General features: G+C 27.5%; 46 protein-coding genes, 1 pseudogene and 1 riboswitch (2 of these 48 only partly in view). Of the genes and pseudogenes, 18 read left to right on the top strand and 29 right to left on the bottom strand.

Going from position 1 to position 57671, the window contains the following annotated elements; translation table 11 throughout:
* The 6 genes from JRV97_RS03335 to JRV97_RS03360 all read right to left on the bottom strand — a co-directional run.
* On the bottom strand, window positions 1-329 hold the 5' end (the start) of the coding sequence (locus JRV97_RS03335; protein ID WP_281001028.1) for a methionine ABC transporter ATP-binding protein. Its footprint begins 637 nt before the window's first position; only the first 329 of its 966 coding nucleotides appear in the window; it begins with the start codon at window positions 327-329; its stop codon lies beyond the left edge, outside the window.
* A gap of 31 nt (window positions 330-360) precedes the next feature.
* Window positions 361-1152 carry a MetQ/NlpA family ABC transporter substrate-binding protein gene (locus JRV97_RS03340; RefSeq protein ID WP_281000180.1) on the bottom strand — a complete coding sequence of 264 codons (792 nt, stop codon included), beginning with the start codon at window positions 1150-1152 and terminating at the stop codon, window positions 361-363.
* A gap of 518 nt (window positions 1153-1670) precedes the next feature.
* Window positions 1671-2783: a KamA family radical SAM protein gene (locus JRV97_RS03345; protein WP_281000181.1), complete on the bottom strand. Its 1113-nt coding sequence runs from the start codon at window positions 2781-2783 to the stop codon at window positions 1671-1673.
* Between the two features lie 223 nt (window positions 2784-3006).
* Complete coding sequence (locus JRV97_RS03350) at window positions 3007-3774, bottom strand: ABC transporter ATP-binding protein (protein ID WP_281000182.1); 768 nt, start codon at window positions 3772-3774, stop codon at window positions 3007-3009.
* Window positions 3771-4787, bottom strand: a complete 1017-nt coding sequence (locus JRV97_RS03355) for a FecCD family ABC transporter permease (RefSeq protein WP_281000183.1) — start codon at window positions 4785-4787, stop codon at window positions 3771-3773. The genes JRV97_RS03350 and JRV97_RS03355 overlap by 4 nt, the downstream gene beginning before the upstream one ends.
* Entirely contained in the window at window positions 4784-5668 is an 885-nt protein-coding gene (locus tag JRV97_RS03360) for an ABC transporter substrate-binding protein (RefSeq protein WP_281000184.1), read from the bottom strand. Before JRV97_RS03360 ends, JRV97_RS03355 begins: the two co-directional genes overlap by 4 nt.
* A 53-nt stretch (window positions 5669-5721) precedes the next feature.
* Window positions 5722-5891, bottom strand: a riboswitch (cobalamin riboswitch).
* A gap of 79 nt (window positions 5892-5970) precedes the next feature.
* Between JRV97_RS03360 and JRV97_RS03365 the strand changes: the two genes are divergently transcribed.
* Together JRV97_RS03365 and JRV97_RS03370 are read left to right on the top strand one after the other, a co-directional pair.
* A complete protein-coding gene (locus JRV97_RS03365; RefSeq protein ID WP_281000185.1) occupies window positions 5971-6387 on the top strand; it encodes a nucleotidyltransferase substrate binding protein in 417 nt (138 codons plus the stop codon).
* Window positions 6384-6698 (top strand): nucleotidyltransferase domain-containing protein, encoded by a 315-nt coding sequence (locus JRV97_RS03370; RefSeq protein ID WP_281000186.1) that lies wholly within the window; start codon window positions 6384-6386, stop codon window positions 6696-6698. The genes JRV97_RS03365 and JRV97_RS03370 overlap by 4 nt, the downstream gene beginning before the upstream one ends.
* 29 nt (window positions 6699-6727) lie before the next feature.
* On the opposite strand, the gene JRV97_RS03375 is transcribed toward JRV97_RS03370, so the two are convergent.
* The 8 genes from JRV97_RS03375 to JRV97_RS03410 form a co-directional block, all read right to left on the bottom strand.
* A complete protein-coding gene (locus JRV97_RS03375; protein WP_281000187.1) occupies window positions 6728-10282 on the bottom strand; it encodes an LVIVD repeat-containing protein in 3555 nt (1184 codons plus the stop codon).
* Between the two features lie 182 nt (window positions 10283-10464).
* Window positions 10465-15339: a cohesin domain-containing protein gene (locus tag JRV97_RS03380; protein WP_281000188.1), complete on the bottom strand. Its 4875-nt coding sequence runs from the start codon at window positions 15337-15339 to the stop codon at window positions 10465-10467.
* 176 nt (window positions 15340-15515) lie between these two features.
* Entirely contained in the window at window positions 15516-17201 is a 1686-nt protein-coding gene (locus JRV97_RS03385) for a carbon starvation CstA family protein (protein ID WP_281000189.1), read from the bottom strand.
* A 134-nt stretch (window positions 17202-17335) separates the two neighbouring features.
* A complete protein-coding gene (locus JRV97_RS03390; RefSeq protein ID WP_281000190.1) occupies window positions 17336-18016 on the bottom strand; it encodes a LytR/AlgR family response regulator transcription factor in 681 nt (226 codons plus the stop codon).
* Window positions 18013-19671 carry a LytS/YhcK type 5TM receptor domain-containing protein gene (locus JRV97_RS03395; RefSeq protein WP_281000191.1) on the bottom strand — a complete coding sequence of 553 codons (1659 nt, stop codon included), beginning with the start codon at window positions 19669-19671 and terminating at the stop codon, window positions 18013-18015. The genes JRV97_RS03390 and JRV97_RS03395 overlap by 4 nt, the downstream gene beginning before the upstream one ends.
* Window positions 19665-19940, bottom strand: a complete 276-nt coding sequence (locus JRV97_RS03400; RefSeq protein ID WP_281000192.1) for a hypothetical protein — start codon at window positions 19938-19940, stop codon at window positions 19665-19667. Before JRV97_RS03400 ends, JRV97_RS03395 begins: the two co-directional genes overlap by 7 nt.
* An 11-nt stretch (window positions 19941-19951) precedes the next feature.
* Window positions 19952-21172: a M20 family metallo-hydrolase gene (locus JRV97_RS03405; protein ID WP_281000193.1), complete on the bottom strand. Its 1221-nt coding sequence runs from the start codon at window positions 21170-21172 to the stop codon at window positions 19952-19954.
* 67 nt (window positions 21173-21239) lie between these two features.
* Window positions 21240-24248: a hypothetical protein gene (locus JRV97_RS03410; RefSeq protein WP_281000194.1), complete on the bottom strand. Its 3009-nt coding sequence runs from the start codon at window positions 24246-24248 to the stop codon at window positions 21240-21242.
* 350 nt (window positions 24249-24598) lie between these two features.
* Between JRV97_RS03410 and JRV97_RS03415 the strand changes: the two genes are divergently transcribed.
* The 13 genes from JRV97_RS03415 to JRV97_RS03475 are packed head-to-tail and all read left to right on the top strand — an operon-like array spanning window position 24599 to window position 38357.
* A complete protein-coding gene (locus tag JRV97_RS03415) occupies window positions 24599-25858 on the top strand; it encodes an extracellular solute-binding protein (RefSeq protein ID WP_281000195.1) in 1260 nt (419 codons plus the stop codon).
* Window positions 25845-26741 carry a carbohydrate ABC transporter permease gene (locus JRV97_RS03420; RefSeq protein ID WP_205100647.1) on the top strand — a complete coding sequence of 299 codons (897 nt, stop codon included), beginning with the start codon at window positions 25845-25847 and terminating at the stop codon, window positions 26739-26741. The genes JRV97_RS03415 and JRV97_RS03420 overlap by 14 nt, the downstream gene beginning before the upstream one ends.
* On the top strand, window positions 26738-27559 hold the full coding sequence (locus tag JRV97_RS03425; protein ID WP_205100648.1) for a carbohydrate ABC transporter permease: 822 nt from the start codon (window positions 26738-26740) through the stop codon (window positions 27557-27559). The genes JRV97_RS03420 and JRV97_RS03425 overlap by 4 nt, the downstream gene beginning before the upstream one ends.
* The gene (locus JRV97_RS03430; RefSeq protein WP_205100650.1) at window positions 27559-28419 is read left to right on the top strand and encodes a DMT family transporter; all 861 of its coding nucleotides are present in this window, start codon (window positions 27559-27561) and stop codon (window positions 28417-28419) included. The genes JRV97_RS03425 and JRV97_RS03430 overlap by 1 nt, the downstream gene beginning before the upstream one ends.
* Window positions 28416-29477 (top strand): iron-containing alcohol dehydrogenase, encoded by a 1062-nt coding sequence (locus JRV97_RS03435; protein ID WP_205100652.1) that lies wholly within the window; start codon window positions 28416-28418, stop codon window positions 29475-29477. The genes JRV97_RS03430 and JRV97_RS03435 overlap by 4 nt, the downstream gene beginning before the upstream one ends.
* A gap of 17 nt (window positions 29478-29494) precedes the next feature.
* Window positions 29495-30340: a transketolase gene (locus tag JRV97_RS03440; protein WP_205100654.1), complete on the top strand. Its 846-nt coding sequence runs from the start codon at window positions 29495-29497 to the stop codon at window positions 30338-30340.
* On the top strand, window positions 30327-31262 hold the full coding sequence (locus JRV97_RS03445; RefSeq protein ID WP_281000197.1) for a transketolase family protein: 936 nt from the start codon (window positions 30327-30329) through the stop codon (window positions 31260-31262). Before JRV97_RS03440 ends, JRV97_RS03445 begins: the two co-directional genes overlap by 14 nt.
* The gene (locus tag JRV97_RS03450; RefSeq protein WP_205098360.1) at window positions 31259-31735 is read left to right on the top strand and encodes an RpiB/LacA/LacB family sugar-phosphate isomerase; all 477 of its coding nucleotides are present in this window, start codon (window positions 31259-31261) and stop codon (window positions 31733-31735) included. Before JRV97_RS03445 ends, JRV97_RS03450 begins: the two co-directional genes overlap by 4 nt.
* An 8-nt stretch (window positions 31736-31743) precedes the next feature.
* The gene (locus JRV97_RS03455; RefSeq protein ID WP_205098362.1) at window positions 31744-32736 is read left to right on the top strand and encodes a LacI family DNA-binding transcriptional regulator; all 993 of its coding nucleotides are present in this window, start codon (window positions 31744-31746) and stop codon (window positions 32734-32736) included.
* 10 nt (window positions 32737-32746) lie between these two features.
* On the top strand, window positions 32747-34042 hold the full coding sequence (locus tag JRV97_RS03460; protein WP_205098364.1) for an L-fucose/L-arabinose isomerase family protein: 1296 nt from the start codon (window positions 32747-32749) through the stop codon (window positions 34040-34042).
* Complete coding sequence (locus JRV97_RS03465; RefSeq protein ID WP_407081556.1) at window positions 34039-35982, top strand: alpha-glucosidase; 1944 nt, start codon at window positions 34039-34041, stop codon at window positions 35980-35982. Before JRV97_RS03460 ends, JRV97_RS03465 begins: the two co-directional genes overlap by 4 nt.
* Window positions 35983-35994: 12 nt before the next feature.
* Window positions 35995-36927, top strand: coding sequence for an aldo/keto reductase (locus JRV97_RS03470; protein WP_205098367.1), 933 nt, complete (start codon window positions 35995-35997; stop codon window positions 36925-36927).
* Between the two features lie 20 nt (window positions 36928-36947).
* Window positions 36948-38357 carry an MFS transporter gene (locus tag JRV97_RS03475; protein WP_205098369.1) on the top strand — a complete coding sequence of 470 codons (1410 nt, stop codon included), beginning with the start codon at window positions 36948-36950 and terminating at the stop codon, window positions 38355-38357.
* A 51-nt stretch (window positions 38358-38408) separates the two neighbouring features.
* Here the strand turns inward: JRV97_RS03475 and JRV97_RS03480 are convergent, their stop codons facing one another.
* From JRV97_RS03480 to JRV97_RS03525, 10 genes and pseudogenes are all read right to left on the bottom strand, one after another.
* Window positions 38409-39791 carry a Do family serine endopeptidase gene (locus tag JRV97_RS03480; RefSeq protein WP_281000210.1) on the bottom strand — a complete coding sequence of 461 codons (1383 nt, stop codon included), beginning with the start codon at window positions 39789-39791 and terminating at the stop codon, window positions 38409-38411.
* A gap of 83 nt (window positions 39792-39874) precedes the next feature.
* Window positions 39875-41341: an ATP-binding cassette domain-containing protein gene (locus JRV97_RS03485; protein ID WP_281000212.1), complete on the bottom strand. Its 1467-nt coding sequence runs from the start codon at window positions 41339-41341 to the stop codon at window positions 39875-39877.
* 9 nt (window positions 41342-41350) lie between these two features.
* Window positions 41351-43081, bottom strand: coding sequence for an excinuclease ABC subunit UvrC (gene uvrC / locus JRV97_RS03490; protein ID WP_281000214.1), 1731 nt, complete (start codon window positions 43079-43081; stop codon window positions 41351-41353).
* Window positions 43071-43874 carry a GGDEF domain-containing protein gene (locus JRV97_RS03495; RefSeq protein ID WP_281000216.1) on the bottom strand — a complete coding sequence of 268 codons (804 nt, stop codon included), beginning with the start codon at window positions 43872-43874 and terminating at the stop codon, window positions 43071-43073. Before JRV97_RS03495 ends, uvrC begins: the two co-directional genes overlap by 11 nt.
* Window positions 43831-44346, bottom strand: coding sequence for a DUF501 domain-containing protein (locus JRV97_RS03500; protein ID WP_281000218.1), 516 nt, complete (start codon window positions 44344-44346; stop codon window positions 43831-43833). The genes JRV97_RS03495 and JRV97_RS03500 overlap by 44 nt, the downstream gene beginning before the upstream one ends.
* Window positions 44313-45158, bottom strand: a complete 846-nt coding sequence (locus tag JRV97_RS03505; RefSeq protein ID WP_281000220.1) for a 50S ribosomal protein L11 methyltransferase — start codon at window positions 45156-45158, stop codon at window positions 44313-44315. Before JRV97_RS03505 ends, JRV97_RS03500 begins: the two co-directional genes overlap by 34 nt.
* A gap of 102 nt (window positions 45159-45260) precedes the next feature.
* A complete protein-coding gene (locus JRV97_RS03510) occupies window positions 45261-45377 on the bottom strand; it encodes a (Fe-S)-binding protein (RefSeq protein ID WP_281001030.1) in 117 nt (38 codons plus the stop codon).
* Window positions 45378-45443: 66 nt separating this feature from the next.
* Window positions 45444-45707, bottom strand: a pseudogene (locus JRV97_RS03515) (permease); the annotation flags it as partial.
* A 176-nt stretch (window positions 45708-45883) separates the two neighbouring features.
* On the bottom strand, window positions 45884-46516 hold the full coding sequence (locus tag JRV97_RS03520; RefSeq protein ID WP_281000222.1) for a Crp/Fnr family transcriptional regulator: 633 nt from the start codon (window positions 46514-46516) through the stop codon (window positions 45884-45886).
* 13 nt (window positions 46517-46529) lie between these two features.
* Window positions 46530-47090, bottom strand: coding sequence for a hypothetical protein (locus JRV97_RS03525; RefSeq protein ID WP_281000224.1), 561 nt, complete (start codon window positions 47088-47090; stop codon window positions 46530-46532).
* Window positions 47091-47270: 180 nt separating this feature from the next.
* Here JRV97_RS03525 and JRV97_RS03530 point away from each other — a divergent pair, with 180 nt between their 5' ends.
* Entirely contained in the window at window positions 47271-48656 is a 1386-nt protein-coding gene (locus JRV97_RS03530) for a pyruvate carboxylase subunit B (RefSeq protein ID WP_281000226.1), read from the top strand.
* A 24-nt stretch (window positions 48657-48680) separates the two neighbouring features.
* Here JRV97_RS03530 and JRV97_RS03535 read toward each other — a convergent pair whose 3' ends face one another.
* On the bottom strand, window positions 48681-51074 hold the full coding sequence (locus JRV97_RS03535) for a TolB family protein (RefSeq protein ID WP_281000228.1): 2394 nt from the start codon (window positions 51072-51074) through the stop codon (window positions 48681-48683).
* Between the two features lie 149 nt (window positions 51075-51223).
* Between JRV97_RS03535 and JRV97_RS03540 the strand changes: the two genes are divergently transcribed.
* Together JRV97_RS03540 and JRV97_RS03545 are read left to right on the top strand one after the other, a co-directional pair.
* The gene (locus tag JRV97_RS03540; RefSeq protein ID WP_281000230.1) at window positions 51224-52873 is read left to right on the top strand and encodes a radical SAM protein; all 1650 of its coding nucleotides are present in this window, start codon (window positions 51224-51226) and stop codon (window positions 52871-52873) included.
* Window positions 52860-53117 (top strand): hypothetical protein, encoded by a 258-nt coding sequence (locus tag JRV97_RS03545; RefSeq protein ID WP_281000232.1) that lies wholly within the window; start codon window positions 52860-52862, stop codon window positions 53115-53117. Before JRV97_RS03540 ends, JRV97_RS03545 begins: the two co-directional genes overlap by 14 nt.
* 18 nt (window positions 53118-53135) lie before the next feature.
* Here JRV97_RS03545 and codA read toward each other — a convergent pair whose 3' ends face one another.
* From codA to JRV97_RS03565, 4 genes are all read right to left on the bottom strand, one after another.
* Window positions 53136-54398 carry a cytosine deaminase gene (gene codA / locus JRV97_RS03550; protein ID WP_407081568.1) on the bottom strand — a complete coding sequence of 421 codons (1263 nt, stop codon included), beginning with the start codon at window positions 54396-54398 and terminating at the stop codon, window positions 53136-53138.
* A gap of 5 nt (window positions 54399-54403) precedes the next feature.
* The gene (gene codB / locus JRV97_RS03555; protein ID WP_281000236.1) at window positions 54404-55723 is read right to left on the bottom strand and encodes a cytosine permease; all 1320 of its coding nucleotides are present in this window, start codon (window positions 55721-55723) and stop codon (window positions 54404-54406) included.
* 189 nt (window positions 55724-55912) lie between these two features.
* Entirely contained in the window at window positions 55913-57394 is a 1482-nt protein-coding gene (locus tag JRV97_RS03560) for a carboxypeptidase M32 (protein WP_281000238.1), read from the bottom strand.
* Window positions 57395-57406: 12 nt separating this feature from the next.
* A protein-coding gene (locus JRV97_RS03565) for a LacI family DNA-binding transcriptional regulator (protein ID WP_281000240.1) crosses the window boundary here: on the bottom strand, window positions 57407-57671 show its end. The gene runs 728 nt beyond the window's last position; only the last 265 of its 993 coding nucleotides appear in the window; the start codon falls outside the window, past its right edge — the gene reads right to left on this strand; the stop codon is at window positions 57407-57409.

Raw genomic sequence — 57671 nt, forward strand, 5'->3', positions numbered from 1 at the left:
TCCTCTATCTCATTTTCCTTATTTAAAATTAAAGGCAATGATATATTTTCAAAAACTGTTTTTCTTGACAATAAATTATAATGTTGAAAAGCCACTCCTATTTTTTTTCTAATATTCCTTAATTCCTTCCTTGATAATTGAGTTATATTAATATCATTAAATAAAATTTCACCTTGAGGTTTTTCAAGCAAATTCAATGCTTTCAATAAAGAGGACTTCCCAGCACCGGAAAGTCCAATAATTCCCAATATTTCACCTTTTTCTAATTTAAAACTTATATCTTTTAATACATAATTTTTCCCATCATATGTAAGATTTAAATTCTTCACTTCAAGCAATTTATTCACTCTCCTTAAAAAGTTAAAAAGTTGGAACTACAGCTCCTTTGTATTTTTCAATTATAAAGTTTTTAACCTTTTCAGTTTGAAGTATTGAAATTAATTCTTTAATTATTTCATTATCTTCATTTTTCTTTTTTACAGCTATTATATTTGCATATGGTGAATTGGCATTTTCTATAAATATTGCATCTTTTAATGGATTTAATCCATTTTCTATTGCATAATTTGTATTTATTACAGCTCCAACCACAGAAGCATCTTCCTTATATGTTCTTGGCAAATATGCAGCATCCAATTCAACAAAAGTCAAATTATACTTATTTTCTTCGATATCATTAATAGTAACTTTTAAAGAATTTGTATTTTTTAACTTTATTAATCCATTTTCTTGTAATAACAATAATGCTCTTCCTTCATTTGTTGCATCATTTGGAATTACTACTTTATCACCGGATTTAAATTCTTTTATTGGTTTTTTAGAATAAAATCCCATAGGTTCAACATGGATTTTTGCAATTGATATTAAATCTTTATATCCTTTGTTTTTTGAAAATTCTTCTAAATAGGGTATATGTTGAAAATAATTCGCATCAATTTGTTCTTCTTCCAAAGCTATATTTGGCTGTACATAATCATTAAAAATAACAATTTCCAATTTATACCCTGTCTTTTTTTCAAAATCGTCCTTAACAAATTCAAGAATTTCCGCGTGAGGAACAGCTGTTGCACCAATTTTTAACACCTTTTCTTCCTTTGAACAACCAAAAAGCACTAATACTAACAATAGTATGAAAATACCTAACTTTTTCACTACAAACACCTCCTGATAAAATTTTTAAAAAAATAAGGCCGGTTATTTTCATAACCGGCCTTCTCAATTAATTCCACTCAGCACGAAAACAGAGTGGCATTAATCTTCCTTAGAGAAGACCTTACATGCCACATCATCATATGTACTTTATATAACCTTTCTAAATTTTTACTTAATTTCATAATATCACCCGAATATAATTTTTTTGCATTCCAATTTATAATTTTTTTGTATTCTAACATATATACTTTTTTATTGTCAAGTAAACAAAAGAGTATTAAAGTAAATAAAATGTAAATGGAAAAGAGCTGAAAAATCAGCTCTTTTCTTATGGATAAACTCTGTATAATATTCTTGCAAAAGGAATTGCTTCATATAAAAAGAAATTAAAACCTTAATTTTAATGATTTTATTGTTTGTGAAATGTTTTTCTTATTTATTCTCAAATATATAATGGACAAATTATTATACTAAGAAACTAATTTCCGGCAACAATCCAGGAGATCTATCATAACCTTTTATTTTAGTATATTATCAATAATATATTCTTCAACTAAGTCTTTATAATCATCAAGCCAATATGCATTTGGATTCCTTTTATAAACCATAATTTTACCAGCATTTTTAAGATCATGTGCTCTTTGATATCTAAATATGATGTGTTCTTTAGTAAGAGCAGCTACTTCTATTTTTCCCGTTTCATGAGACATAGCAAATCTCGCTCTTTTTGCAAGACCAGAGACATTCATTATTGCTTTAAGAAATATTTGATATCCTTCTTCTATTGGAACAGCAAATGGTTTATTACCAGCAACAGGCCTTCCTTGGAACACATAATATGGCGGCACACCTATAAATGATAGTTTTTTAAACAATTCCATCAATGTTTTCCAATCGGCATTTACTCCTTTGATCAAAGGTGTTTGATTGGCCAATATCGCACCTGCTTTTAATAATTTATTTATTGCTTTTATAGATACATCTGTAATTTCATTAGGATGATTAAATTGAGTCATAATATATATCTTTTTTTCATCAGTAGAATATTTTTTTATCATTTCAATTAATTCCGGATCATCTATTACTCTATATGGGTTAAAAGCAAGCATTTTTGAACCTATTCTAACTATTTGAACGTGTTCAATTCCTCTAATTTGTTTAATAATATTTTCTAATTTTTTTGTAGATAATAATAATGGGTCTCCACCTGTTAATAATACATTAGTTATTTCTTTGTGTTGTTTGATATATTCTAAATCTTCACTTACATCTCTAACTACTTCTTCACCAATATTTATAAATAATCTTTTTCTGAAACAAAATCTACAAAATCCCCCACAAACATCATTTACCAAAAGCAAAGCTGTATCTCTGTATTTGTGTTGCAGTCCTTTACTTATGGTATATGATTTTTCATTTGAAGCATCTAATCTTCCCCATTCTTCTAATTCATCAACTTGTGGAATAATAAGCTTTCTTATTGGATCATCAGGATCCTCCCAATTAATTAAACTTAAATAATAATCATTTGCTCTAAACTTGTATTTTTTTGTAACTTTCTTTAATTCGTTTCTCTCTTCTTGGTTTAATTGCTCTACTTTGTCAATATCAATTATATACTTTACACTCAATGCATCCTCCTCCTTTCAAAGTTATTTAACGAAAAAAATGAACTCTTTTTAGAGTCTTATTTGTAGACAATACACAAAATAAAATATTCAAAATAATATTCGTTTATATGATTTTTTATATTTCATTTTCCAACAATTTGCGGCTTTTTAAGGATAAGTGTCATTTCAGATAGAGTTAATAAAGAAGGAATATGAGGTTACACATATATTATAACATATAAAATTAATATTCAAAAATAACTTGAGGTTTGTTTTTTATAGGATGATAGGTTATTATACAATCTATATCATATATTTCTTTCATTATTTTTTGTGTTATTACTTCTTCTGGTTTACCATGATATTTTATAATACCTTCTTTAAAGATATATATTCTATCAGAATATAGAGAGGCTAAATTAATATCATGAAATATAGAAAGAATACTTTTATTTTTTTGAATAGATTCATTTTTTACCATTCTTACTAATTGTTGTGTATATCCCGGATCAATTTGTGAAACAAATTCATCCAGTAATAATACATTAGTATCTTGAGCTAATGCTCTCGTTAACATTACCCTTTGTTTTTCACCACCACTTAAATAATTATATATTCTATCCTTAAATTTTAGCGTGTCTGTCTTTTCCATTATCTTATTTAAAAATTCATACTCTCTTCTTGAAAACAATGTTTCATATGGTATTCTGCCTGAAGAAATAATGCTTTCTACTGTAAAATCAAAGGAAGTATAAAATTCTTGAGGAACAACAGAAATTTCTTTAAATAACTCTTTTTTAGAATATTTTTCTATATTTTTATCATTTATAATAATTTTGCCTTTATCTTTTTTTTCTATCATAGTTAATAACTTTAACACTGTAGTTTTACCAGAACCATTAGGACCTATAATTGATACAAATTCCCCTTTTTCAACATATAATTCATCAATATATAATGTAAAATGATTATTATATGAAAATTTTAGATCTTTCATTTCAATTATTCTCATATTTTTCTTCCTCTTTTCATAATAATGATAAAAATAGGAGTTCCTACTAATGATGTTGTTACACCAATAGGTAACTCTGTAGGTCTAAACAAATATCTTGAAAATAAATCTGCAAATCCTAAAAATATTCCACCATATATTAAAGAGCCTATTGTAGAATAATAAATATTAGGACCTGTAAACTTTCTCACGAGATGTGGAATTATTAATCCAACAAAACCAATTATCCCTGCTTTTGAAACAACTACAGAAACAGCAAATATATTTATAGTCAATACTAATAATTTTATTTTTTCAGGATTTATTCCTGAAAAAATAGATATATCATCACCCATAGCAACAACTTCTATATGTTTTTTGAAAATGAAATTAATTAATACTTGAAGAATTAAAAATATACTTAAAATTATTAAATCTGACCAAACAATGTTTCCTGTACTACCCATAAGCCAAAAATTTACATGTAACAAATTTTGCCAGAATAAAACAGTAAATAAAGTTGAAATTGAATTAAATACAAATCCTACAATAACACCACTTAATATTAGTGATACAACAGGAATTTTTCTACCTTCTTTTGCAAGAGCAAAGGCTATCCCTGTTGCTATTAAAGCAGATAAAAATGCAAAAGTTTCTATCCCAAAAGGTAAATTTATTCCATATACACTTTTTAATGCAGTATATATAACAGCACCAAAACTTGCTCCAGATGAAATACCAATAATAAATGGATCGGCAAGTGGATTTTTTATTATCATTTGAAAGTCATTACCAGCTATTGCGAGAATAGCTCCTATTAATATAGTTCCAATTACCCTCGGTAATCTCAAATTGAATATTATTCTATCATATAATACATTATCTGACTTATTTAAAAAGGATGACATTACATCTTTAAAAGGAATTTTTACCGTCCCTAATGATGTGAATATTATTATTGATAAAAATACAAAAATAACCCCCAACAAAAGGGAAAAAATCGGGGAGAACTTCCCCGAAATTATTTTTTTCATTTATTTTCACTGAAGAGTTTATTAATCTCTCCTAATAAATTTATTAATCCTGTATTTGGCAATGATGCCTTATTACCATCAATAATAAATACTTTTCCTTCCTTAACAGCTTTCACATCTTTGAATTGTTCAGCGTTCATAATTAAATTATATGCTCCTTTATCACCAGGATAATAAGCTGGCACTAAAATAATATCTGGATTTTCTTTAACTACAAATTCCGGTCCAATAGCAAACCAACCGTTATTCCCTGTATAAGGTGCTGTTATATTAATCCCACCAGCATATGCAATTATTTCGTTTAAATACGAACCTGTTCCACAAGTCCACATTTGTGAAACACTACCATATGCAGATAAATAAATAACTCTTGGTTTTTCTTTCCATGAAAATGTATTTTTTGCAATATTCAACATTCTTGTTCTTAATTTTTGAGCATAATCCTGAGCTGTTTTATCTTTTCCTAATATAACCCCAACAAGAGATAAATCTCTAAATACTTCATTTAATGTTGTAGCATTTAAAACGAAGGCTTTAATACCAAATTTTTCTAATTTGGAAATTTCTCCTTCTTGAAATCCACCAGTTAATAATACAACATCTGGATTTAAAGAAATTATTTTTTCTACATTCAAAGGAACCATATTACCTATTTTTTCTACATCTGTTATATAAGAATCAAAATTTGTTACTCCAACAACTTTTTCCTTTGCACCAAGTTTTACTATAAAATCGGAAATAGCTGGTGCTGCAACCACAATTCTCCCAACTTCCTTATCAAATGTAACAATTCTTCCCAAATCATCAACTAATGTAACCGGTTTAAATGCAAATACGGATAAAGTTAATACCAATAATACTGCCAGAAATACCTTTTTCATTAAAAATCCCTCCTATATAAAATCTATTTTCCATCTTCTTTTCGCGAGAAGATGGAACAAATCCCTTTAAAGTAGGTCTCCCGGCTTGTGGTTCATCCTACTTCCAGCGCCTTCCCAGAGAAATGTTTCCAGTGGCTTAGTGCTGGTTTCGTCCCCACTCACGGTGGCGCGACCGCAACGGATTTTCACCGTTTTCCCTTACACTTTAAAGGAATTTTTATTTAATTGTCAGTGATATTATATCATGATCACTATAATATTTCAAATAAAAATTATGATATAATCGTAATGGAGGTGTGAAAATGAAAGATATTAGATGGATTCAAAGATTTCAAAATCTCAAAAAGGCTTTTCAACAATTAAAAAATGCTGTAGAATTAGCAAAAACGAGAGAATTATCAATTTTGGAAAAACAAGGATTAATTCAAAGTTTTGAATATACACATGAATTAGCTTGGAAAACCTTCAAGGATTTTTTTAATGAAAAGGGCATTTTTAATATATATGGTTCTAAAGATTCTACAAGAGAGGCATTTAAAAATGGGTTAATAAATAATGGAGATGTATGGATGCAAATGATTTTAAGCAGAAACTTAAGCAGTCATACATACGATGAAAAAACTGCCGAAGAAATAGTTTCACAAATAATAAATAAATATTATAGTGAATTTGAAATATTGATAAATAGATTAGAAAAATTAAAGGAAGAATTTTTATGAATTTTGGATTAGATGATTCTACTATAAAAAAAATTATAAATATACTATCAAAAAACAAAAAAATAAGTAAAGCTGTTATATTCGGATCCAGAGCAAAGGGAAATTATAAAAATGGATCAGATATTGATATTGCACTTTTTGGTGAATATTTGGATATACAAGATATTTATAATATCCATTTATTAATTGAAGAATTATTTTTGCCATATACATTTGATATTGTCATTTTTGATAATATTAAAAATGAGGAGTTAAAAGAGCATATTAAAAGAGTTGGAAAAACTATATATAAAAAGAATCCCCGGGAATAAATCCCGGGGATAGTCTTATCAAAATAAAATTAATTTGCAGCTATACCTCCAACTAAATTATACCAATTTAAGTCATTATCGGGACTATTTGCAAAAGCATTTACTCCAAAGTCAAAATTATTTGTTGATTGTCTATATGTGAATATTACTATACCATTTGAGGAATCTGCTAATACAGCTTTATCTGCCCATGCTGTAGCATCATTGTAAGGAATTACATTCATTGCTGATCCCTGTGTATCATACATATCAATAATCTTATTATTATCTGAATCGCCATCCGGATATCTTCCATCAGAGTTATCTAAATTTGTTAAATTAGCCGGATCAACCTGGAATGATACAATACCTTTATTGCCCGCTGCTATTAAATAGTAATCAAATCCACCATTTGAGGCCACATATTTTGCACCAGTTATCATAGCATCTTCAAATCTTACAGCATATTTATCAGATGTAGTATTAGCATCTGTTGGACCATCTTCACTAAACTTTCCATTTGCTGTATTATATTCTTTTAATACAAATCCCGCACTTCCATCTGCTATTACAACAAAATCTGAAGTATTTGATAATTCAACTGAGAATGCATAACCATCAGTATCATATCTTTCTACAAATGTTAATGCATTTTCTGCAGCATATGTTAATGATCCAACTCCATCATCGCCAAGAGCTGCAAAAATTATATTGTTTGTTGTATCAATTGCTAAATCTACAACTACTTTTCCGTCAACACTTATATTTGAGTCATATTGCGGGTTACCACTTGAAGATATATTAATAATTGCAATACCTTTTGAACTATCTGCAACATATAAATATGTACCAGCCGTTTCAGATGGTAATAATGCATAAGCATAACCATCGGTATCAACATAATTATTTGTCAAAGCTGGAGTATCAGCTGTACCACTAACACTGCCATCATCAAGAACATTTCCATCAGCATCACTATCTAAATCAATAACAGAAACTCCTGCTGCACCATCTGCAACATATAAATACCTGCTTCCATCAAACCATACATCTTCCGCTGAACCTCTTGTCTGAATAACAGCTACAATACTACCATCATTTTTCAATATTCTAACTCCACCGGATTTATCAGCTACAATTATTGCAACTTCATTAGCTTCACCAGCAACTCCACTTTCATTGTAGTCGGTTTGTATTACAATACTTTTTCTTGCATTTATTCCTACTAAACTATTTGCATTTGCCGCATCTACATCATATGGTGCTTTATCAAGTAGAATACTTAAATTAGAATCCATTTTTACTAAACCATTAACTCCATCAAATACATATAATGTTGAACCATCAATGTCCAATGAATTAGCATAACCATTTGTTCCTCTAACTCCAACATATGAAAGATCTGATTTCTTTAATTTAACTACTCCCATTGTTCCATCAGCTACAAATAATGCATCATCAATTGATGAATATACAACATCTTCTGCATAACCAGGAGTATCAAATGAGTATAATGCTACAGGATTATTTTCGTCTGTTACATCATATTTAATTACTCCTTTATCTTTCGCTGTCGCATAAATATATTTTTTGCTTCCATCTGATTCAAATGCGATACTATTAATATCAACATTATTTGAATTACTATCTGTATTAATGCTTGTTATCAGTGTAGGATTTGAATAGCTGGATATATCTAATATAATTAATCCATCTGTACCACCTGCTAAATATGCAACTGTTCCATCGTATGTTATATCATATACTTTATCATTCCCAGAATAACTTCCCATTAATTGATAATCGGTATCTCTTGCTCCACCATTTTCAAATGTAGCTTTTACTATTTTTAAACCTGCATCTTCTACTGCAGCTAAAATATAATATGAACCACTATCTTCTTTTACTTTTAATTTTCTTGTTATTCCTCCAAGAGATATTTTACCATTATCAATATCTGTATTATCTGTTTCTGGAGCTCCTGCATTTAAATGATAAGAAACAATACCTTCACTACCATCCGCAACTAATAAGTATTCTTCTGGTGTTGTTGTTGTTACTTTTGCAATGTCATAAGCATATCCATCTGTATCCTGAGTTTGCGCTTGATCCATATTATTTGCATAGTTTGCATTAAATATGAATATTCCTTCGTACCCACCAGCAGCATATACTTTACTTACAGGATTAATACTAAAGCTTCTTATAGAGTCTGATTCTCGTGTTCCTCCTTTAGGATCTTTTGCTACAACCTTCCAATAATAAGTTACACCAGTTTGACTAAATGAATCACTATAAGAATTTGTAGTTAAACCACTTTTATATAATGTTGTCGGATTAGGATTAGTATCAAGATATAGGTCATATGTAACGGCATCACCATCTGGGTCTGTTGCTGCTGCCCATGCAAAATTAACTGGTGCATTGGCTGCAAATGCTGCTGCATCAGCTGGCCCTGTTAAATCAAATGATCCTGGAGGTGTATTTAATTCAGGTTTTGTTTTATTATAATTTCTTGAGAAAATTATAAAATCGTATAAGTCTATTTTTCCATCTGGAAATGATATGCTATATATATTATTATTCTGCCAATCACCAACAGGCGCTATTTCAGAAGGGTATATATCAAAATTTGAATCATAATTAACATCTCCTATTTGAGAACCATAATGATCTAAAAAGGCTATGAAATCATTAATATCAACTACTTTATCTTTTGATAAACCTCTTGCTGTATCTTCAAAATCTCCTAAAAGTTTTGGATTATATATTGTTATTTCACCAGGATGTTTGTCAACACTTACTTCTTGTAATGCGTTGTTAAGCAAAGAAGCATCTACTGTAACTGTTAATGTTTTTTTAGGATCCACATTCAAAGCTCTCCAATAAACTTTTACAATATCACTTGAAGCCATTGTAATTTCTTCCCCATTTATTGTTGCAAAATCAACTATTAATTTACCAGGGTTTGATTTATCAACAGATGCTTTATTTACATTACTTAACAATACATCTACACCATCACCATCAGTTCCTTTATTTTCGATTTCCATAAAATTTTCATCATAATTGAAAACTATTCTAAATGCTTCTACACCGGATATATTCTCCGCATGAATAATAGACCATGTTGAGTCATTAGTTAAAACATTTGTTGCATCAGAAACACTTAGACCATCTGAATAAGGTGCTGTTGCTTTTGTTATTATTCTGTTATTTTGTTCATCCAACAATGCTGCTTTAGTTACAATTTGCGTTTTTTCTACATTTAAATAATTTCTTTTTACTGAAAATAGTTTTTCACCCTTAACTATATCTTTTTGTGCTCTTGAAAACATCAATACTGTTTTGTTAGGATAATTTTTCACCAACATTAATGATGTGTTTTTGTCATAAATAAATGCATCTTTTGGTATATTTGCGTTAAATTCTACTTCTACAGCTGATGCATTTACCTTTGAATAAAAATCATAATTGGTAGCTAAATCTACACTTATATGATTTGTATTCAACATTTCTACTGGAACTGTTTTAAAGCATCCTACCAAAACAAATGCAACAAACAGCAAAATCCCCATAAATAATAATCCCTTTTTGTTCCGCATATTGTCACCTCCATATATTAATTTTCTGCAATTATAACATCGGCCATTTTAAAAAATACTTTATTATTTTTTTAAACTTTATTTATTATTAGATTAATCTTATTTGTTTAGACTATATAATCTTTTTTATTGTTCAAAAAAACAAGGCCATGCCCTTAAAAAGAAGCACAGCCTTATTTTTATTATTGTATTGTTATTATTCCAACATCACTAATATCAACATTTAATTCATTACCACTTGAATCTACAATTTTAGTATTTGAGGTAAATTTAATTTCTGTATTTCCACTACTTCCTATTGCAGTAAAAGTTATTTTTAAAATATCGCTATTATTGATATTAAATGGTGAAAAAGATAATGTTGTTACTTTTATTTTTCCATTATTTATATTAATTATTAAACTCCTTCCCTGTAATTCTCCAATCGCCTGAATATTATTTTGTGATACTGTCAATTTTGTTTTGTCATAACTTATTTCAATATCGAAAGCCTGAACATTTTCCAATTTTTGCCCGTGAATAATTAAATCTCCCTGACTTCCAGATTGTATTGTAGCATCTTTAAAATATAATTTTGGTGTTAATGGCCCTATTGATTCTTTTATTGTAAATGAATATATATCACTTGTACTTTCACCACCTTTACCATCTTTTGCCACTACTTTCCAATAGTATGTTACCCCTAATTCCAATCCAGAAACAGCTAAAGATGTATTTTTCACATTAGTTTTATATGGAGTATTTAAATTTTGAGTTTTATCAAGATAAATGTCATATGTTAATGCATCTCCATCTGGATCATTTGCACTCCATCGTAATGTAATATCAGGTTCCACATCTATAGAATTATTTGCAGGTGATAATAATATTGGTTTAGATGGTGGATTATTTATTACTGAAGCTGTATTAAATGAATATACATCACTTGATGTTTCTCCGCCTTTACCATCTTTTGCTACAATTTTCCAATAATATGTTTCTCCAGGTTCCAATATAATACTATATGACGTTCCATCATAGCCAATTTCCTTTGGAGTTGATAATATAGGTTCTTTTTCAATATATATATCATATGTTAAAGAATCTCCATCTGGATCAGAACATGACCATTTCAAACTCGCGTTTATAGGTACATTTTCACTATTATTTACTGGTTCTAATAATGTTGGTTTAAGAGGTGGATTATTTTCACCAATAACTTCTTTAACTGTAAAACTCCATAAATCACTTCTTGAAATATTCCCATAACTATCATGTGCTTTAATATACCAATAATATGTTCCTGGTTTCAAATTTGATATTTTATATTCTTTTTTTGTAAGTTTTTGCGCTTTCAATTCTTGATTCAAATTATTTCCAAAGTATACATCATAATATACCGCATCTCCATCTGGATCAGAAGATTCCCAGGATAATGTTACTGTAGATAAAGCTATTTCGCCTTTATCCTGCGGATAAGGATTATACGGTTTTAATGGTGGCCTATTAGAAGGCATTGTTATATTTTTATTTATGTTTCCTGTATGTTTTTTATCTCCTAAATATATTGGCCAGGAAGTATCTCTCAAATTTCGTGCTTCGCCATATATTCCATATAAAAAACCATCTGTTGTTCCAAAAATAATAACACCATTAGCATCTATATTTGGAGAATATTTTATTTTATTATAAAGTGTATACCATTCTAATTCACCATTATAAACTATAAATTTATTTTTTGTAGTAATATATTTCGCATTTTCCATCAAGATAAGAGAATATGGAATATCCTTTAATTCAATTTTCTCCATATAATCGCTTAAATAATAATACTTATACAAATTTCCTTCCACTGTTTCGAAAATTATGGAATTATCATTATCTATCAATATACTTCCTCTTATTTCTTCACCTATATATTTATCAAAAATTATTCTACCATATTTATTAATAGAATATATTTTGTTTTCACCCGTAGCAAAATAAACATTTTCATTCCCATCCATTGATAATCTGGAAGATATAGCCTTTGAAAATCCTTTTTTAAATTTAACATTTCCATTTAAATCTAAACCATATAAATAATTATTCATAGCAAAATAAATATTACTTTCTTTATCTATTACAATATTTGAAGTAGGATTCCCTTTTAATTCTTTTTTCCATATTTCATTTCCATATGCTCCAAATTTATATATAGTACCTATCGAAGTAATTACATATATTTCTCCATTACTACCAAGTGAAACGGGATAATCTATTGCCCCATCCAAATTTATTTTATCAGATAGTGTTCCATCAGAATTGATAATATATAATTCTCCATTTTCATTCCCAATAATAACCTGATTTAACGGATTTAACACAACAGAGCTTTTTACAAATCCATCTGTATTATACTTCCACAATTTCTCCCCTGAAGAATTATATGCATAAACGGAACCAGAACTTGTTGAAAAATATATTATATTTTCATCTGATATTGCTGGAGAATATATAGTTGATCCTTCAACTTTAATTTTAAACTTTTCTTCAGCTGGCGCAGGAATGGTATTGAAACTGTATATACTGCTTTCTGATTCTAATTCGCCATCATTTGCAATAACTTTCCAATAATATCTTTTACCATTTTCTAAATTAATTTCATATGATGTTGCATTTGTCGTAGTAATTAAATTCAAATTGTCATCTTCACCTAAATATATTTTATATGTCAAATCATCATCTTCGGGATCCTCACATTCCCAGGTTAATAGAATATGCTTGGGGATTTCTATACTCTGATTTTGTGGATAGGTTAATTCAGGTTTTTCAGGTTCAGTATTATTTCTTATATATGAATTTCTATTTTTATAAATATTTTTTCCAAAAACTGGCCAAAAAACATTTAATATATTTTTATCTTCGAGTGAAACAGAATATAACTTATCGTTAGAAGCAAAATATATTAGACCATCATTTAACAAAATATCTGTTTTTATTTCTCCAAAATTCTTTAATATTATTTTATTTTCATTTTGAATTACACTATCGTTTGACACCACAATTAAATTTTTATTTTCAGTTATTAATAATGTTTTCGAATAAATATCATTCAAAACAGAGGTATTTATTAAATTACCTTTTTTATCTATTTTAAATATCTTATTTTTCCCAGCTGCATATAAATTTTCACCATCATATATTATTTCATTTTCTACATTTTCTGATAAATTTAATTCCCAATTTTTATCCCCTTCTTTTGTATAAGAATATATTTTATTTTCTGTAGCAAAATAAATATTATAATTTTCATCGTTTGAAATTAATGTTGTAATTTTTTGTGGGAATGTTATTTCTTTATATATTTTCCCCTTTGGTTTGGTAAGAATTATTTTCCCAACATTTTCATAATTACCAGATATAACTAAATATCCATTTTCAATTATCAAAGCAGGTCCAGAGGGTATTATATTATAATTTTTATTCCAATAAAGAGAATAATTTTCTAGACTATATGTATATACACTTCCATTTTCAGTAATTATATATAAATATTTTCTGTTTTTATAATCTTTATTAGCTGTAATTCCTACAATATCATCAGATACATTTATTGTATTGATAGTTTCGAATTTATCCAAATCTATTACTTTTAATATTCCGCCATTTGTAGGAACAAACATCATATTACCAAAAATAATACTATTTGATCTTATATTATTTATCTCAATTGAATAATTTTCTAAGCCATTTGTATTTAGTCTATATATTTTATTTTCATTGACAACAATTAATCTATGATTATAGGCAAAAATATTTTTAACTCCGGAAATCTCCTCTTCCCATTGGAATTTTCCTGGTTCTTTTTTAGTTTTAAAATATATTTCATCGCTTGCTCTTATACCCCCATATTCATCTTTTGCTACTATTTTCAAGTAATAATCTGTATCATAACTCAAATTAAGCATATATTCCTTTGAAGTAATATTTGTAGCTATTTTTGTGTAATTACCAGAATAATTTCCCAAATATATATCATATTTTAAATCATCTCCATCTAAATCAGAACAATCCCATTTTAAAACAAAATCTTTAGGAACTATTGAGTTATTTAAAGGATATAAAATTTTCGGTTTTTCAGGTTCTTGATTGACATCTTTAACTATAATATTTAAAAATCCGCTGGAATTATCTTTTGTATCTGATACAACTATTTGTTCCTGGATTTTTCTAGTTGAATTAGAGTGTTTTACAAAATCATACCTTGGTTTAAATATATATTTACTTCCTTGAATACTGGCACCATTGTTTGTTACTATACTATATTCAAAATAATCGTCTTCCATATCTGATACAAAATTACTTAAGTCTAATTCAAATTCTTCATTTTCTTTTACTACGAAATCTTTTTGAGGAAAATCAATAATTGGAGGAGTGTTAGATACTGTTTTAAATGTCCATATCTCTGATGTAGTAGAAGCTCCATTGGAATCATGTGATACTATTTCCCAATAATATGTTTTATTTAATGCTAAATTACTTATTGTGTATTCGGTTTTTATTAAATTCGTTGCAATTGGAGTTATTAATGGAGTAGATTCACCAAGATATAAATCATAATAAACCATATCTCCATCAAAATCAAGGCTTTTATTCCATTGAAATTTTATATTATATGGATAAACTGAATTATCATTATTATTCGGATATATCAAAAATGATTTAATTGGTTTATTATTAGGCTTATATGTTTCAAATTGAGCAATTTTTTTCACTTTTTCTCCTTTTTCATCAACTACTTCTAACCACCATTCATATTGTTTTAAATTTTCTAAATTCTTTACAACATAATTATTACCAGCAAGATTTTCTTCCTTTTTAATTATATTTCCATTTGAAAACAAATAAAAATTATAATGCAATACTCCCCCTTCAGCATCTTTAGCAGACCACTTGAAGGTTACTTCATCAGGATTAACTTTTTCACCATTAGACGGACTCATACTTTCAATTATAGGAGGTTGATTCTTAAATATACATCCCTGTAAAAAAAACAATAACATCAATATTACAAATAAAACATATATCTTTCTCATAAATTTGCCTCCCATATTTGAGACTATTCAAAACTTTAGTTAGTTCTTATATCTTCGTATTATTTTTCCATATTAATTAATCATTTACCTATAAATAATATTTATTTATAATCTTTATTTTTGAAAGCGGTATACTATAACAAAAGCACCCGAAATCGGGTGCTTTTGTTATAAGTTTATATTTCTTCTTCAACTGGTTCTGGTTCTTTCCCAGCTTTTGCAATCGCTATAAATCCTTCTGTTATAATCCATAATGCTATTATAAGCGTTGCAACAGTAATGAAAATCAATAATCCATTATTTGCAGAAATAAATTTCTTTAAATTCATAAATGTTGCATATAATGTCATTACCATCATAAATAACATTGGTAATCCTGTAATCCAAATTGCTTTTCGTTTTTTTGCCAGATAAACTGTACCTATTAACAGTGCTAAACTTGCTAGCAATTGATTTAATGCACCAAATACAGGCCATAAAATCAAAGCACCTTTACCACCATCTGCAGATAATGCTAATCCCATTGCTGCTAATATAACAACTGCTGTAGCAACATATCTATTTTTCAATGGTTTAACTACTACTTCTTTTTCTTTATTTGAGAACAATTCCTGTAATGCAAATCTTTGAATCCTTGCAGATGAATCCATTGTTGTTCCTGCAAAAGAAACAATAAATACGGCCATTATCGTTTTAGCTAAATCTAAAGGTATACCATATGAATTCATTAAGTTTGCAGAACCATTAATAACTGCTGATAATTTTGCACCTAAACCACTTGCTGCTGCCCATGAAGCATAATGTGATGTGAATGCCGCTACTCCTCCACCATTCATACCTAATCCAGCCGTTACTGCGATAATAACAATAGTAGCCAAAACACCTTCTAAGATCATTCCACCATATCCTATTAAATGTGCATCTGTTTCTTTTTCCATTTGTTTAACAGTTGTTCCAGAAGCTGCCAAACTATGAAATCCTGAAATAGCACCACAAGCTATAGTAATAAATAAAATTGGAAATAATGGAGGTGCATCTGGAACTGTTTGGAAAGCCGGTGCAACAATTTTAGGATGGCCAACTAATATACCCAATACTAATAATGCCATTGCGATTAACAATTCATGTGAATTTATGTAATCTCTTGGTTGTAATAATTTATGAACAGGCAATGTTGAAGCAAGGAATACATATATCATTAAAATGTAAATCCATGTAACTACAGAAATACCTTTTATCGGCATAGCAACACCTATTGCTATTGTTACATACATTAAAATAACAGCTATTATTGAATAAACTGTATCGTTTTTACCCTTGTTATATACCATATAACTTAACCACATTGCAATAGGTATTTCCATCCATACTGGAAATACTGATTGTGGATACATATTGAACAATAATGCAACGATTAAACCAAAAACAGCTAAAACTATCCATAATAAGAATTGAATTAATATTAAGAATATCTTTGCTGTTCTTTCGTTAATTAAATTACCTGTCAATTCACCAATAGTTTTTCCTTGATTTCTAGCAGAAACTATTAATGATGTAAAATCATGTACGGCACCCATGAAAATTGATCCAAAAAACACCCATATAAATGCTGGAACCCAACCCCAAATTACACCAATTGCTGGACCAACAATAGGACCAGTTCCTGCGATTGTTGTAAAATGGTGTCCTAATAAAATATGTTTTTTAGTAGGAACATAATCAACACCATCTTCAAATTCCTTTGATGGAACTGGATTTTTGTCATTCAAGCCAAAAATCTTCTTTGCTATCCATTTACCATATGTGTTATAAGCTAACCAATAGCCAACAAATGCTAATATTGCCAAAAGCAATGAATTCACTAGAATTCCCCCTTTCAAGATTACTATGCAGAATTAATATATCACATGATATATTAATTTAATACATAAAAGTTAAAAAAAATGACCTGAATGGTCATTTTTTTGAATTAAAAGATATAAACTTTTCTTGACAGTTAAATTTTTAAAATATTTTTTATTGCTTTCATATGTGTTTTTCCAATAGGGATAATTTTATCATTTTTCATTTGTATAGAATTCAATTCTTTTATAAATTTATCAATAAAATTTAGATTTACAATGTATGATTTATGAACTCTTAAAAAATTATACGGTAATTCTTTTTCTAATTTATTCAAATTTTTAAAATGCTTTAATGTATATTCATTGTTTTTTGTCCTTACCAATATTTTTTTGCTAAAATATTCGAAATAATATACTTCATCAAAATCTAAAAACAATATTTCTTTTTCACTTTCAACTGCTATTTTATTTAACTTACTATTTTTAAACACCTCTTCTATTCTATTAATCGTTTCAATAAATCTTACTTCAGAAATTGGTTTAGTCACATAATCCAGCGCATTTACTTCAAACGCCTCCACTGCATATTCGGAATATGCAGTTACAAAAACTATCTTATATTTTTCAAGGTATTTAGAAGCTTTTATACCTTTCATTTTTGGCAAATCTATATCTAGAAATATAACATCGACATCATTTTTTATTTTACTCTTTAAAAAATCTTCTACGCTTTCATAACCTCCTACTATATCAAACGTACTCATTTCTTCAATTAAATCTTTTAAGCTTTCTCTTGCATAATATTCATCATCTATAATAACAACTTTAATCATATCTTTTCACCAACTTTATTTTTTATACCTATTTCAATAGTAGTTCCTCCAAATAATCCTTTTTTTATTGAAAATTTATATTTTTCCCCATACAATGAATTTAATCTATTTTTTATTAATGATAAACCTTTACCATTAGGTTTTTGCCCCAAAAATCCCTTTCCATTATCTTCTACATATATATTAATTTGGTTATCCTTTTCTTCTATTGTTATTTTTATCAATAATTTTTCTTCTTTCATGCCATGTTTTATTGAGTTTTCTACTAAAGGTTGTAATATAAATGGAGGAATCAACCTTTCTTCCAATTCTCTATCATAAATTATTTCATAATCCAGTTTGTCTTTAAAGCGCAATTTCATTACTTCTAAATAATTAACAGTAAAACTTATTTCTTTTTTTATGGTCACTAATTTTGAATTTTCGTAAAGGGTATATCTCAATAATTCTGATAAATTATCTATAAATTTATTAACTTTTTGAGGTTCCTTTTTTGATATGTATTTTATGGCATTTAATGTATTGAATAAAAAATGAGGACTTAAATTCGCCATTAATTCTCTTAATTTTTCTTCAGTCGCTAATTTTAAATTTTCATTCATTTTCGAAATGGAAATTATTAAAGATAATATTTGAGAAAGTTTTTTCCCAAAAACTACATCAGAATTTTTTATTGTTTTATTTTTAGAATAATACAATTTTAACGTTCCTATTAATTCTCCACTTAAATCTTTTAATGGTACTATTAATGCAGAATATAAAGGGCAATCTTTTTTTTCACAATTTATTCCTTTTTTTCCCACTACTTTTAAACCTTTTTCATTTGCTATTACTTTTTTGGTGGCTTCAGTTTTTATTTCAAGACCAGGGAAATGATGATCATCTCCTATACCAACATGTGCAAAAATTTGTTTTCTATTTGTTAAAGCAACAGCTTCAAAATCTGTATTTTCCAAAATAACTTTAGCAATTATATTTGCACTTTCTTTATTAAACCCCATTTCTATTGTATTTAAACTTTCTTCCATTATAACAAAAATAGAATTCATTGTATTCTCTGCTGTATATTCAAGTTTTTCTTCCATATTAATGATCATAAAATTTAAAAAAGAAACACCGAGAGCATTCGTTATTACCATAGGAAATAGTATGTTAAAAGTTATATCATAGGCTAAAGTAAATGGTTTTACCATAACTAGCACATAAGTTAAATGAACTATTTCAATAATCGTTGTATAAAAAAGGGTTCTAAAAAAAGTAAAATGTTGTCTTCCATAATATTGCGAAATCATTCCACTCATAATTCCTGCGGTTAACGTTCCAAAAAAACATGGAACTGCCGTAATTCCTCCATAAAATAACCTAAATGTCGCTGAAATTAATGCCGCTATTATCCCGGCAGGAATACCCCCTATCATTCCTGATAAAATAACTCCTATGTCTCTATAATTAACAATTGCTCCATTATATTTTACACCATACACTGTCCCAAGAATACCTAACAATCCACCAATAATACCAAGAACAACTCTATTTTTAGCAACCAACGTTTTGCCAAAAATTTCTTTTATAAAATATGTTTGAAAAATTATATATGTTATCACTAATATCAATGAAACTCTTTCTAATAAAATTAAACTAATGTTCTCTAACATGGATCTCGCATCATCGCCCTATCACCAAAATCTCCTAAATCCTGCAATTCAGCATTTTCTATTTCCTTAGCTTTCCTTTTAGCTTCTTTATAAAAATTCAAAGTTGTATTTATTTCCACATCATTTAATTCTTCCAACATTTCTTTGGCTTTACCCTGTGGCTCTTTTGAGATAAATACTACTATTTTTTCATATTTGTCTTTTATCTTTTTTATACTCCTAATATCGACAACACCTATTCCAAAACCATACAAAATCAATGTTTTCATATTTTCTCCTCCTATAAATTTGACATTAAATGCGCATATACCTTTGTATCTTCTATTAAATGTTCAATTTTTATATATTCATTTGGTTGATGAGCCATATGATCCATTGTTCCCCATACAACAGCAGGTAATCCCTCGTGTCTCAAAATTGCAGCACATGTTCCACCACCAATTCCACCCACAAAAGTTTTTATTGACCTTAATATTTCTATACTTTCTTTTAATTTTAAAACCATAGGATGATCCTTAGGAGTTGGTTCTGGAGCAAATTCCATTTGAGGAATATCAATATTTATTTTTACTCCAAATTTAGCCTCATATTTTTCTTTGATTTTATTAACATCTAATATTATTTCATTTAAATCATATTGTGGTAAAACTCTGCAATCAAAGTATAACACATCAGTACCCGGGATAGTATTAACATTATCAACATTATGTTCTTTCTTTGTTGGTTCAAATGTTGAGATAGGAATTCTTCCAAACATATTATCAATTGCATTATATTTATTGTGTAAAAATTCATCTAATTCTTTTGCAAAGTATATAGATGCCCTATGGGCATTTCTAGCAACATTAGGTGTAGAAGCATGTGCTTGTTTTCCAAGTGTTTCAATTTTTAACCATAATATTGATTTTTCAGCGATTTCAATAAAAGAACCTTCTGGATTTCCTGAATCTGGAACATAATACCAATCATCTTTAGAAAAAATATTTTGTTTTAATAGGTATTTTATACCATATTCACTACCTGTTTCTTCATCTGAAACAAAAACTAAACCAATATTATTTTTTGGTCTAATATTTAAATCCATCATTGTTTTTACTCCGAATAATGTAGCAATTAATGAACTTCCATTATCTTCAGATCCCCTGCCAAATATTTTTCCATCTTTAACAACAGGATCAAAAGGATCATGATCCCATAATGATAAATCTCCTTCAGGTACTTTATCCATATGGGTAATAAACCAAATTGTTCTTTCAGGATTTGTTCCATTATACATTGCAACAATATTTGGTCTATAACCATATTCAACAGCATCATCAGGTGCATCATATCTTTTTATTTCATCAAATTTAAGAGTGTTTAAATATGATTCTAACCATTCTGCTACTTCTTTTTCGCCAGGCCCTCCAGCTCTTGGGTTTACAGAATTAATTGAAACAAATTTTCTTAAAGATTCGATAATTTCATCTTTTATTTTTTCTACATGATTAATGATATCCATAATAATCCCCCTTATTAATTAGTATTCCTAATTATTATACCATAAAAAGAATAAGCCCGTGAAGGGCTTATTCAAAATAACAAATTATTTTATCTATTTCTTTGCTTCTTAATTTATATGCTAATTCTCCTTTTAACTTATTTCCAGTGATTTCAAATTTATTATCTCCTATAAATACTTCCATTTTTTTGATTTCTTTAGAATTATTGTTATTAATATATTTAACTAATGTTTTTGAGAATAATTTAAATTCAACTTCACCATTATCATAAAATTCATAATTTAATTTTGGTTCAAAAGTGAAAGTTAATTCATTATTTTCCATTTTAAATAATTTATTACCAATAAACATTAATTTCCACATACTTAAAAATTCTGCTGTAGAACCACTTAATCTAGCGCTGAAACCTTGTCCATGAAGATTTTCATTCTTATTTGCACTACTTACAATAAATGAAGAGTTTTCTAATAAACTTCTTCCATATACTTCATATTTCATATATGGAGGCAACATAGTTTTAATGTCATCATAGAATTCTTCTAACATGTTTGCTTTTAATATTTCAAGTAAATATTTAAATTCCATATGCATAAATATAGATTCATTTTCTAACCAACCTGGAGTAAATGCTCTTAATCTTCCAATACTATATGGTTGATCCATAATACTTTCTGATGTTTTATACATTTTTAATTTTTTGTCATAGATATTTGATTCTTTTACAAATTTATATAATTCTTTTCTTTCATTATCATCGATTACCTTAAATGATCTAACAATTCCTTCTAAGAAGTATGGAAGAACATTTACTTCAAATCTTTTTGGTAGAATAACCCCATCTTTTTCTTCGTATTCTATTAAATCATATGTAAAGAAGGAAGGATATACACCTTTTCCAATTTCTTTAGCTTTTTTAATTCCATCATCTAATTTATTAATCATTTTATTAATGAAGCCTAATAAATACTCTTTTGAAATATTAACTCTTTCACCGATTTTGAAAAATACTTTTTTCCTATAATCTTCCTTATGAGAATAAATATTATTCCAATATGTAAATTGATCTTTGAAATTATCTAATTCATAATTTATGTTATCAATAAACTCTTTTAACTCTTCAAAAACCTCTACATCTTTTACACAATATTCTTTTAAGAATAAAAGTAATCTTTTTAATTCAAATGTTTCACTCATACCAGAACCAAATATTCCAGGAAGTCCATTTAATGCATCATTCCAACCTGGTTTATTTGCTTCCATTTCAAGTCCCAATCCATATGGATCCAATGTAGAAAATTTATTTACTGCTAATAATAGTAATTTTTCAAACATTGTAGCGTTATATATATTATCATCTTTATCAACTAAATAATTATGACCTCTTTTTCTAATTATTTCTGCTTTTTCTTCTGATTCACCAATTGCAGCAATTTGCATAACCTTTCCCTTATAAATCTTATACTTTTCACTTCTAGGTTTTATAAATGCATGTGAATCAAATATTTTGAATTTTCTTTCATTAAATAATTTATCAATTATTTTATCCGGATATATTTCATAATAAGTTTCTACTAAATCCATTATATATGTCCAGTGATCAATCCAATAACCTTCACCAAATTCTGCTTGTTCTAATTGTATAGAATCTTTAAGGATATTTTCTATAAAATCATCTTCTACGTTTATTCCGTTATTTTCAACAAAGGTTAATAACTGTCCGGGAGTGAAATAATTATTTTTTAAATAATCAGCTAATTTTTCATCTAAATTATCATAATTGCCGTTATATTTAAATACAGTCCCTTTAACAACTAATGGATTATTACCATCTGCTTGTATTAAATTAATAAACATCTTTAAATTGAAATCATCAATTTCTGGTTTAAAAATAATATCATTTCTTCTATTTTGCAACACATCTCTGAAATTACCATTTCCTTGAGAATATTTATTTGCTTCTAATGAGAAGAAATTATAATCTCTTTCTAAATCACCATGTTTTCTTGAATATATATGATAGACAATCTTATTATCATTAAATAATACTGGATAACCGCCTCTTGAAATATTGTCTAAATAGTTTTGTTCACAATATTTATTAAATAATTCATTATTTGTTTTTGTATAAATATCAGAAACAATTTCATTTACTACCTCATCAGCCTCTTTCATTTTTTCCACAATATATTCATTTGTTTTTATATTGTTTATGTTTTCATTAATATATTCTCTAGTATGAGAAAATCCTATCATACTGTTAATAATAATTTTTTCTGAGTTATCTTTTAAAGCACAAAATGCACTAGGTAAATTGTTTTCGTCATATTGTTTTTTAGATAGTATATCCTCTAATGAATTATTTTTAAACTCATAAGCTTCAACTATGCCAGTTTTATTTCCAAACAAAATATTTTTATCATATATTACATCCAATAATTCATCATTATATGATGCAAAATAGAAATAGCCATTAGTAACTTCTTCAACTACTTCTAAATCTCCAACAGCAGTTCTAACACTATAGAAAGGAACTTTATTTTCATAGTTAGAAACTTGCATCCAAGCTCTTGCGGTAAAACCCATATCTTTAAATAATGCATTTGATATGCCATATGGTAAAACTTCAGGCATTCCATCAACTATTTCTAAATTCTTCTTGTTTTTATTATCAATTTCTACTCTTCTTACTAATGCAGCATAATTATCATTAGGAATAGTAAAATATATTACTCTTATAGTTAAATCCTTACTTTCTTCAACAATCTCTAATGAATTTTTCTTGATTCTCATTTCTCTTTTCGCGTCATTTAATTCTGAGAAAGGCTCATAATATTCACCATCGATTTTAATAAATGTTCTAAATCCTTTTAATGGTGTAGCAGTATAACTTTGATCAGCGGGTTTAAATTCCATTATAGCGTTATTTTTATTTTCTATTCCAAAACTAGCTATACATTGACCTCTGTTTACATAGAATACCCACATTGGAATACCGTTTTTTCCTGCTATTCCAGGTAAGAAACTAGAGAAACATTTGTTTTTATCATAATTTTCTATAATATAATCATAGCTCATTCTAAAACCTCCTTTTTTATTGAATTATATCAGTTGTAATAGTTACATTAAAAACATAGTGAATTTAAAATATTTGGAATTATTACTGAATATATATAATTTAAGCCAATTTTATGTAAATCATAAAATGTGAATTAATAATGTTTTTATTGGTTAAACAAAACATTACTTTTAAATTAATCTTAAAAATCAAGTAATAAATTAGATTTTTATTAATAAATGGTTATAAATTTATATAATTAACTATAGTTATATTTACTTTAATTTGTATAATAAATTACAATATGATATACTGGTTCTGGTAACGTTATCAGATATCGTTACCAAAAATCTATTAGAGGGGGATAAACATGAAAAAAGCATTGTTGGTATTATTAGTTTCATTATTCATTATTTCATCTTTTGCAGCTACAACTATTAAAGTGTTAGTTTGGGATGATGCGTTAACAAGAGCTGTTCAGTCAAAACTTAAAGATTTTGAAAAAGAAACGGGTATTAAGGTTATTATGGAATTAGTTCCTTCTGGAAGTGTTCTACAAAAAATCGCAGTTGGTGTTTCTTCAAAAAATACACAATATGATATTGTAGCAGTTGATGAACCATATGTTCCTAGTTTAGGGGATTTATTAGAACCATATGACAAATGGTCAAATGGGAATATGTATAAAAAACCTGATTTAAATGTTATTATGAAACAAGTTTTTGATGCTGCAGTATGGAAAGATGTTATAGTAGGATTGCCAATTAATGGAAATATTTATGTATGGATGACAAGAAGAGATATTATTGAAAACAAAGAATACCAAAAAGAATTTAAAGAAATGTATGGTTATGATTTAACAGTTCCACAAACATTCGAACAATTATTAGACATTGCTAAATTTTTAAAGAAAAAAGGTATATATGGTTTTGCACCATTTACAAAAACATCAGAAGGTGCTACATGTGAAGCTATGCTTTTCTTTAGTGCGTATGGAACTATACCTATTAATTTAGTAAATGGTAAATATGTAGTTTCATTGGATAAAGAAAGAGCTATAGAAGCTATTAATATGTATAAAAAATTATTAGAATATGCTCCAGTTGGTGCTAATAATTATGGGCATTCAGAAAGAATAGCTGCATTTAACCAAGGAAAAGTATTCTCAATGTTCCAATGGCCAGCTATAGTTCCTGATCATGAAGATCCAAACAAATCAATAGTTGCAGGAAAAATTATTTATTCTGCTCCTCCAGCAGGTAAATATCAAAGAGCTGCTGTAAGAGGTGCATGGGTATTAGGTATTCCAAAAGCTTCAAAGAATAAGGAAGCTGCTGCTGAATTTGCATACTGGTGGTCTTCATATGAAGCAGGAAAAGAATTAGTTAAAGTTGGTATGACACCCGCTAGAGTTGATTTATTAAAAGATTCTGAATTTCAATCTACACATCCTTGGTTTGAAGGTATATTTGATTCTATGAAATATGCTACAAGCAGACCAAGAATTGAAAATTATGCTGAAGTATCAAATGTTATTAAAACAAATTGGATTGCTGCTGTTACAGGAACTATGTCACCAGAAATGGCTGTAAATAAGATGATTCAGGAGTTATTAAATGTTGTTAAGTAGTAAAAATAAAAAGAAAAGAGGAAATTTTCCTCTTTTCTTTTTAGCTCCAGCTTTAATTTCTGTAACAGCAGTTCTTGTTTTTCCAATTGCATATGCTTTGGGATTATCTTTTTTTGAATGGAATTTAATGAATGAAGCAAACAGAGTTTTTATCTTTTTTAAAAACTATGTTTCAGTATTTAATGATCCACAATTTTGGAAATCATTTCTATTACAAATAGGATTTATATTTATAGCTATACCAATTGAATTAATCATAGGTTTTTTTGTTTCTATATTGATGAATAGAAAATTCAAAGGAGCTGGAGTTTTAAGATCATTATTATTATTACCAGTTTTCATTTTACCGGTTTTATCTGGGTTAACTTGGAGTTTTATGCTACAGCCAGAATATGGAACAATAAACTATATATTGAGTTTATTGGGATTTAAACAAATAGCATGGTTAGCCTATCCAGGAACTGCATATACAGCAGTAATCTTACAAGATATATGGAGAATGTGGCCGTTTATGTTCATTATATTATATGCAGGGATTAGTGGTATGCCAAAAGAATTTGAAGAAGCTGCTACTATAGATGGAGCTGGATTTTGGCAAAGAGTTTTTTATATTATTATTCCATATTTAAAACCAACTATTATAACTGCAATATTATTAAGAACTATAGACGCATTAAGAATTTTCTCTGAAGTATATGTAATGACGGGAGGAGGACCAGGTAATTCCACATTGTTATTATCATTGTATATTAATAAGCAAGCATTTGAATATTTTAATATTGGTTATGCATCTGCAATGTCAATTATATTAATTGTTGTCACATTAATTTTGACCATTATATTAGTAAGAGGAAATATTGAGATAGATGGTGATAAGGCATGAAGAATAAAAGATTAAAACATAAATTTTTAGTTTTCTTAGCTTTTTTAGTTGTTATAATTGAATTATTTCCTATTTTTGTAGTTATTTCTAATGGTTTTAAAAGAGATATTGATATTTTTACATCAAATCCTTTTTCATTTAAATTTTCTTTGCAAAGTTACAAAAGCGTTTTAACTGACTATATGTTTTTAAATAGTTTAAAGAATAGTTTAATAGTAGCTTTAATATCTTCATCCTTTTCTGTTTTAGCAGGAGCAATGGCATCTTATGCTATTACGAGGTATAAATTTAGAGGGAAAACGGCTATTGCCTATTCCTTTTTAACATCTAGAATGATTCCGCAAATATCATTATCTATTCCACTATATTTAATGTTTAGAAATTTAAATATGCTAGATAATGTTTTTTCTTTGGTTTTAGCATATATAAGTTTTAATGTTCCATATATTATTTGGTTATTATTACCATTTTTTGCATCAATTCCTAGAGAATTTGAAGAAGCAGCAAGAGTAGATGGGTGTTCGGAAAAAAGATTGTTTTGGTCAATATTTATTCCATTGGTAGCTCCAGGCTTAGTGGTTGCAATGGTATTTTCATTTATTATGTCTTGGAATGAGTTTTTATACGCACTTATTTTAACCAATACACAAGCTAGGACAGCACCTATTTCAGTAAATGCATTTATGGGACAATATGCTCCTCAATGGGGACAACTATCAGCAGCTGGAACATTAATGCTTATACCAGCATTTATTATCACATTATCTCTACAAAGATTTATAATTAAAGGTTTAACAGCTGGTGGTGTAAAAGGATAATGAAATATAGTTATTTACTTTTATTATCTTTTGTTTGGGGAATGTATTATATATTTAATAAAATAGCTGTTCAATATGCAGATGTTTTTACAGTAGGCATATTCATTAGAGTTTTAGTATTCATTATATTGAGTTTCATATTATTTTTTAGGAAAAGAATTAAAGAATTAAAAATTATTAAAATTGCCTTTAAGGAATTATTTTTAATTGGTTTTTTAGGATTTTTATTAGATATATTTGCATTTTTAGGATTAAATTACTCAACAGCTTCAAATGGTTCATTGCTTTTAAAATCAGACATCTTTTTTACAGATATTATTTCATTGTTTTTAGGAGTTCGGTTTACATCCTTTGATTTATTTGGATCAATATCAATGATATTAGGAATTCTATTAGTTTTAAATGTTGATTTTGCGAATTTATCATTTAATTTTGGAGATATATTTTTTATTCTTAGTGCATTATTTATATCTTTAAATGCATTTTTAATAAAATATGTTCAGAAAAAGTATAAGATAAAAAACATGATCATTGCATTTTATAATAATTTTTTTGCTATGTTATTTTTTATTTTTATTTCATATAAATTTTCAGATCGTTTTTTTGAGTTTAAAGGTACTATATTTCTATTATTAGCAGGGATATGCCAATTTTTGATATATATTTTGTATTATTATAATTTACACAAATTTCCAATATGGATAGTAAGAACATTCCTATTATTTACACCTGTTTTTGTAACCATTATAGGAACACTATTTTTAAATGAAAAAATGATTTTTGTACAAATAATAGGAATATTTTTAATATTATTTGGAGGATTTATCATTATATTAAAACAGAAAGGAGTAAAATCATGAATTATCAATTTTATATGCCTACAAAGGTAATTATTGGTAAAAACAAATTAGAAGAATTAAAAAACATGAATCTTGAAAATAATATTATGATTGTGTGTGAAAAATTTGCATATAATCTTGGATATATAGATAGATTAAAAGAAATTCTAGATAATGTTTTTGTATTTGATGAAGTAGAACCAAATCCGCCTACATATGTTATAAACAATGGAGTTAAATTTGCTCTAGAAAACAATATTAAAACAATAATTGCGTTAGGTGGAGGAAGTTCTATAGACACGGCTAAAGCTATATCATGTTTAGAAGAGGATATTGAAAATCCAAAAGAACTAAAGAGAAAAACCAAATTAATTGCAATACCAACTACTTCAGGAACTGGTAGCGAAGTAACTAATGTAGGAGTATATACATTTAGTAATAATCTAAAAAAGCCTTTGGTAACAGATAGTTTTTGGCCAGATATATCTATAGTTGATCCCACATTAACTTATTCAATGCCTAAAAATGTTACAGGATCAACAGGGTTAGATGCTTTTACACATGCAATTGAGTCTTATTGGGCATTATCAACACAAAATATAAGTAAATCAATAGCCTTGAAAACAATGAAATTAATATTTGAAAATCTCGAAAAATCTATTGATGGAGATAAAAAAGCAAGAGATGTAATGTCAGAAGCTAGTATGATGGCTGGAATAGCCTTTTCTCAAACACGAACAACTGCAGCACATGCTATTAGTTTTCCTTTAACAAATATATATAAGATTCCACACGGATTAGCTTGTGCATTATCTTTGTATAAATTAATTGAATATGTAAATAATGAAAATCCATTAGAAGAAATTATAAATTATTTAGAGTTAAACTCTATTAATGAATTAAGCTCCTGGATAAAAAAGATGATAGAAAAATCCGGATATAGTTTTAAACTTAGGGATTATGGTGTAAATAATTTAGAGGAAATAGCAGATATATCATTAAAAGCAAATATAATAGAACTCACACCTATAAAAATTGATAAAGAAAAATTAATGAATTTACTTAAAGATATATATTAATAAGGATGGTGAATATCTTGAATAAAGAAAAGAAAATATTTTTAATGAAAAAAGCTAATTTAATAAGACAAAATATTATTAAAGCTATAGGTACTTTGGGAGTTGGACACGTAGGAGGAAGCATGTCATTAGCAGAGGTTTTAGCTGTACTATACTATTCAGAAATGAAGATAAAAGAAGGAGAACCTAATTGGGAAGAAAGAGATAGATTGGTACTTTCAAAAGGTCATGCAGGTCCTGCATTATATTCTGTTTTTGCAGATATAGGATATATACCTGAGGAATGGTTATATACATTAAATCAACCAAATACAAAATTGCCTAGTCATTGTGATAGATTAGTAACTCCTGGGATTGATATGACAAGTGGATCATTAGGACAAGGATTATCTGCAGCTATTGGTATGGCAATAGCTTTAAAATTAGATAAAAAAGACAATTATGTATATTGTATTATGGGAGATGGAGAAATTCAAGAAGGACAAATTTGGGAAGCTGCAATGTATGGCGGAAATAGAAAATTAGATAATTTAATAGCTTTTGTAGATTATAATAAAATGCAAATAGATGGAAAAACAGATGAAATTAATAGTATTGAACCTTTGGTAGAAAAATGGGAATCATTTAATTGGCATGTGCAATCCATAAACGGGCATGATGTTGAAGAAATAGATGAAGCTATAAAAATAGCAAAAGATAAAAAGGATAAAACATCTGTTATTATATTAAATACAATTAAAGGTAAAGGTGCATACTTTGCAGAAAATAAATTGAGTTCTCATAATATGCCTTTAACCAAAGAAGAAATGGAAAAAGCTTTAGAGTTATTGAGAAATGAGGTGAAAGAATATGACTTTAGATAAAGAATTGAGAGAATTATATGTTGAAGAATTAGTTAAAATAGCGAAAGATAATAACAATATAATGGTTTTAGATGCTGATTTAATGAAAGCTCATAAAACTAATATATTTAAGGATGCATATCCAGAAAGATACATAGATGTTGGAGTAGCAGAAGCTAATATGATAGGTATAGCAGCAGGTTTAGCAAATATGGGGAAAATACCATTTACCCATACATTCACCCCTTTTTCAACAAGAAGGGTATATGACCAAATAGCTATTTCTGTAGGATTAGCATATTTGCCTGTAAAAATTGTAGGATCCGATCCAGGAGTTACTGCAGAGTTAAACGGACAAACACATATGAGTTTTGAGGATGCAGGAATAATGAGAAATTTACCAAAGATGACAATTGTTGAGCCTGTTGATATATATCAATTAAGAAAATTATTACCACAAATAATAGAACATGATGGACCAGTATACATTAGATTAGATAGAAAATCGAAAAATGCCTTTTTTGATGAAAATGTAGATTTTAAATTAGGAAAAATACATGAAGTTAAAGATGGTGAAGATATAACTATAATAACATCTGGAATTTGCTTATTTGAAGTTATGAAAGCAGTTGAAAAAGCTGAAAATGAAGGTATTAGTGTAAAAGTGTTAAATATGCATACATTAAAGCCTGTAGATAGTGAAACTATTATTAAAGCAGCTAAAAAAACTAATAAAATTATTACAGTAGAAAATCATAATATTATTAATGGTTGGGGAAGTGCTGTAGCTGAAGTTGTATCTGAAAATTATCCAGTTAAAGTTATTAGAATGGGTATTAAAGATCATTATGGTGAGGTTGGAAAAAGTGATTTTTTAATGAAAAAATATGGTATTGATGCTGATAGTATATATAAAAAGATAGTTGAGGAGGTAAAATTATGAAAAAAATTATCATAGGTTCAGACAAATCCGGTTTTACTTTAAAAGAGGCTATAAAAAATCATTTAATAGAAAAAGGATATGAAGTTGAGGATGTTGGAATGTATGAACATGAAGAAAAAAGAGCATATTTTGAATCAGCTAAGATTGTAGCATCAAAAGTTTCATCAGGTGAATATGAAAGAGGAATACTATGTTGCGGTACGGGTATGGGAATGGCAATAGTTGCAAATAAATTTAAAGGTGTATATGCAGCTGTTGTTGAAAGTTCTTTCCCTGCAAAAATGGCTAAAGTAATTAATAATGCTAATATTTTGACTATTGGAGGATGGTTAATAGCTCCTATACAAGCATTTGATATGGTTGATAATTGGTTAAACGCTTCTTTTACTGAAGGATTTCCTGAAGATAGACAAGAATTTTTGAAAAATGCATTAAATGAAATTAAAAAAATTGAGGATGAAAACTTTAAATAGGTGGAATTATGAAAAAAAAATTTGTTACTTTAAAAGATATTGCAAATGCTTCTGGATACTCTATTAATACAGTATCCAGAGCATTGAATAATAAGCAGTATGTTGATAAGGAAACTAAAGAAAAAATATTAAAAATCGCTAAAGAAATGAATTATTTTAAAAATGTAACAGCTACTTCTTTGAGATACAGTAAAACACATACTGTAGGAGTTGTAATTGTTGATGCTCAAAACCCTTTTTATATTGAAGTATTAAAGGGAATTGAATATGCAGCAAGAGAAAAGAAATATCAAGTTATATTTATGAATTCGGATAAAGAATATGAATTGGAAGAAATGGCTATAAAAACTTTTCTTGAAAGAAGAGTAGATGGACTAATAGTATCTACAACTCAAAATAAATTTGAGGATATAAAATTACTAAGTGATCTAAATTATCCTACTGTTTTAATAGAATATCCAAAAGATGGATATAATTTAGATTCAGTATTAGTAGATAATCAAAATGGAGGATATATAGCTACTAAATATTTGATTAATAAAGGAAGAAAAAATATATTAATGTTTAATGCAACAGAACATAAATATGCTTCTAAGATGAGGTGCAAAGGTTATTTAAAAGCAATAGAAGAATATAATTTAAAAGAACATATATTATTATCAAATGAAGGTTATGAAAATGCATATAATACTTTTAATGATTATATAAAAAAACATGGGATAAAAGAAATAGATGCAATATTTGCATATAATGATGTTTTTGCAGTTGCTTGTTATCAGGTTTTAAAGGAAAAAAATATAAAAATACCAGAAGAAATAGCTATTATAGGATTTGATAATACTATTGAATCAAAAATAGCTGAAATAACAACAGTATCAATTGACAAATTTTATATGGGTAAATTAGCATTTGAAATGTTATATGAAAGAATAAAAAATAAAAATAAAGAAAATGAAGAAAAAATATTTGAAGTGACTATTATTGAAAGAAAGACAACATAGGAGGGTTATTATGCTAAAAATAGGAGTAGTTTGTTTGGCAAGGAAAACATTTGACTATAATGCAGCTGCTGAAATATATAAAGAAAAAATAGAGGAATTAAAAAGTATAAAATATGTAGAATTTATATTTGATGAAAATTTGGTTATTGAGGTAGAAGAAGCTCAAAATTCTGTAAAAAAATTTGTCGATGTTGATGGAATAGTTATAATTAGCGGAACATTTCATTTAGGTCATTTAGCTTTAATATATGCAAGTTTGAAAAAACCAATGTTATTGTGGGCATTTAATGAGTTGCCATATAACGGCGGAAAAATAAGATTAAATTCAGTTTGTGGGCTGAACTTAAATGCTTCAAATTTATACAAAGCTGGATATGATAATTTCCATTATACAGTTGGTGATAAAATTGATATGGATTGGATAAATGCATTAAAGATGAAAAAAGTTTTAGAAAATACACGACTAGGTGTAGTGGGATCAAGAGCACATGGATTTTTTAATTTAGGTATAGATGAACTAAATTTAAACGGGAAAGCGGGAACATTAATAGATTATTTGCAATTAGATGAATTATTTGATTATGCAAATAATTCTGAATCGCAGTATGAAGAAAAGTTAAAAGAAATATATGATGTTTCAGGAATAAATAATACACAATTAAGTAAAGTAAGTAAATTAATTAGAGGATTAGAATTGTTTTTTAAAGAGAAAAATATTAATGCTATGGCAATAAGATGTTGGCCAGAATTTGCTTCAAAATATGGAATTTCTCCTTGTGCTGCAATGTCATATTTACAAGCTAATGATTATATTATAGGTTGTGAAGGTGATGTTGAAGGGACATTATCTATGATAGCAACTAAAGCAGCCTCTAATTCTACGCCATTTTTAGCAGATTTGTCTCAAGTTAATTTAGAAGAAAACTATGCATTATTATGGCATTGTGGAGTTGCTGCATATAATTTATGGGATAAAAAATCAAATAGATCTTTAGATACATATTTTGCAGGAGGAAAAGGAGTTACTGCTGATTTTGTATTGAAGCCAGGAGTAATAAGTTTATTAAGAATAGATTCTGCAAGAGGAAAAACTAGATTATTTATAGCAAAAGGTGAAGCAGTAGAAATGAAAAAAGAATTAAAAGGAACATATGCAAAAGTTATTTTTGAAAATCATATCAATAGTTTATTAGATACTTTAGTAAAAAATGGAGTAGCGCATCATGCTGCAATGGTATATGGCGATTATATGAGAACATTTGAAATCTTTGGCCAATTAATGGGTTGGGAAATAATAAGAGGATGATTACTATGATAATAGATAAAGATAATGGATTTGAAATAATAATTGGAAAAAATAAATTGTTATCGCATTCTAAGGAAAACCCTTCAATATTTTTAGGATATGGAAAAGAAAAAATAGATATGTATAGAGGGAATTTTGATATTAATGATTATTTAGAAAGCAGAATTCCATTAAGAAATTTTAATATAGCTGGAAATATTATAAGTTTTTATGAGGATGGAAAAACAATACTCAAAATGGAAATAAAAGATAATGAAATAACATTTGAAAATTATTCTAATTATAATAGATTTTGGATAAGATTAAACGCAACAAAAAATGAAGATATATATGGTTGTGGAGAACAATTTTCATATTTTAATCTTAGAGGAAAAATCTTCCCATTATGGACATCAGAACCAGGTGTAGGTAGAAATAAGAAAACATATATTACATGGTTGGCAGATGTAGAAGGTAAAGCAGGTGGGGATTATTATACAACAAATTTCCCTCAAAGTGCTTTTTTAAGTTCAAATATGTATTATTGTATAGTAGATTCATCAGTATATATGAAATTTGATTTTTCTCATGTAGATTTTCATGAAATAGAAGTATGGGATATACCAAAAAGAATTTCCTTTATTACAGGAGAAAACTATCTAGAAATAATTTCAAAATTTAATAAATATATGGGAATACAACCGAAATTACCAGAGTGGATTTTAGATGGTTTAATATTAGGTGTGCAAGGTGGATTAGAAGAAGTAAATAAAAAACTAGAAAAATTAAGTGAAGTAAAGATTAATGCATTATGGGTTCAAGATTGGGTAGGTAAAAAAATTACTTCTTTTGGTAAAAGATTATTTTGGGATTGGAAGGTAAATGAGAAATACTATCCTAATTTAAAAGAGTATATTGAAGAATTAAATAAAAGAAATATTAGGTTTTTAGGGTATATAAACCCATATTTGATAAGAGAAGGAGAATTATTTAAAGAAGCCGATAAAAAAGGTTATTTTGTAAAAAACAAAAAAGGAGATACATATTTAATCGATTTTGGAGAATTCTATTGTGGTACAATAGATCTAACGAACGAGAAAGCTTTTAATTGGTATAAAGAGGTAATAAAGAAAAATATGATAGATTTAGGTTTCTCAGGATGGATGGCTGATTTTGGAGAATATTTGCCAATTGATTGTGTTTTGGAAAATGGAGATCCGAAAGAAATGCATAATATGTGGCCAGTGTTATGGGCTAAATTAAATTATGAAGCAGTTAAAGAATCTGGAAAACTAGGTGAAATAGTATTTTTTATGAGAGCTGGTTTTAATGGAATTCAAAAATATACAACATTAATGTGGGCAGGGGATCAATTAGTAGACTGGTCTGAAGATGATGGTATTCCTTCAGTTGTTAAAAGTTTTTTATCTTCAGCAATATCTGGAATAGGATATACTCACTGTGATTTGGGTGGATATACATCATTATTTGAAGTTAAAAGAAGCAAAGAATTAATGAAGAGATGGATAGAATTGTCGGCATTTTCTCCTGTAATGAGATCTCATGAAGGAAATAGGCCAGATGATAATATTCAAGTTTATTCAGATGAAGAATTAATTGAATATCTTAAAAAAATGACAGAAATACATTCTTATTTAAAAGATTATTTATTATATTATATTGATGAATATCAAGAAAAAGGAATACCTTTAATAAGGCCATTAATGCTGCATTATAATGTTAATAGCGATAAAGAGTATTTATTAGGTAGAGATTTATTGATTTGTCCAGTTTTAAAGGAAAATACAAAAAATATGGAAGTTTTATTACCAGAAGATGAATGGATTAATTTATGGACAAAAGAAAAATATAACGGTGGAAAATACGTTGTAAATTCTGAAATAATTCCAGTATTTTATAGAGCAAGCTCTAAATTTAAAGAATTATTTGATAATTTGTAGGAGGAAGAGAAAATGAATTATAGGAAGTATTTAGGAAAATTAGTTTCTGAAATTGGATTTGGAGCTTGGCAATTAGGTAATGATAAAGAATGGGGAGGGCCAAAAGATTCAGAAGCAATTAAATTAGTAGAGACAGCTGTAGAACTCGGATGTAATTTTTTTGATACTGCTCCAAATTATGCTGGGGGTAAAAGTGAGTTAATATTAGGAGAGGCGTTAAGTAAGTTTGATAGAGAAAAACTTGTAATAAACACTAAAGTAGGGCATGTTCCTGGAGAAAAAGATGGATTTGCTCCGGAGGTTATTAGAAAAACAGTTGAAAATAGCTTAAAAAAACTTAAAACAAATTATTTGGATTCAGTTATTTTACATAATCCACCTTATGAGATGTTAGACAAAAATGCACCACAATTTAAAGTTTTGGAAGAATTAAAAAATGAGGGATTAATAAAAGCATATGGTGCATCATTAGATTTTTCAAGAGAAGTTGATAAATTAATCGAAAATACTGATAGTCAAGTGGTAGAAATATTATTTAATATATTCTTTCAAGATGTAAGAAAATCTTTTGATAAAATTAGAGAAAAAGGATTAGCAGTAATAGTTAAAGTTCCTTTAGATTCTGGATGGTTATCTGGGAAATATAATAAAGATAGTAGATTTACAGGTATTAGAAGCAGATGGAGTGTAAAGGATATTGAAAAAAGAGCAGAATTAATTGAAAAAGTAAAAAAAATAAAATCTAATGATGTATCTATGGTTCATGAAGCCTTGAGTTATATTTTATCATATGATGTTATTAGCACAATTGCAGTAGGTAGTAAAAATATAGAACAATTAAAAGAAAATTTAAAAGCTAGTGAAATTAAGATGGATAAAGACAAAGTTAAAAAATATGAAGAATTATATGAAAGGGAAATAGCAATTAATCCATTACCTTGGTAAAAGATTTCAGGGGGGTAAATATGAAGAGAAGAAATATTATTGCATATGGTATGGGGGATATTTTTGGTGGAGGATCTTTTTTAGTAATTGGAACATTGTTTTTGATATTTTTAACAGATGTTGTAGGACTTAGACCATCTTTAGCTGGACTAGTTCTTATTATAGGAAAAGCTTGGGATGCAATTTCTGATCCTATAATGGGATATATTTCAGATAACACAAGATCTAAATTTGGGAAAAGACGATTATACTTTTTATTGGGTATATTTCCTATAGCTTTATCTTTTTATTTGTTGTGGTTACCTATTAATAGCAACTCACAATTATCGTTATTCTTATTTTATTCTTTTGCATATATATTATTCTCAACAGTATATACAATGGTTATGATACCATATACAGCTTTAAATGCCGAAATGACAAAAGACTATTCATTAAGAACAAAATTATCTGGTACGAGAATGTTTTTTTCTCAAATTTCAGCATTACTGTCAGGTGTTTTGCCAAAAATAATAATTGATTCAGCTTCAAACCCTTCTATTGGTTATAGAAATATGGCGATTGTTTTTAGTATATTATATTCGCTTCCTTGGATTTTTGTATTTTTAGGAACCTTTGAAGAAAGCACCAAAGATGATAATGTTCAAAAAAATAAATTTGATTTATTATCTTTATTAAAAAACAAGCCGTTTAAAATCCATATTGGTATGTATATTATGGCATATACAGCAATGGATATATTAATGGCATTATTTATATATTATTTAACCTACTATATTCAAAAACCAAATATATTTTCCATATGTTTAGGTTTGATATTGCTTACTGAAATATTGTCATTACCATTACATGTATATATAGCAAACAAATATGGAAAAGGGAAAGATTATACTTTAGGGTTGTCAATATGGGCTATAGGAATGTTTATATTATTTATTATTGGCAAAAACACTCCAACTATATTTATCTATTTAGATTCAATAATAATAGGTTTTGGCTTATCCGCTGGTGTAATGATACCTTGGGCTATGTTGCCAACAATAATTGATATTGATGAATTAATAACAACAAAAAATAGAGCAGGAATTTATTCCGGAGCAATGACGTTTATTAGGAAGATAATACAAGCAGTTACTTTATTTGTTTTAGGTGTATTTTTAGATTTTATTGGGTATATACCAAATCAAGATCAAACTGCTAGTACATTGTTTAAGTTAAAGTCTATATTTGTATTTTTACCCATATTGTTATTAATAACTGGAATATTATTATCTTTAAAATATAAAGTGAATGCACAAAATCATAAGATTATTAGAGAAGAAATAGATAGATTAAGAAATAATGGCAAAAAAGAAGATGTTGATTCAAATGTAAAGAAGATTTGTGAATCTATAACTGGTCTATCATATGAGCAATTATATAATAAATAATAATGTAATTATATAATACAAAAGTCCCATCAAAAAATGATGGGACTTTTATTATTTACCCATATAACTAAAGTATACAGAAGCTCTATAACCGTCTCTATATATTATAAATCCTACATAATCGCCTTTTTTAATATTTGAAGCTAATTTTTGGAAATCTTTTACAGATTCTAATTTTTCACCTTTTCCATTTACGTACATTTCCATTATAATATCACCTTTTTTAATATTTACATATTGTGCTTCTGATCCTTCTTTAACCTCTTCAACTCTAACACCATACATATCTTTTGGTAATTTTAATTCATTAATATCTTCTGGAGTTAAATCTCTAACTTTTAATCCTAAATAATAATCTTCTGTAGCTTTTGCAAATTCTTCTCTTTCGGCTAAAGTAACTGTATATGTAATTTCTTTCCCTTTCCTATTCACAACAACATTAATGCTTTGTCCTGCTGGATAAGTTTTTACAATATATACAAGTTCATCAGCACTATCTATTTCTTTATTATCTATTTTTACAATAACATCGCCAGGTTTTATTCCAACTTTATCTGCAGGTGATCCTTTTTCAATATCACTAACAAACGCACCTTTTGTTACTTTTAATCCAAATGTTTTTGCAAGAGATTCTGTTACGTTTTGTATATAAACTCCTAAGTATGCTTTTGATACTTTTCCAGTATTTATTAAAGATTCGGCAAATCTTTTAGCAAAATTAATTGGAATTGCAAAACCTAAATTTTGACCTTGTGTTGGATTTACTATAGCTGTATTTATACCTATTACCTGAGCATGAATATTTAACAATGGACCTCCACTATTACCAGGATTGATTGCTGCATCTGTTTGAATTAAATCTGCATAAGCACCATTTCCATCAGGTTTTGGAATCTTTCTATGTACAGCGCTTACAACACCTAATGTAACTGTATGTTTAAACCCTAAAGGATTACCTATTGCAATTGCCCATTCACCAATTTCAATATTATCAGAATCTCCTAATTCTATTACAGGTAATTCATCTTTTGTTTTAACTTGCAAAACCGCTATATCAAGATCTCCATCTCCACCCACATATTTTGCTTTATATTTCTTTCCTTCTAATGTTGTTACAGTTATTTCATCTGCATTTTCAACAACATGATAATTTGTCAATATATATCCTCTTTTATCAAATATAAATCCTGTACCTAATGCTTTGAATTCTCTATCTTGAGTCCATGGTGATTCACCAAAAAACCTTTTATAAAAATCCTCAAAAAATGGATCTATTGAAGCCTTTCTATGCCCTACAGCTTCAATGTTGACTACAGCTGGTGCAGCTTCTTTTACAACATTTACCACTGGTGAAACATAATTTGGATTTACAAAGGCAAATGAGGAAACTACCATTAATAATACTGCTGTCATAGCAACAACAATTTTTTTCATCACTATCACCTCCATTATTGTATTTTCTATTTCAAAAAAATTTTTACTCTTTTTCCTTAGAATTTCCTTAGAATTATTTTAAATTAATCTAACAATATTTTGTTAATTTCATAAAGAATAGTATGATTATACTCTATATTTCTCTCAAAAACATTTTTAAATTTAAATTTCTTTTTTATCTTTAATGGTTTCCCTTCTAATAAAAATACATTTTCACCTAAATTAGATACTTCAAAAGGATCATGTGTTACCATTATAACAGTAAATTTTTCTTTTTTTTGAATATTAATAAATTCTTTTATTATTTTATATTTATTAGAAATATCAAGGGATGCAAAAGCCTCATCCATTAAAATTATATCTGGATTATAAGCTATTGCTCTCAAAATATTTACACGTTTTTTCATTCCACCTGATAATTCATCTGGATATTTTGTAAGAATATCTTTTTCAAGATTTAGCAAATTTAGATATTTTATTATTTCATTTAAATTAATGTCTTCATTAACTAACTTAATATTTTCATATACATTAAGCCATGGAACCAATCGATCATCCTGGAAAATATATCCAATTTTTCCATTTATATAAATTTCTCCATTATCTTTTCCCACTATTCCTGATAATATATTTAAAATCGTAGTTTTACCTATTCCAGATTCTCCCAATAACACATTTATTTTTCCGCTTTTAAATGCAATATCAAATCCGGATAATATGACGTTATCATCAAATTTTTTGTTCAAACTTTTTATAATAATATCTTCTGATATTCTATTTACTTTTTTTGATGATTTTATTATTTTATTTTTTATCTCTTTCTCTCTTCTTAAATTTTTACTGGATATACCTTTTAACATTTTTTCGGATATCATTCCTAATATTGCTAATAAAATGGTATATGCAAAAACTCTATCTGTATTCAATGCAATTTTAGAAAAGGAAAGGCTAACTCCAAGTCCTCTGTCCCCTGCTAAGAATTCACCAACAACAACAGATTTCCATAAGCTACCAGATATCATATTTAATGTGGATTTTAAAAAAGGAATTAAAGAAGGAAAGTATATTTTTAAAAGAATATTTTTTTTATCAAGATTAAAAACCTTTGCCATTTCCAGCAATTTTTTATCTGTAGATCTTATACCTTCAGAAATATTTAATACTACTACTGGAAATATAACCATAAACGCAACAAAAACCGGCGTATAAAACCCTATTCCAAACCATAACATCGCTATAGCTATATATGAAACTACAGGAGAACTTTGAATTAACATTAAAAAAGGTCTAAAAATTTCAAAAAAAGATTTACTTAATCCAGAAATAATCCCTATAGGAATGCCAATAAAAACAGATATAAAAAATCCTACTATTATTTTTAAAAAGGTGTTTAATAAATCTCCATAAAAATTTAAATCTTTAAAAAGCTTTACCATTTCCAGAAAAACTTTTTGAGGAAATGGAATTAAAAGCTGATTATTATTTAAAACTGCTATAATCCACCAAACCAGTAAAATCAAAATTAATCCTATAGCTGTATTTTTTTTCATATTTCACCACTAATCAAAAAATTCTTTTATTTTTTTTGCTACTTTTTCATTTTTTATTACCTCATTTATTTCTTCCCACGAAGCTTTTGAAATTTCTTCAAGTGAACCAAAATGATTAATAAGAAGTTTTTTTCTTTTTGGGCCTATTCCTGGGATATCGTCTAATCTTGATTTTTCAAATCTTTTAGCTCTTAACTTTCTATTAAAGGTTATAGCAAATCTATGTGTTTCATCCCTCATAAAAATAAGCATTCGTAATACCGGGTGGTCAAGAGATAAATGCAAATCTTCTATTTCTCCTGGAAACACTATTCTTTCATCTTCTTTAGCTATTCCCACAACATCTATATCATCTAAGGTATAACCTATTTCTTTTAAGGCCTCAACTGCAGCATTAACCTGACCTTTTCCCCCATCTATAAATAACAAATCTGGCAAAGGATGTTTTGTATATCTTTTTTTTATAACTGTTTTAATCGATTCAAAGTCATTAGGCTCTTTAAATTCATCAAGTCTGTATCTTCTATAGTCTTCTTTTTTGGGTTTCCCATTTTCAAATGTTATCAAAGAAGCTACGGTATACATCCCCTGTAAATGGGATATATCTATTCCTTCTATTCGATAAGGTAATTTTTTTAAAGAAAGAATTTCCTTTGCCTGTTTTAACACATTCCCAAGATCCGTCTGTTTTTTTACTTCTTCTGTTAAATTCCTGGTGGTTATTGTATACAATTCTTCACTTTCACTTTTTAAATCTTTTATATCTTTTAACCCATTTTTAGTTAAAAAATGTATTATTTCATCATCTATATTATTTTCAAAATCCTTTATCCATATTTCTTCAGGAATTATATTTTTTCTTATTACATAATATTGATGTATAAATTCATTTATATTTTCATCAATGGTAAAGGTTAGTTTTGAGATAACATATCCTTGTCTTATAATTAAAGCCACCACTACAGGATATTCTTTATCTTTTGCAATAATATCTATATTTTTATTATGCACCATCTCAACACCAATCGGAACAAACAATCTATCTAATTTAAAAAGCAAATCTCTCAATTGTGCAGCTTTTTCAAAATTTAATAATTTCGCATATTGGTGCATGCTTTCTTCTATATATTTTCTAATAGATTTAATATTTCCCTTTAAAAATCTTTTTACTTTTCTAACTGCTTTTTTATATTCTTTTTTATCTACTTCAACATAACATGGAGCAAAACACTTTCCAAGATGAAATAAAAAACAGGGTTTTGATTTCCTATCTAATTTTCTTTCACATGTCCTTACTTTGTATACCCACTGTATTATTTCTATAATTCCTCTTACCATACCCACATTGGAGTACGGTCCATAAAACTCTGCTTTTTCACCTTTCTTTGTCCTAACTAATTTAATTTGCGGAAAATCTTCCTTTGTAATAGCAATATAAGGATACACTCTGGCATCCTTTAATAATATATTGTACTTGGGTTTATGAGTAAATATTAAATTAGATTCTAAAATTAATGATTCATCTTCGTTTCTAACTACTATATAATCCAGAAATTCTGCATCTTCAACAATTTTTTTCACTTTTTCATTTTTATCTTGATTTGACTTATTAAAATATGAAGCTATTCTATTTTTTAACTTTTTAGCTTTACCTATATAAATAGGTTTAGAATTCTTATCCTTAAAAATATAAACTCCCGGTTCATTTGGAATATTCTTTAATACCTTTCTATCTAGCATGTTTTCTCCTCTTCTTGTTTTCATACATATCTTTATCTGCTTTTTCAAATATTTCTTCTAAAGAAATATTTTCATCAGCTTTTTTTATATATTTTCCAGCTGAAATACCTATGTTGTATATTTTCAATTCTTTTTTTACCTGATTATCTATTCTATTTATTATTTTATCAATTGTTTCTTCGTCATTTGTATTAACTAATATAACAAATTCATCTCCACCATATCTAATAGCTAAATCAGACTTTCTTGTATTCTTATTAATAATATCTCCAACTTTTTTTAAAGCATAATCTCCAGATTTATGACCAAATTTATCATTAACTGGCTTAAAATTATCAAGATCTAATACTATTATTCCAAATCCTTTTCCTATATACTCCTTCAATTTTATTACCTTTGGTACAATTTCTACATAATACCTTCTATTTAATAATCCTGTCAAAGAATCTGTAAAAATATATTTTCTAGCTCTAAGCATATCTCTGAATGTTAATAATAAAGTTATAACAAAAACTGTGTTATTTATATAAAATATTTTTAAATTGAACAGATTTATTATACTAAAAGCATAAATAGAAATATCTGTTATTGGTGCTGTTATATATAATCCAAATCTAATTATTAAAATAGCTAGAAAACCTGTTGCAATATTCATTGCACCAATATAATTACCTAATAAAATATTTTTTATTGCTGCTAATATACCAAAGAAAATAAGAATAAATATTACAACATGTGTTCTTATATCTCTATAATAAACAACAGATGCAGTTCTTACATTCTTTCTTTTCAATGCTGTTCCACACCCTTTCGCCAATAGGGTTATCCGTTCCTCCTAAATATGATGCCAATTGTAAATGTAAACATTTAATACTTTCAAAATTACTTATGCCACCTATACCTATTTTCTCTAATCTTTCTTTTATCCATTTTTCTTCGCCTTTTATTATAGAATTTCGTTTTTTTTGTTCTTGAATATGGGCTTTTAAATATTTTTTTCTTAAGTCTTCATTATTTTTTATTTCTTCTTCCCATTCCTTTATTTTACCTAATGATTCAAGTTTCCCAACTTCTTTTATTAAATGGGGACATGTTAACCAATACAAAGTGGGAAATGGTTTCCCATCTTTTAATGGATAACTTTCAATAACCTGCGGAATTCCATATGAACATCTTTTTGGAATCGAGACTATTTTATTCGGTTTTCTTTCTATTTGTTTTTCTATTATTTCTAAATCCTCTTTTGTAACAGAAGTGATATCCATCCTGACTCTTCCTCTCTTGATATTATATTATATTCTTTTTCAAATATTTTATTAATCATCTCTTCTTCTCTTTCTTTATTAATACCTGATAGAATCAGATATCCATTTTCATTTAAAATTTTATCTAATTTTTCATCATCTAATAATCTTAATAGTATAGGAACAACAATATTTGCAATTATTATATCGTATTTTTCCTTTTTATCCACAGAAGATAACAAATCGGATTGCTTTACTTCAATGACAAGATCATTTAATTCAAATGTTTCTTTTGCTTTTTCTACTGCTAAAGGATCATAATCAAGAGATAAAAGTTTGTCTGCTCCATATAATTTAGCAATCATTGATAATATTCCTGTACCAGTTCCAATATCCAATACATCTGCACCTTCATTGATAACTTTAACTAAATTCTTTGCAGCTAATCTTGTTGTTGGATGCAACCCTGTTCCAAATGCTGTTCCAGGAATTATTTTTATTACTTTAACATTTTTTGGAATATCATAACTTTTTTCTGGGTCAGGCATTATCCATATATTTTCAACAAATTCAAAAGGCTTCAATGATTCTCTCCATGGCCTCAACCATTCATCTTCTGTTATATTTTGTTTTGAAATTAATTCCAATTTTTCTTTTAAATAATTAACAATATCATTTTCTGGATATTTGGGATTTATATATACTTTCACAACAGATTGACCTTTAGTAGGTTTATCAAAATAATAATTTTGAAATTCATTCATAGTAAAAAATGTTTCTATTTCATCTTCTAACTTTTTTGGTAAAACAAAAATATATTCTATATATTCCATATCTATCACCTCAAAGTTAGTATAACATATTTGTATAGCATAATGGAAAATAAAATGTGAAACCTTTTAAAACAAAATGCCAACCATTGTGGTTGGCATTTGTTATGCATACTTTTTAGCTTTACTTCTAATTACACAATCATCTATCGTCACTTCACCTTTTATTACACCATCGGCAAATGCTCTACAATTAGGATATCCACATGCTCCGCAATTCATATTTGGTAAATCTCTTAAAACCTCTTTTTCATTTTCATATATTATATCTTTATCTTCTATTTCATCAATAATATCTTCTCTACTTACCAATTTTTCCATCATATATCCCATAATTAAAATTGCTGGAATTGTCAAAGCATATCTTGTAATAGCAAATGATAAACCTAAGAAACTAGATTCAACCATAAACATAACAACCTTAACTACAGCCCAAGAACTAATTATTATAACTAAATTTGCAATACTTGCTCCTTTTAAAAATAAAGCTTGTGCCACAGGAAATGCTGCGTATATTGGTCCTGCTGAAATTGCACCGGTAAAAATTGATAAAAACTTTCCTTTGTTTTTTCTCTACTTTTAAAAAATGACCAAATCAAAAATATTACTGCAATACCAATTAAAACCACTGTATTCATAAATCAACCTCCCATTCCTTTTTTGATATCCTAATTATAGAGTATATAAAAAAATAAAACCGTGATTTCACTCACGGTTTTATTTTTATTTTATTCAAATATTTTTAAGTTAATCAGTTTTATATGATTTTTATCAATCTCTTCAATTATATTTTCATCTATAAGTTCTTTAATTTTTCTTGAAACAACTTCTCTAACACTACCTATTTCATTTGCAATTTGCTGTTTTGATTTAAAATATATGATTTCAGATTTTTGTTGTTTATATAGTAATGCAAAATATCTAATAAGCCTTTCTTTTATAGATTTAATAATCAAAATATCAACTATGTTGGATAAATTCAATAATTTTTTTGATATTTCATTTAAATATAAAACAAGAAAATCTTCATTTTCTCTAAATAGTTCCAGAACCCCTTCTCTCGATATTTCTAAAACTTTTGAATCTTCTTCAGCTACAATATATGAAGGATAATTTTCTCCAGAAAAAATTAATCCTTCCCCAAAACTTTCATTTTTATTTAAATATTTTAATACCTGTTCATAACCTTCAGAAGTATATTTTACTACTTTTAGCTTACCTTTTAAAATAATACTAACCTGTTTTAATTCCTCAGTTGTAGAATGCAATATATCATTTCTTTTTACTTCAATTATTTTCCCGTATTTTTCTAATATATTCTTATTTTCTATTAAAAATTTTTGGAAAAATTTACTTTGCACTTTTTCACTCCAATCATACCTTTGAATCCAATATCTTTCCCCAGGTTACACCGCCTGTGTAAACCAATCTTCCTTCTGAATCATACGATGTAAAATATCTTACATACACTTGGGCCATTTTTCCTTTAAACATTGCTTCTTTTATTATTTCTCTTGCATGTTCCCCTTCGTGAGAACTTATAAATAAAAATGATGCACTTTCAGGAACAGCTGTAGGATATTGAAAAGACACTGCAGAATCCGGAGAATTATCTTGCAAATAAATATCTCCATCAATAGCTTCTGGAATTTGATAATTCTTTTTTGATCTATTTCCTGTATTATCTGGTAATGGCCTTATATTAATTACGCTTTTTTTATTCTGTTCTTTTGAAAGAACATTTTTTTCTGCTTCTCTTATTTCCCTCTCTGCTTCCTCGATATTTCCAGATTTTATTAAATTATCTATATTACCAACTTTTAATAGCAAAGAATTATCTTTGCTATTTATAGCCTTTAATAATATTCTTCGCAATTTAGATTCAAGATAAATACTCCTTGTATCTTGTGAAGGTAAATAATTACCTATTCTCATTTTTTCACCTTCTATTATCATTCTACTACTAAATTTTTCTATTTCAAAATTACATTTCCTAATCCCCAAAATTATCAAACATATCTTATATGTTTTTACTTTCTTTTTTCTATGCTTCTTAATAAAAAATTTGTTGATTTTTAAACTAAGAATGTTTTAATTATTTTGGAGGTGGAAAATATGACAAAATTTGTAGATACCACTTTAAGAGATGGGCAACAATCCATAATTGCTACAAGAATGAAAACTAATGAATTCGAACCTGTTTTGGATAAATTCGATGAAGTCGGATTTCATTCTATGGAAGTTTGGGGTGGTGCAACATATGATTCCTGTATACGTTATTTAGACGAAGATCCCTGGAAAAGGTTGAAAATCATAAGAAAAAAGTTAAAAAACACACAAATACAAATGCTTTTAAGAGGTCAAAATATTGTAGGATACAGAAATTATGCAGATGATGTGGTTGAACTTTTTATAAATAAAGTTGCAGATTATGGCATGGATATAATCAGGGTTTTTGATGCATTAAACGATATTAGAAATCTTGAAAAAAGCATTGAAATAGCTAAAAAAAGAAGTATCCACGTTCAAGGCGCTATTTCTTATACAATAAGTCCTGTTCATGATCTTGATTTTTATTTGAATTTTGCTAAAGAATTAATAGAAAAAGGTGTGGATTCTATAGTTATAAAAGACATGGCTGGATTACTAACTCCAAAAATGTCTTATCAATTGGTTTCAGAATTAAAGAAAAAGTTCAATGTACCTATAGAATTGCATTCGCATAATACTGCAGGTATGGCTTCAATTGCATATCAAGCAGCTATAGATGCGGGAGTTGACTATATCGACACTGCTTTAAGTCCTTTTGCAAATGCAAGTTCTCAACCTGCTGTTGAACCTTTTAATTTTGCACTTGGCGAACCATTAAATTCCGACTTATTATATGAATTAGCTCATCATTTCTGGAAAGTAAGAGAAAATCACAGCGAAAATGATATGAAAATGGTTTCTATTGATTCAAGAATTTTAAAAGCTCAAATACCAGGTGGTATGTTCTCTAATCTTGTTTCACAATTAAAAAATCAAAAAATGGTTCATTTATTAGATGATGTTCTAGAAGAAGTACCAAGAGTGCGAAAAGATCTTGGATATCCACCATTAGTTACGCCTACAAGTCAAATTGTTGGTGTTCAAGCTGTTTTAAATGTGATGTATAAGGAAAGATATAAAGCTATTACTAATGAAGTAAAGAATTATTTAAGAGGTATGTATGGAAGACCACCTGCTCCAGTTAATGAAGAATTGTTAAAGAAGGCATTAGGAGATGAAAAACCTATAACTTGCAGACCAGCAGATTTATTGGAACCTGAAATTGAAAAATCAAGAGAAGAAATATGTGCATTAGCAGAAAATGATGAAGATTTATTAACTTATATATTGTTCGGTGAAGTGGGAAAGAACTATTTGAAGAAGAAATATGAAAAGGAAATTCAGGTTGATTTTGATTTAGTTGAAGAAAATGAAGAATTTTCTGAAGATGAAAGTGTATATCCAGTATAATTAAGAGTTGCCTTTTGGCAACTCTTAATTATTTTTTATTAGAGGTAATGTAAAATTTATCCAATAAAGTGCTGTTAAATCCATATTCAATGAAAATTTTAAATTTGATTTTTTCGTTTTTAAATTATAATTATAATCTATACTTCCATTAATTCCATCTAAGCTATATTTTCCGTCTAAAATAGAGAAATATGGATACCATATCCTCTTTGATAACTTTAATCCTGGAATTAAATTACCATTTGTATCATAATAAATATATGGTTCAGTTTTTACAGAATAAATATCAAATGCTTTGGAATATTGAATATAAAAATTATCATTGTTATATCCCAAAATACTGTTGTTTTCATAATATTGTTGTTGATCAATTTTATATGGATTATTCATTAAATTAATTATTATTTCTTTTGATTTTAAAGTTATATTTTCTAATTCAAAATTACTACTTAATGTTAAATAATTTTGTTTCTTTAAATGGAATTCAAAACTTTTTGAAATATTTATACTTGAGTATAACTTGCTATTTTGATATTTAAAAATACCTAAATTTTGTGTATAGTAGTCCAAATAAAAACCAAAAATAGGTTTTAATTGAGTAAAATCTGTTAATAGTCCTGCTCCTACACCATAATTAACCCCTTCACTTAAAGATAAATATAATGCACCTATATCATTATTTTCTGCATATGGAACTAAAAAATTATATTTTAATGATTCAGAATATTTATTCATCTGTTTAGCTATTTTTAGATCTGTGTTCTCCACAATAATTTGAGTATTATATAATTTTATATTTTTTTCACCAATATTATTAATTTCTATTTTTGAAAGATGATATCCAGTAAAATTATAGTATAAAAAATAAAGTTCATCATTTAATACCACTGGATAAAATGTTCCAAAAATGTGGTTAGTTAATTTACTTACCAACCCTGTTATTAGATTTATAGAATAGATATTAAAAATATCATCTTCATAATTAGCTGTATAGTATATATTATTATCTTTAACAAAAAGATTCATTTCAATATATTTATCATTGGTTAATTGAATTAATTTTTTGGTATTTAAATCAATATAATATATGTCATTCTGATTATTTATTATTCCAGAAAAATATATTTTATTATTAAAGTAGTAAAAATCATTTATTGTATATTTCCCATAATCCATTAATTTTTCTGTTTTCCCTGTATTTAAATTTTTTAAAAATACTGCTGTTAATCCATCTTTTATTTTTGTATATACAATTCTTTCACTTCCTGCAAAAGCAAAATTGGTTACTCGAATATCTATTAATGTATCTGAAATAGGACAGTTACATTTTAAATATAGAGAATTTATATATTTATCGTTTTTATTTGAAATGAGATATATTATTTTTCCATCATTTGATATGTCAAAATTTTTTATATCCGGTAAAATTAATTTATCGTCTTTATATCTATATATTCCACTTCTTTTACCTGGAGATTCCTTATAATAATAAATATTTTTTCCATCTGTTTTTAAATTTGAAGTGAAATGATTTGATTTATTTAATGGAACATAATTATCAACATATCCTTTATTTAATAAATCTAAATACTCGTTTTTATATTTTATTTTTATGTATAATAAAAAATCATTCCATTTTTCGTTAGTTATTCTTTCAAATGAACTGCTTATTGTGCTAAAAAATAAATGTGAGTTAATATCTTTTATGATGCTTCTTAATGTATCTTCTCCATATTTTTCTGAAATTTCTTTGGTAACAATAGCTCCATACATATAATTAAATCCTGCTGGTGACCATATATCTTTATATGGCCCTGCACCTAATTGATATCTTGGATAATTATTACTTAAGATTTCTGCTTTTAAATACATATTAAATAAATTATTCTGAAATCGCCCCTTAAAGTATTTACTCTCCATATATATAGAAAGTCCTTCATGTAAATAGCTTGGATTCCAATTCATCATTAATGCCTTTCTTATTATATTATTAGGTATCCATGAAACGTAATTATTCAACGTATTTCCATAAAAAATATGATTTAATTCATGAGAAAATACAAAACTAATCCATTCTTCAACGTTTTCTGATAATCCAATTTTTGCATTTGGTGGATTAATATATAATCTTATTACATTTAAAGGTGGTAACGCAAAAGAATTGACAAAATCAACGTCATCAAAAATATAAACTGTTATTGATCCTGGTTTTGTTTCATAAAACTCTACATAATTTTCATATAATTTATCTGATAATTTTTCTAATTCATAAACATAGTTATATAAATCCTTTTCAAAAACAAATTTAAAATATTTAGTTTTTTCAACAAAAGCTGATTTGTTAAAATTATAAATTTCTCCTGAAAATACGTATGTTATAAGAAATATGTATAATAATATTACAGATATTCTTTTCATCTAATCACCTCATTAGCTTAATTTTAAATAATTATATCATATTTAAGTCTTCATTTCATTTTATTTTAATTTCGACATATTAAATCACAATTCATTTAAATATGGTATAATATATTATATATATCAATTTTAAAAAGGGAGTTTTTAAATTGAAAGCTGTAATTATCGATGGATATGTTGATGAACCAGCCATTTTAGGTGTTCCACCATATGTTTCTACATATATTAGGTATGCAGCGGGTGCCTTATATTATCATGGTATAGATGTGGATTATTTCACTATTGATCAAGTTAGAGAAAATAACATGTGGCAATCATTTAACCATTATGAATACTTAATTATAATCGGAGGAGTTACTGTACCCGGACACTATCTTGGTGGAACTCCAATTTCGCTAAATGAAATAAATAAAATATTTTCTTTAAACAAAGAGCCTTTACGAGTTTTAGGAGGGCCTATTGTAAAAGGCTATACATTAACAGGCGGAAGACGTGCTATTAAGATTGAATCGAATGAAATTGATTATCTAGTTGAAGGAGATATTGAGAAATTTCTTTTTACTTATCCTGTATCCGATGATTTTAAATTAAACGATAAATCAGATTATAACTTAATTTCAAAAATCGCGCCACTTGGAGCAGAAATATTAAAAAAACATCCAAGATATCCTGATATTATCGTTGAAATGGATGTGTCTCGTGGATGTGAAAGAAAAAATGGTTTTTGCTCATTTTGTACAGAACCATTAATTAATGGAAAATACCGGGAAAGACCTTTAAAAGATACATTAGAGGAAGCAAAAGCTATTTACAATGCCGGAGTTAAAAATTTTAGATTCGGAAGAGCTGCTAATTTTTTAGCATATGGTTCTCTTTTGAATAATGGAGACCCTAATATTGAATTATTTAATGAGTTATACCAGGAAATGGCTAAAATATCCGATGTTCTTCATACAGATAATGCAAATCCTGCTTATATTGTAAAACATAAAAATAAGATTAAAAAATTATTGGAAATTATTGTTAAATATAATACAGCAGGCGATATTCTATCTTTTGGCGTTGAATCCTTTGATAAAAATGTTACTTTAAAGAATAAAATTGATATTTTACCAGAAGATTCTTTGGAAGCAATTAGAATAGTTAACGAAATTGGAAGTATCAGAGATAAGAACGGTATTCCAAAATTACTACCAGGTATAAATTTATTATATGGTCTAATTGGTGAAACTAAAGAAACTTTTGAAATAAACAAAGAATATCTAGAAAAAATTATGGATGAAAATTTATTGGTAAGAAGAATAAATGTTCGTCAGGTCATGGCTTTTCCTGGAACTTTATTATATAATATTAAACCAAAACAACATAAAAAAGATTTCATTAAATTTAAGGAATATATGGAACAATATAATCATGAAATGATAAAAAAAGTCTTTCCTATTGGAACTATATTAAGAAATCTAATTATAGAAGAAGTAAAAGGAAATATATCTTTCGGAAGACAATTGGGTACGTATCCTATAAAAACCGGAATTATTGGAAAATATAATTTATTGGACAAAATAGATGGTGTTGTAGTTGATCATGGTTCTCGCTCTATTACAGCTCTAAAATATCCTTTTGATATTAATAAAGCTACAGTTGACGAACTAATATCCATTAATGGAATAGGGAAAAAAACGGCAGAATCAATTATATTAAAAAGACCTATTAATGATTTAAATGATTTGGATATTACTGAAGAAGCAAAAAAGTCTCTATATATCATTAAAGGGGGAATGTTTTATGGGAAAGATTAGAGTATTAGGTATTTATATTCATGACAGAAAAAAAGAAGCAGGTGAGGTACAAAGATTATTAACAGGATTTGGGTGCATTATAAAAACAAGACTTGGTTTACATGATGCATTTGACGATGATTGCAGCGATAGAGGATTAATTCTTTTAGAATTAGCAGGAGATCAAAATTTATGGAATGATTTAGAAGAAAAATTATCAAAAGTCGAGGGAATTACTGTAAAAAATATGGATTTTGATTTTTAAAAGGGGCTTAATGCCCCTTTATTCAAAAATCCCAGAAACTCTAAAGTCTATTTCCTCATTATCTACATATGTCTTCGATGGTATTGTCTTAGCAACTACTTTTCCATTTTTAATTACATATATAGCTTCACTTCTTAATCTAATTGCTTCAATATCACTTGGTGCATTTAAAATTATTAAATCCGCCTTTTTTCCTTCTTCTATTCCATAATCTTTCAAATTCATTAATTTAGCAGAATTGCAGGTTATAGCTTTGTAAATTTGCTTTATTTCTTCATAACCTGTCATATGACCTATATTAAGCCCCATAAAAGCTACCTGGAGCATACTATATCTTCCTAAAGGATACCATGGATCCATTACTGAATCATGCCCTAACCCTACATTAATCCCATAATTTAATAGTTCTTTCACTCTTGTCATCCCTCTTCTGATTGGATAATTATCGAATCTTCCTCCAAGAGCTATATTATCTAAAGGATTAGCAATAACATTTAATTGTGCTTTTTTAAAAACTCCCATTAATTTATTCGCATATGCGTTGTTATATGAATGCATTGCGGTTATATGACTTGCTGTTACTCTTCCTTGATAACTTTCTTTAATTGTTTTAGAGGCTAAATATTCAACAAATCTTGACTGTTCATCATCTATTTCATCAATATGAACGTCAATATCTTTATCATACTTTTTGGCTAAATTCATTATTATATCTATGCTTTCTATTCCATCATTTCTAGAAAATTCATAATGTGGTATTCCACCAACCACATCTGCACCTAATTTCAAAGACTCTTCCATTAAATATTCTCCGTTCGGAAAACTAACTATGCCTTCTTGTGGAAAGGAAACTATTTGTAAATCAACTAAATCTTTTACTTCTTCTTTTACATCAATCATAGCTTTTAAAGCAACTAACTCCGGATCACATACATCAACATGCGTTCGTATTTTTAATGTTCCTTGAGCTACTGCCCATTTTATTGCCTCTTTTGCTCTTTTCTTTACATCATCATATGTTAATTTCTTCTTTCTTTCAGACCAAATGCTTATACCTTCCCATAATGTACCAGACATATTATAATTTGGATCTCCTACAGTAAGAATAGCATCTAAATGCACATGAGGATCGACAAAAGGTGGGGAAACTAAATTTCCTTCTGCATTTATTTCTTCTTTACAATTGTTAGTAATTTTTCCAATTTTTTCTATTTTCCCATCTTTTATACCAATATCAACAAATTTATCGTGATTTAATAATTTTGCATTTCTAATAATAATGTCCATTACTCCTCACCCTCTACTACATGATCATTATTTATTCTAAATAATTTAAAAAGTAAATCAAATATTACATAGAAAACAAAAGCTCCAATAATACCATTTAAAGGAGGAACCCCAGGACTATATTTAGCAATTAAAGCTCCAGCTACATATCCTAATATTCCAGCCCAATTGAACTTTTGAAATTTTATTTTTGTAATTTTAGGATATCTCATCTTATGTTTATAAAAGAAATCTGCCATAATAACTCCACCGATTGGAGGAATAAATGTTCCTAACAAAACAAGCCATGGAATTAACCAATTATACATTCCTAGTATAGCAAGAATTGTTCCTATTGCTGCTCCTCCAACAGTAAAATATCTTCTTTTTTCAGTTCTAAAAAAATTACATCCAGCTACAGAAAAATTATAAATAGTATTATCTTGAGTAGTCCAAATATTTAAAAACAACATTACAATTCCCCAAAATATAAGCCCTTGTTTTACTAAAACATTTACAATGTCTGGCTCTTGATAAACCAATCCACCATATGCCCCAGCAAAAATCATTAATCCATTACCAATAAAAAATGCTATAAGAGAACCAAAAATAGCTGAAAAAGCAGTTTTAGAAAACCTTGTCCAATTAGTTGACTGAGTTCCACCACTGACAAATGTTCCAAAAATTATAGTTATAGCTCCAGCTATTGTCATATTTTTTGTAGGTTCAATACCTAATATACCAGCTAACCCTCCAGCGTCTTTAGTAGCAATAGTCATGCTCCAAACTATCAATATAGTCATTAAAGGTACTGAAAATCTTGATAACCATTCCAATCCCCTATATCCAACATATGCAGTCCATGAAAATGCAAACCCAAAAACTATCATTAAAGGAATATTCCAACCTTGAGGTAAATTTAACAATTTTGTTAATAGTATTGCAATAGTAGCTGTTCCCCAAGCATACCAACCTATTTGTGTAAACCCTAAAACAAAATCTGGCCATTTGCTCCCCCAATCTCCAAAACTATATCTACCTAAAAGTACTGTGCTTAATCCTGTTTTATATGCTATATATCCCAAAACAGCTACATAAGCTCCTAATAAAAAATTACCCAGTGTTATTAATAATATTAAATCTGGCCAAAATTTAAAAGATACTCCCAAATTTCCACCTGCCCACATTGTGGCAGTGAAAAAAGTAAACCCTAATAGCACTACAGAAATTGACCAAAAACCTTTTCTTTCACTTTCCGGAACCTCAACTAAAGGAAAATCTTCTGTTCCTTCAACAGAAATTTCTTTTTGACTTTTTTTCAAGATTTCTTCATTTTCCATAATACCCCCCCTAACGTTAAATTTAGTCGAATATGTTACATTATAATTTAAATTAATTTAATAGATTCTATTTATTAACTTAAACTTAATATTGAGTATATATATTTATTTTTACTTTTTTGTTTCTATATAGTTACAAAAATAATAAGGCAACCTAATTAAATCTGGTTGCCTTATTACTGTTTTTTTTTATAATTCATATACTTTATTAAATTTATTTTCTATATATTCCATAAAATATTTTGGATTTAATAATTCTCCAGTTACCATTTTCACCAATTCTCCTGGCTCATACATTTTTCCTTTCGAATGAATTTTTTCTCTTAACCAATTTAATGCAGGTTCAAAATCACCTTTTTTTATTTTGTCATCTAATTCAGGAATATCTTCTCTCATTTTTTTATAAAATTGTGCCGAATAAAGATTACCTAACATATATGATGGAAAATATCCAAAAGATCCATGGGCCCAATGAACATCTTGTAGAACCCCTTCACTATCTTTTCCTGGAACTATACCTAAATAATCTTTCATTTTTTCATTCCAAACTTCTGGTAAATCTTCAACTTTTATTCTGTCATTAATTAATGCTTCTTCAATTTCAAATCTAAGCATAATATGTAAATTATATGTGACTTCATCAGCTTCTGTTCTTATAAAACTTCTTTCTACGAAATTTACTGCTTTAAAAATTTCTTCAGGTGTATAGTCTTTAAATTCTGGAAATACTTCAACTAAATCATTGTAAAAATATTCCCAGAATTCTAAACTTCTTCCAATTATATTTTCCCAAAATCTTGATTGACTTTCATGAATGGCCATTGAGGCCCCATCACCTATTGGTAATCCAGAAAATTCTTCTGGAATTCCCTGTTCATATAATGCATGGCCACCTTCATGAATCGTACTATACAATGAATCATTTAAGTCATTTTCATTATATCTTGTGGTAATTCTAACATCATTTGCGCCAATTGTGGTTGTAAAAGGATGCATAGCTACATCCATTCTTCCAGCATCAAAATCATATTTCATTAATTTTAATGCTCTTAACGATAATTCTTTTTGCTTTTCAATAGGAAAATATCTTTTCATAATAGAATTATCCGGTTTTTTACCTTCATCTAATTTATTCAAATATTGAATCAAAAATTTTCTCAATGGTTCTATTACTTTTTTTAATTCTGATGTTTTTAATCCTGGTTCATATAAATCCAATAAAGCGTCATATCTATTTTCATCATATCCAAGATAATCTGCCATTTTTTTTGTTAATTCAACAACTTTTTCTAAATGTGGTTGAAATATGGAAAAATCATTTTTTATTTTTGCTTCTTCCCATGCAGCTTGTGCTTTAGATGCTGAAATATTTATTTCTTTAAACAAATCTGGTGGAATTTTTTTAAATTTCTCATATTCTTTTTTCCCTACTCTTACTATCGCCTTATCAATTTCATTTAAACTTTCTTCTTCTGACTTCATCAATAATTCTCCAATTTCATCAGAAACAGCCATTTCAAAAGCTTTTCCAGAGATTTCACCTATAACTTCTGCTCTCTTTTCTGCTGCTTTTTTAGGCATATGTGTTTCAAAATCCCACTCTAATAAAGCTGCCGCTGTACCATATTTTGAAATTAAAAAATACTTTTCTTTTAACTTTTCAATATACATTAATTTACCCCCTTACGCTGATTGCCTAATCACTAATTTTGGTTCAATGAATTTTCTTACTTTTACATCATCCTTCATTAATTTAATTATATTTTTGATGCCAATTTTTGCCAGCTTATCTAGCGGTTGTTCAATTGTAGTCAAACGTGGTTTAAAATATGTTCCTATTTGAATGTTATCAAATCCTATTACTGATACGTCCTCAGGAATATTTAAAGACATTTCTTCAAGTGCTTCTATAGCACCTAAAGCCATTAAATCCGTTTGTGCAAATATT

The sequence above is a fragment of the Marinitoga aeolica genome (genome assembly GCF_029910535.1).
Lineage (GTDB): Bacteria > Thermotogota > Thermotogae > Petrotogales > Petrotogaceae > Marinitoga > Marinitoga aeolica.

Bases quoted from the DNA above. Each gene is read 5' to 3' on its own strand.
- JRV97_RS03380 (WP_281000188.1), bottom strand. From the start codon at position 15,339: ATGAGAAAGATATATGTTTTATTTGTAATATTGATGTTATTGTTTTTT.
- JRV97_RS03535 (WP_281000228.1), bottom strand. From the start codon at position 51,074: ATGAAAAGAATATCTGTAATATTATTATACATATTTCTTATAACATAC.
- JRV97_RS03395 (WP_281000191.1), bottom strand. From the start codon at position 19,671: ATGTTAGAGAACATTAGTTTAATTTTATTAGAAAGAGTTTCATTGATA.
- JRV97_RS03505 (WP_281000220.1), bottom strand. From the start codon at position 45,158: ATGGAATATATAGAATATATTTTTGTTTTACCAAAAAAGTTAGAAGAT.
- JRV97_RS03500 (WP_281000218.1), bottom strand. From the start codon at position 44,346: ATGGATATCACTTCTGTTACAAAAGAGGATTTAGAAATAATAGAAAAA.
- JRV97_RS03560 (WP_281000238.1), bottom strand. From the start codon at position 57,394: ATGTATATTGAAAAGTTAAAAGAAAAGTATTTTTTAATTTCAAAATAT.
- JRV97_RS03365 (WP_281000185.1), top strand. From the start codon at position 5,971: ATGAAAGATATTAGATGGATTCAAAGATTTCAAAATCTCAAAAAGGCT.
- JRV97_RS03435 (WP_205100652.1), top strand. From the start codon at position 28,416: ATGAATTATCAATTTTATATGCCTACAAAGGTAATTATTGGTAAAAAC.
- JRV97_RS03445 (WP_281000197.1), top strand. From the start codon at position 30,327: ATGACTTTAGATAAAGAATTGAGAGAATTATATGTTGAAGAATTAGTT.
- JRV97_RS03375 (WP_281000187.1), bottom strand. From the start codon at position 10,282: ATGCGGAACAAAAAGGGATTATTATTTATGGGGATTTTGCTGTTTGTT.
- uvrC (WP_281000214.1), bottom strand. From the start codon at position 43,081: ATGCTAGATAGAAAGGTATTAAAGAATATTCCAAATGAACCGGGAGTT.
- JRV97_RS03530 (WP_281000226.1), top strand. From the start codon at position 47,271: ATGACAAAATTTGTAGATACCACTTTAAGAGATGGGCAACAATCCATA.
- JRV97_RS03390 (WP_281000190.1), bottom strand. From the start codon at position 18,016: ATGATTAAAGTTGTTATTATAGATGATGAATATTATGCAAGAGAAAGC.
- JRV97_RS03410 (WP_281000194.1), bottom strand. From the start codon at position 24,248: ATGAGCTATGATTATATTATAGAAAATTATGATAAAAACAAATGTTTC.
- JRV97_RS03360 (WP_281000184.1), bottom strand. From the start codon at position 5,668: ATGAAAAAGGTATTTCTGGCAGTATTATTGGTATTAACTTTATCCGTA.
- codB (WP_281000236.1), bottom strand. From the start codon at position 55,723: ATGGAAAATGAAGAAATCTTGAAAAAAAGTCAAAAAGAAATTTCTGTT.
- JRV97_RS03425 (WP_205100648.1), top strand. From the start codon at position 26,738: ATGAAGAATAAAAGATTAAAACATAAATTTTTAGTTTTCTTAGCTTTT.
- JRV97_RS03465 (WP_407081556.1), top strand. From the start codon at position 34,039: ATGATTACTATGATAATAGATAAAGATAATGGATTTGAAATAATAATT.
- JRV97_RS03510 (WP_281001030.1), bottom strand. From the start codon at position 45,377: ATGAATTGCGGAGCATGTGGATATCCTAATTGTAGAGCATTTGCCGAT.
- JRV97_RS03355 (WP_281000183.1), bottom strand. From the start codon at position 4,787: ATGAAAAAAATAATTTCGGGGAAGTTCTCCCCGATTTTTTCCCTTTTG.
- JRV97_RS03485 (WP_281000212.1), bottom strand. From the start codon at position 41,341: ATGAAAAAAAATACAGCTATAGGATTAATTTTGATTTTACTGGTTTGG.
- JRV97_RS03415 (WP_281000195.1), top strand. From the start codon at position 24,599: ATGAAAAAAGCATTGTTGGTATTATTAGTTTCATTATTCATTATTTCA.
- JRV97_RS03420 (WP_205100647.1), top strand. From the start codon at position 25,845: ATGTTGTTAAGTAGTAAAAATAAAAAGAAAAGAGGAAATTTTCCTCTT.
- JRV97_RS03430 (WP_205100650.1), top strand. From the start codon at position 27,559: ATGAAATATAGTTATTTACTTTTATTATCTTTTGTTTGGGGAATGTAT.
- JRV97_RS03545 (WP_281000232.1), top strand. From the start codon at position 52,860: ATGGGAAAGATTAGAGTATTAGGTATTTATATTCATGACAGAAAAAAA.
- JRV97_RS03480 (WP_281000210.1), bottom strand. From the start codon at position 39,791: ATGAAAAAAATTGTTGTTGCTATGACAGCAGTATTATTAATGGTAGTT.
- JRV97_RS03405 (WP_281000193.1), bottom strand. From the start codon at position 21,172: ATGGATATCATTAATCATGTAGAAAAAATAAAAGATGAAATTATCGAA.
- JRV97_RS03370 (WP_281000186.1), top strand. From the start codon at position 6,384: ATGAATTTTGGATTAGATGATTCTACTATAAAAAAAATTATAAATATA.
- JRV97_RS03475 (WP_205098369.1), top strand. From the start codon at position 36,948: ATGAAGAGAAGAAATATTATTGCATATGGTATGGGGGATATTTTTGGT.
- JRV97_RS03470 (WP_205098367.1), top strand. From the start codon at position 35,995: ATGAATTATAGGAAGTATTTAGGAAAATTAGTTTCTGAAATTGGATTT.
- JRV97_RS03400 (WP_281000192.1), bottom strand. From the start codon at position 19,940: ATGAAAACATTGATTTTGTATGGTTTTGGAATAGGTGTTGTCGATATT.
- JRV97_RS03460 (WP_205098364.1), top strand. From the start codon at position 32,747: ATGCTAAAAATAGGAGTAGTTTGTTTGGCAAGGAAAACATTTGACTAT.
- JRV97_RS03525 (WP_281000224.1), bottom strand. From the start codon at position 47,090: ATGAGAATAGGTAATTATTTACCTTCACAAGATACAAGGAGTATTTAT.
- JRV97_RS03450 (WP_205098360.1), top strand. From the start codon at position 31,259: ATGAAAAAAATTATCATAGGTTCAGACAAATCCGGTTTTACTTTAAAA.
- JRV97_RS03455 (WP_205098362.1), top strand. From the start codon at position 31,744: ATGAAAAAAAAATTTGTTACTTTAAAAGATATTGCAAATGCTTCTGGA.
- JRV97_RS03350 (WP_281000182.1), bottom strand. From the start codon at position 3,774: ATGAGAATAATTGAAATGAAAGATCTAAAATTTTCATATAATAATCAT.